Origin of the sequence: Citromicrobium bathyomarinum, from assembly GCF_038594485.1 — a bacterium.
In the GTDB taxonomy this organism is placed as follows: Bacteria; Pseudomonadota; Alphaproteobacteria; order Sphingomonadales; family Sphingomonadaceae; genus Alteriqipengyuania; species Alteriqipengyuania bathyomarina_A.
In genome coordinates this window covers 53,783-111,453 of the sequence record NZ_JBCFZG010000005.1, presented here as the reverse complement: position 1 = coordinate 111,453, position 57,671 = coordinate 53,783, and the positions used below count along the sequence as shown (strand labels likewise).

Annotated in this window: 47 protein-coding genes, 1 tRNA gene and 1 other RNA gene (2 of these 49 running past the window's edge); 34 read left to right on the top strand and 15 right to left on the bottom strand. The window is 64.3% G+C overall.

Annotated elements, in window-relative coordinates:
- Window positions 1-3,225: the 5' portion of a TonB-dependent receptor gene (locus AAG591_RS11175; protein ID WP_342531371.1), read on the bottom strand. Its footprint begins 75 nt before the window's first position; only the first 3,225 of its 3,300 coding nucleotides appear in the window; the start codon lies at window positions 3,223-3,225; its stop codon lies off the left edge, out of view.
- Between the two features lie 169 nt (window positions 3,226-3,394).
- Here AAG591_RS11175 and AAG591_RS11170 point away from each other — a divergent pair, with 169 nt between their 5' ends.
- From AAG591_RS11170 to AAG591_RS11140, 7 genes are all read left to right on the top strand, one after another.
- The gene (locus AAG591_RS11170; RefSeq protein WP_342531369.1) at window positions 3,395-4,822 is read left to right on the top strand and encodes a DUF4874 domain-containing protein; all 1,428 of its coding nucleotides are present in this window, start codon (window positions 3,395-3,397) and stop codon (window positions 4,820-4,822) included.
- A 115-nt stretch (window positions 4,823-4,937) separates the two neighbouring features.
- The gene (locus AAG591_RS11165; protein ID WP_342531367.1) at window positions 4,938-7,358 is read left to right on the top strand and encodes a histidine kinase; all 2,421 of its coding nucleotides are present in this window, start codon (window positions 4,938-4,940) and stop codon (window positions 7,356-7,358) included.
- A 4-nt stretch (window positions 7,359-7,362) separates the two neighbouring features.
- On the top strand, window positions 7,363-7,998 hold the full coding sequence (locus AAG591_RS11160) for a response regulator transcription factor (RefSeq protein ID WP_342531365.1): 636 nt from the start codon (window positions 7,363-7,365) through the stop codon (window positions 7,996-7,998).
- A 118-nt stretch (window positions 7,999-8,116) separates the two neighbouring features.
- Window positions 8,117-8,881: a hypothetical protein gene (locus AAG591_RS11155; protein ID WP_342531363.1), complete on the top strand. Its 765-nt coding sequence runs from the start codon at window positions 8,117-8,119 to the stop codon at window positions 8,879-8,881.
- 91 nt (window positions 8,882-8,972) lie between these two features.
- Window positions 8,973-9,371, top strand: a complete 399-nt coding sequence (locus AAG591_RS11150; RefSeq protein ID WP_342531361.1) for a hypothetical protein — start codon at window positions 8,973-8,975, stop codon at window positions 9,369-9,371.
- Between the two features lie 131 nt (window positions 9,372-9,502).
- Window positions 9,503-10,078 (top strand): hypothetical protein, encoded by a 576-nt coding sequence (locus AAG591_RS11145; protein ID WP_342531360.1) that lies wholly within the window; start codon window positions 9,503-9,505, stop codon window positions 10,076-10,078.
- A 31-nt stretch (window positions 10,079-10,109) separates the two neighbouring features.
- Window positions 10,110-11,411, top strand: a complete 1,302-nt coding sequence (locus AAG591_RS11140) for a hypothetical protein (protein ID WP_342531359.1) — start codon at window positions 10,110-10,112, stop codon at window positions 11,409-11,411.
- 208 nt (window positions 11,412-11,619) lie between these two features.
- On the opposite strand, the gene AAG591_RS11135 is transcribed toward AAG591_RS11140, so the two are convergent.
- Window positions 11,620-15,192 carry a hydantoinase B/oxoprolinase family protein gene (locus AAG591_RS11135; RefSeq protein WP_342531393.1) on the bottom strand — a complete coding sequence of 1,191 codons (3,573 nt, stop codon included), beginning with the start codon at window positions 15,190-15,192 and terminating at the stop codon, window positions 11,620-11,622.
- Between the two features lie 222 nt (window positions 15,193-15,414).
- On the opposite strand from AAG591_RS11135, the gene AAG591_RS11130 reads away from it, so the two are divergent.
- Window positions 15,415-18,099: a M1 family metallopeptidase gene (locus AAG591_RS11130; RefSeq protein WP_342531358.1), complete on the top strand. Its 2,685-nt coding sequence runs from the start codon at window positions 15,415-15,417 to the stop codon at window positions 18,097-18,099.
- 171 nt (window positions 18,100-18,270) lie between these two features.
- Here AAG591_RS11130 and AAG591_RS11125 read toward each other — a convergent pair whose 3' ends face one another.
- From AAG591_RS11125 to galE, 3 genes are all read right to left on the bottom strand, one after another.
- A complete protein-coding gene (locus AAG591_RS11125; RefSeq protein ID WP_342531357.1) occupies window positions 18,271-21,855 on the bottom strand; it encodes an ABC transporter permease/M1 family aminopeptidase in 3,585 nt (1,194 codons plus the stop codon).
- Between the two features lie 12 nt (window positions 21,856-21,867).
- The gene (locus tag AAG591_RS11120) at window positions 21,868-22,761 is read right to left on the bottom strand and encodes an ABC transporter ATP-binding protein (protein ID WP_342531356.1); all 894 of its coding nucleotides are present in this window, start codon (window positions 22,759-22,761) and stop codon (window positions 21,868-21,870) included.
- 139 nt (window positions 22,762-22,900) lie between these two features.
- Complete coding sequence (gene galE / locus AAG591_RS11115) at window positions 22,901-23,944, bottom strand: UDP-glucose 4-epimerase GalE (protein WP_342531355.1); 1,044 nt, start codon at window positions 23,942-23,944, stop codon at window positions 22,901-22,903.
- Window positions 23,945-24,295: 351 nt separating this feature from the next.
- Here galE and AAG591_RS11110 point away from each other — a divergent pair, with 351 nt between their 5' ends.
- From AAG591_RS11110 to AAG591_RS11090, 5 genes are all read left to right on the top strand, one after another.
- Window positions 24,296-24,763, top strand: a complete 468-nt coding sequence (locus AAG591_RS11110; RefSeq protein WP_342531352.1) for a response regulator transcription factor — start codon at window positions 24,296-24,298, stop codon at window positions 24,761-24,763.
- Window positions 24,764-24,772: 9 nt separating this feature from the next.
- Window positions 24,773-24,919, top strand: coding sequence for a LuxR C-terminal-related transcriptional regulator (locus tag AAG591_RS11105; RefSeq protein WP_342531350.1), 147 nt, complete (start codon window positions 24,773-24,775; stop codon window positions 24,917-24,919).
- A gap of 113 nt (window positions 24,920-25,032) precedes the next feature.
- On the top strand, window positions 25,033-26,259 hold the full coding sequence (locus AAG591_RS11100) for an acyl-CoA dehydrogenase family protein (RefSeq protein ID WP_342531348.1): 1,227 nt from the start codon (window positions 25,033-25,035) through the stop codon (window positions 26,257-26,259).
- A gap of 14 nt (window positions 26,260-26,273) precedes the next feature.
- Entirely contained in the window at window positions 26,274-27,338 is a 1,065-nt protein-coding gene (locus AAG591_RS11095; RefSeq protein WP_342531347.1) for an acyl-CoA dehydrogenase family protein, read from the top strand.
- Between the two features lie 260 nt (window positions 27,339-27,598).
- Window positions 27,599-30,400, top strand: a complete 2,802-nt coding sequence (locus AAG591_RS11090; protein ID WP_342531346.1) for a TonB-dependent receptor — start codon at window positions 27,599-27,601, stop codon at window positions 30,398-30,400.
- A gap of 212 nt (window positions 30,401-30,612) precedes the next feature.
- Here the strand turns inward: AAG591_RS11090 and AAG591_RS11085 are convergent, their stop codons facing one another.
- From AAG591_RS11085 to AAG591_RS11075, 3 genes are all read right to left on the bottom strand, one after another.
- A complete protein-coding gene (locus AAG591_RS11085) occupies window positions 30,613-30,906 on the bottom strand; it encodes a GNAT family N-acetyltransferase (RefSeq protein WP_342531345.1) in 294 nt (97 codons plus the stop codon).
- Window positions 30,907-30,982: 76 nt separating this feature from the next.
- Entirely contained in the window at window positions 30,983-31,813 is an 831-nt protein-coding gene (locus tag AAG591_RS11080) for a pirin family protein (RefSeq protein WP_342531343.1), read from the bottom strand.
- A 102-nt stretch (window positions 31,814-31,915) separates the two neighbouring features.
- Window positions 31,916-31,992, bottom strand: a tRNA-Pro gene (locus AAG591_RS11075).
- Between the two features lie 246 nt (window positions 31,993-32,238).
- Between AAG591_RS11075 and yajC the strand changes: the two genes are divergently transcribed.
- From yajC to secF, 3 genes are read left to right on the top strand one after another with little or no spacing between them, the layout of a single operon-like run.
- Entirely contained in the window at window positions 32,239-32,553 is a 315-nt protein-coding gene (gene yajC, locus AAG591_RS11070; protein WP_342531342.1) for a preprotein translocase subunit YajC, read from the top strand.
- Between the two features lie 21 nt (window positions 32,554-32,574).
- Complete coding sequence (secD, locus tag AAG591_RS11065) at window positions 32,575-34,173, top strand: protein translocase subunit SecD (protein WP_342531341.1); 1,599 nt, start codon at window positions 32,575-32,577, stop codon at window positions 34,171-34,173.
- Window positions 34,174-34,192: 19 nt separating this feature from the next.
- Window positions 34,193-35,170, top strand: coding sequence for a protein translocase subunit SecF (gene secF, locus AAG591_RS11060; RefSeq protein WP_342531340.1), 978 nt, complete (start codon window positions 34,193-34,195; stop codon window positions 35,168-35,170).
- A gap of 28 nt (window positions 35,171-35,198) precedes the next feature.
- Here the strand turns inward: secF and AAG591_RS11055 are convergent, their stop codons facing one another.
- Together AAG591_RS11055 and AAG591_RS11050 are read right to left on the bottom strand one after the other, a co-directional pair.
- Entirely contained in the window at window positions 35,199-36,389 is a 1,191-nt protein-coding gene (locus tag AAG591_RS11055; RefSeq protein ID WP_342531339.1) for a glycosyltransferase, read from the bottom strand.
- Window positions 36,390-36,391: 2 nt separating this feature from the next.
- The gene (locus AAG591_RS11050; protein ID WP_342531338.1) at window positions 36,392-36,964 is read right to left on the bottom strand and encodes a helix-turn-helix domain-containing protein; all 573 of its coding nucleotides are present in this window, start codon (window positions 36,962-36,964) and stop codon (window positions 36,392-36,394) included.
- A gap of 95 nt (window positions 36,965-37,059) precedes the next feature.
- On the opposite strand from AAG591_RS11050, the gene AAG591_RS11045 reads away from it, so the two are divergent.
- Both AAG591_RS11045 and AAG591_RS11040 read left to right on the top strand, forming a co-directional pair.
- Window positions 37,060-37,539, top strand: coding sequence for a DUF6456 domain-containing protein (locus AAG591_RS11045; protein ID WP_342531337.1), 480 nt, complete (start codon window positions 37,060-37,062; stop codon window positions 37,537-37,539).
- Between the two features lie 118 nt (window positions 37,540-37,657).
- The gene (locus AAG591_RS11040; RefSeq protein ID WP_342531336.1) at window positions 37,658-38,239 is read left to right on the top strand and encodes a glutathione binding-like protein; all 582 of its coding nucleotides are present in this window, start codon (window positions 37,658-37,660) and stop codon (window positions 38,237-38,239) included.
- Here the strand turns inward: AAG591_RS11040 and AAG591_RS11035 are convergent.
- Window positions 38,236-38,769: a uracil-DNA glycosylase family protein gene (locus tag AAG591_RS11035; protein ID WP_342531335.1), complete on the bottom strand. Its 534-nt coding sequence runs from the start codon at window positions 38,767-38,769 to the stop codon at window positions 38,236-38,238. The genes AAG591_RS11040 and AAG591_RS11035 overlap by 4 nt on opposite strands.
- 80 nt (window positions 38,770-38,849) lie before the next feature.
- Between AAG591_RS11035 and AAG591_RS11030 the strand changes: the two genes are divergently transcribed.
- Window positions 38,850-39,356, top strand: coding sequence for a hypothetical protein (locus AAG591_RS11030; RefSeq protein ID WP_342531334.1), 507 nt, complete (start codon window positions 38,850-38,852; stop codon window positions 39,354-39,356).
- On the opposite strand, the gene AAG591_RS11025 is transcribed toward AAG591_RS11030, so the two are convergent.
- Window positions 39,350-41,170 carry an ABC-F family ATP-binding cassette domain-containing protein gene (locus tag AAG591_RS11025; RefSeq protein WP_342531333.1) on the bottom strand — a complete coding sequence of 607 codons (1,821 nt, stop codon included), beginning with the start codon at window positions 41,168-41,170 and terminating at the stop codon, window positions 39,350-39,352. The genes AAG591_RS11030 and AAG591_RS11025 overlap by 7 nt on opposite strands.
- A 100-nt stretch (window positions 41,171-41,270) precedes the next feature.
- On the opposite strand from AAG591_RS11025, the gene AAG591_RS11020 reads away from it, so the two are divergent.
- The 5 genes from AAG591_RS11020 to AAG591_RS11000 all read left to right on the top strand — a co-directional run bounded on the left by AAG591_RS11020 (window position 41,271) and on the right by AAG591_RS11000 (window position 45,826).
- Window positions 41,271-41,993, top strand: coding sequence for an SIMPL domain-containing protein (locus AAG591_RS11020; RefSeq protein WP_342531332.1), 723 nt, complete (start codon window positions 41,271-41,273; stop codon window positions 41,991-41,993).
- A 131-nt stretch (window positions 41,994-42,124) separates the two neighbouring features.
- Window positions 42,125-42,460: a PepSY domain-containing protein gene (locus tag AAG591_RS11015; protein ID WP_342531331.1), complete on the top strand. Its 336-nt coding sequence runs from the start codon at window positions 42,125-42,127 to the stop codon at window positions 42,458-42,460.
- Between the two features lie 103 nt (window positions 42,461-42,563).
- Entirely contained in the window at window positions 42,564-43,241 is a 678-nt protein-coding gene (locus AAG591_RS11010; protein WP_010239256.1) for a response regulator transcription factor, read from the top strand.
- Window positions 43,192-44,712: a sensor histidine kinase gene (locus tag AAG591_RS11005; protein ID WP_425341660.1), complete on the top strand. Its 1,521-nt coding sequence runs from the start codon at window positions 43,192-43,194 to the stop codon at window positions 44,710-44,712. The genes AAG591_RS11010 and AAG591_RS11005 overlap by 50 nt, the downstream gene beginning before the upstream one ends.
- A 91-nt stretch (window positions 44,713-44,803) precedes the next feature.
- On the top strand, window positions 44,804-45,826 hold the full coding sequence (locus tag AAG591_RS11000) for a polyprenyl synthetase family protein (RefSeq protein WP_342531330.1): 1,023 nt from the start codon (window positions 44,804-44,806) through the stop codon (window positions 45,824-45,826).
- A gap of 114 nt (window positions 45,827-45,940) precedes the next feature.
- Here AAG591_RS11000 and AAG591_RS10995 read toward each other — a convergent pair whose 3' ends face one another.
- Window positions 45,941-46,609, bottom strand: coding sequence for a hypothetical protein (locus tag AAG591_RS10995; RefSeq protein WP_342531329.1), 669 nt, complete (start codon window positions 46,607-46,609; stop codon window positions 45,941-45,943).
- A 181-nt stretch (window positions 46,610-46,790) separates the two neighbouring features.
- Between AAG591_RS10995 and AAG591_RS10990 the strand changes: the two genes are divergently transcribed.
- The 6 genes from AAG591_RS10990 to ffs all read left to right on the top strand — a co-directional run bounded on the left by AAG591_RS10990 (window position 46,791) and on the right by ffs (window position 51,518).
- Complete coding sequence (locus AAG591_RS10990) at window positions 46,791-47,198, top strand: hypothetical protein (RefSeq protein ID WP_342531328.1); 408 nt, start codon at window positions 46,791-46,793, stop codon at window positions 47,196-47,198.
- 26 nt (window positions 47,199-47,224) lie between these two features.
- On the top strand, window positions 47,225-47,440 hold the full coding sequence (locus AAG591_RS10985; RefSeq protein WP_342531327.1) for a helix-turn-helix transcriptional regulator: 216 nt from the start codon (window positions 47,225-47,227) through the stop codon (window positions 47,438-47,440).
- A gap of 241 nt (window positions 47,441-47,681) precedes the next feature.
- A complete protein-coding gene (hrpB, locus tag AAG591_RS10980; protein WP_342531326.1) occupies window positions 47,682-50,204 on the top strand; it encodes an ATP-dependent helicase HrpB in 2,523 nt (840 codons plus the stop codon).
- A gap of 15 nt (window positions 50,205-50,219) precedes the next feature.
- Window positions 50,220-50,498 (top strand): ETC complex I subunit, encoded by a 279-nt coding sequence (locus AAG591_RS10975; protein WP_342531325.1) that lies wholly within the window; start codon window positions 50,220-50,222, stop codon window positions 50,496-50,498.
- Window positions 50,499-50,505: 7 nt separating this feature from the next.
- Entirely contained in the window at window positions 50,506-51,393 is an 888-nt protein-coding gene (bla, locus tag AAG591_RS10970) for a class A beta-lactamase (protein WP_342531324.1), read from the top strand.
- Window positions 51,394-51,423: 30 nt separating this feature from the next.
- Window positions 51,424-51,518: signal recognition particle sRNA small type (gene ffs / locus AAG591_RS10965), an RNA gene on the top strand.
- A 2-nt stretch (window positions 51,519-51,520) separates the two neighbouring features.
- On the opposite strand, the gene AAG591_RS10960 is transcribed toward ffs, so the two are convergent.
- Window positions 51,521-52,000 (bottom strand): DUF4188 domain-containing protein, encoded by a 480-nt coding sequence (locus AAG591_RS10960; RefSeq protein ID WP_342531323.1) that lies wholly within the window; start codon window positions 51,998-52,000, stop codon window positions 51,521-51,523.
- Window positions 52,001-52,092: 92 nt separating this feature from the next.
- Between AAG591_RS10960 and AAG591_RS10955 the strand changes: the two genes are divergently transcribed.
- The 4 genes from AAG591_RS10955 (at window position 52,093) to AAG591_RS10940 (ending at window position 57,533) form a co-directional block, all read left to right on the top strand.
- Window positions 52,093-53,904, top strand: coding sequence for a DNA polymerase III subunit gamma/tau (locus AAG591_RS10955; RefSeq protein ID WP_342531322.1), 1,812 nt, complete (start codon window positions 52,093-52,095; stop codon window positions 53,902-53,904).
- Entirely contained in the window at window positions 53,901-54,242 is a 342-nt protein-coding gene (locus AAG591_RS10950) for a YbaB/EbfC family nucleoid-associated protein (RefSeq protein WP_342531321.1), read from the top strand. The genes AAG591_RS10955 and AAG591_RS10950 overlap by 4 nt, the downstream gene beginning before the upstream one ends.
- 425 nt (window positions 54,243-54,667) lie before the next feature.
- Window positions 54,668-57,064 (top strand): endopeptidase La, encoded by a 2,397-nt coding sequence (gene lon / locus AAG591_RS10945; protein ID WP_342531320.1) that lies wholly within the window; start codon window positions 54,668-54,670, stop codon window positions 57,062-57,064.
- 196 nt (window positions 57,065-57,260) lie between these two features.
- Window positions 57,261-57,533, top strand: coding sequence for an HU family DNA-binding protein (locus AAG591_RS10940; RefSeq protein ID WP_342531319.1), 273 nt, complete (start codon window positions 57,261-57,263; stop codon window positions 57,531-57,533).
- Window positions 57,534-57,649: 116 nt separating this feature from the next.
- Here the strand turns inward: AAG591_RS10940 and rlmB are convergent, their stop codons facing one another.
- Window positions 57,650-57,671 carry the final stretch of a 23S rRNA (guanosine(2251)-2'-O)-methyltransferase RlmB gene (gene rlmB, locus AAG591_RS10935; protein WP_342531318.1) on the bottom strand. 776 nt of this gene lie beyond the right edge of the window, so 22 of the gene's 798 nt are visible here — the last part of the coding sequence; its start codon lies beyond the right edge, outside the window; its stop codon occupies window positions 57,650-57,652.

Genomic DNA, 57,671 nt, shown 5'->3' with positions numbered 1-57,671 from the left:
GGCGTTCAGCACGAACGATGTTTTAAGCGTCGTGTCGAGCAGGTTCTGCACCTCGCCCACGATCTTGAAGCGATCGGTGATGTCGAACCCGAGCGAGGCATCGAGCTGACCGCTCGCTTCCTGATACACCGGGCCGAAGGGGAAGCAGCAATCCAGCCGTGTCAGCAGGAACCGCGAACGCCAGCTATAGGCGAAGCGCGCCTGCACCGGTCCACGCTCGTAGAACAGCGCGGCGTTGAAGTTGTGCTTCGAAAGTCCTTCGAGCGGCAGGTTCTCATACAGGCCGGTAATATCGATGGTCGGCTGGTTGCCGGTCTCTGTGAGGTTGTTGGAAGGCGCGTATGCCGGCGGCCCGATCACGATGCTGCCCACGTCGATGTAGGTGTAGGACAACTGCGTGCCAAAGCCTGCAAGAGCGCCGGGCAGGAAATCGAAGGTCTGCTGGTACGCGAGTTCCGCGCCCTTGATCTTGCTGCTCCCGGTGCTGTTGGCCGGGCCACTGACGGAAACCGGCAGGGTCACGCCGTTGTTCGTCAGGTCTCTCGAATAGACCTGGTTCGAGACGACGATGTTGTCGATGTCCTTGTAGAACATCGCCAGCGTCAGCGATCCGACTGTGTCGAAGTACCATTCCGCCGTCAGGTCGAACTGCCACGCTTCGACCGGTTCGAGGAACGGGTTGAGCGACCGAGCCGTAAAGCCACCCGTCTGCCCGTTGTACGTCAGCCCGACATAATTGCGCAGGTTTGCGAAGTCGGGGCGCGAGATGGCCTTGGACGCTGCAAAGCGGAACACCAGTTCGTCGCTCGCGTCGAGCCGGACGTTCAAGGACGGAAGCCAGTGGTCGAAGCTGTTCTTGGCGACATTGGGGGCCGACGCGCCATTGGCGAAGTCCAGTGCTGCCTGCTGCTCGGCGGCGGTTACTCCCGGCTGGCAAAGCGCCGGCACCTGGCCGCCCGGGGAGCCCGCGAAACCGGCACAATAGGCACCGAAGTCTCCGCCGAATGCGTCCGGTATGACCTGGCTCGACGGAGCGAAGTTGACGGCGCCGCTGGATTCGTCGGTCGTGTGGACGTAGCGAACGCCCAGATTGCCCGAAATCTTCATCCCGTTGGCGAGATCGGCTCCGAAGCTGCCCGAAAGGTAGGCTGCCACAGTCTCTTCGCTGTTCGGGAAGACTTCACCGGGCAGGAAGTAGCCTTCGATGAGATCCGTGCCGCGATCCTCGATCGGCGTGAAATATCCGGGGGGCGCGATCGAGCTTGCCAGATCGATCAAAGCGCCGCGCTCTTCAAGGATGGAGTCCTTGACGAACAGGGCGCCCGGAGGTGCCCCGACCTCTCCGTGGAAGAAGTCCGGATAATCGTAAGAGCTCACGACAGACGGGTCGCTGCTGACGAAGACTGGACCACCTTCGATCCAGGTCTCCGACAATCCGCCCCAGTTGTTGAATTCGTTGGTACGAACGGTCTGCTTGCGCTTGGCGTAGCGCGCGCCCCCCCGCACCTCGCGCAGGAAACTGTCTTCGGACAGGTCATACGAAAGATCGGCGCGCAGGGCGTATTCGTCACCTTCATTGATGGCACGGTTTTCGACCGCTGAGCGGTAATAGGTCGCATCGCCGCTGCCGATGTAGGTGGACGTGTCGAAACCCGGGGTCACGAAGTTCACATCGGGATACTGCCCCGTGAGATCGATCGACACGTTGGTAAACGTATTGAAGTTTATCGCGTCGTCGGCGTTCCGGACGTCGGATTTGATGTACTGGCCGTCGAGCTGAATGTGGAGGCGGTCGGTTGGCGACCATTGCACATTGATCGAAGCATCCTGCGCTTTCACGTCGTTGAATGCCGACCGGTTCGAAAGCTTGGTGAAGATCCCGCCGGGAATAAACTGATCGTAGTTGCACCAGTCGGTCGACGAACCCTGGCACAGGCCGGTCACACCGCCACCGCTGTGGACCAGCGTGCCCGACGTGAAGACGCCATTCTCATCGTACATGAAGTTGGCATCGGGGTCGTACACGAACCCCGGCTGATTGAGATATCCGGCCGGGAAGATCTGGCCTGCATCGGGGAACCAGTTGTCGCTCTCGATCGTGCGTTCGGTCCACCGTTCGTTGAATTCCGAGCGGATGTATTCTGCGGTGACGAGCAGGTTGCCGCTGGCATTTTCGAATTGCAGGGCCGCATTGATGCTGTTGCGCTCGCGCTCGAAATCCTGAGACCTGAAGCCCGCGCCTAGCGGTGTGTAGACCTGGTCATAGCCAGCCGGAGTCGGAAACTCGTCGCAGACTCGCAGCGCATACGGCTGGCCTTCGTTGATGATGCGGCCGTCCGGGCAGGGCGCGTTGAAGCGTGCCTGGAAGCCGTTGAGGAAAATGGAGTCGGCCCGGCTGAACTGCTTCGAATAGCTCCCGCCGACCAGCAGACCGACACGGCTCCCGTCGCCCAGCTCCCACTGGTTGGAATAAAGCCCGACGAAGGAAGGCGCCAGTTCCTTGGCGAGATCGCCATAATTCGCGCCCGCAGAAAGGAAGATGACCTGATCGTTGGAATCGAAAGGCTTGCGCGAGTTGATGCTGACAGTGCCGGCAATGCCGCCTTCGATCATATCCGCGGTGAGGTTCTTGTAGACCTCCACCGTCCCGGCGAGTTCGGCGGGAACACTATCGAAGCCCAGCGACCTGCCGCCGTCGGCGGAAAAAGCGTCGCGGCCGTTGAATTCGCTGCGGACGTAATTGAGGCCACGCACAGTCACGCCCGAACCCTGGACGGAGAAATGGGCGGAATCGCTCGGCGAAGCGAACCGGGTGATGGCGACCCCAGGAACGCGCTGCAGCGCTTCGTTGATCGAACGGTCCGGCAGCGAGCCGATATCGTCCGATGTGATCGCATCGACGACCGTGTCCGCGTTCTTCTTGATGTCCTGGGCATTGGCCAGACTCTGCTTGATGCCGGACACGATGATCACGTTGTCACCGGATTCGTCCGTCACCGGCTTGGACGCTTCGTCGCCTTCGTCGGCGGCCTCTTGCGCATGCGCTACGTCGGCGATCGATGTAGCGAGAATGGAACCGCCAAGCAGAAGCGCGCAGGTCGAAGCAGACAGACCGAAGCGTCGCTTGTTCCGGCCGGCAAGAGTGCGGCCTGCCCCACCGGTAAAAATTTCGTCTGTCGGCAACTCATCCGTCGCGGCACCACTGCTCAGTGCGTGCACCCTCATCAATCCCGTCATCCCTCATCTCCCCATGCGGTCCATGGCCCATCCAAGAGCCAGCCAGCGATAGAACTTGCAAAAATATGATAATTGGTCAAACGAAAAAAAATGAAGGTCGGATTTCAAAGGAAAAAGGGGAATTTCCATGGGTCTGCGGTGGTTCGGTTCCATCCGGATGGCGGCTCTCGCCAGAGATCGTTTCTTTTATTTCGCTTTCGCCACTCTGGTACTGTGCGCGCCATTCGGTGTATCGAAGGGTCTTGCCCACCCGGCTGAAGCCGATGCGAACCGCCTCTCGACCATCGCGTTTACCGCGGACAACGGTTCCTATCCGAACCCGGAAAGGGGGTTCTACAAGTCCGCTACGGTTCCTTTGCAAGAGCTGACCAGACGTGAGCTGAGGGAGACCTTCGCACAGGGTCATCGCCTGATGTACGTGCGCATAGACTTGGATGATTTCAGGGATCGGCCGCTTTCGGAACAGTTCCTCGCAAAGCTCGATCGTGGATTCGAGCGGACCCGTGCGGAGGGGCTGAAGCTGATCATCCGCCCGGTCTATAACTATCCGCACGGCGAGACCGATTACGCGCAGGCCGAGGACGCTTCGCTGGACCGCGTTTTGCAACATATCGAGCAGCTCAAGCCGGTGCTGCGAAAGAATGCCGATGTGATCGCTTTCCTCCAGGCCGGCTTTGTCGGCGCCTGGGGAGAATGGCATACATCATCGAACGAGTTGACCGCCCCGGCGGCACGGGAAGCGATTTTGAGCGCGCTCACATCCGCCGCTCCGCCCGAGCGGTTCGTACAGCTGCGGTATCCTCCCTATATCGAGGAGTGGATGGAGAAGGATAGCGCGGCATCCGCAAGCGCTTCGATCGGTTTTCACAACGACTGCTTCCTGGCGAGCCCGACCGACGTCGGCACGTTCTCTGAGGACGAACCGGAGCGGGAACGCCAGAGAGCGGCTATGGCGCGTCTGGCCAACGATGCGCCGTTTGGCGGTGAAACATGCAATCCCCTTGCCGCCTCGGACCCGCAACCCCGGGCAAGCTGCACGGATATTCTCGCCGAAGGGGCCATGTTCGGCCTTACCTATCTCAACGCAGGCTATTATCGGCCCATCTTCCACGAACGGTGGGAACGGGAAGGATGCATCGGCACCGTCGCAGACCGGATGGGCTATCGTCTGTCTCTCAAGAAGATGCAGTTTCCATCTGTCGTCCGGCACGGGGACAAGGGCCGGGCTTGCGTCCTGCTCGCGAACTCTGGCTGGGCACGGATGTACAACCCGAAGAACTTCCAGCTCGTCCTTGAAAACCGTCGCACTGTGAAACGTGTCTCTACCACGGAGGACTCCCCGAACGTTAGCGAGATGTTGCCGGGCCAGGAGGGCGGCTTCTGTTTCGAGATCGCTGCTGATGGCAGCTTACCCGCAGGGGATTACGACCTGTACCTCGCCCTTCGCGACGGGTCGGCCAGCCTTTCGCAGGACACTCGCTATTCGGTCCGGTTCGCCAATGCGGACGACAGGGATGCGAACCAATGGTGGGATGAATCGCAAGCCGCTTTTCATGTGGGGGCCATCGTGAGGGTTGACGATTAGTCCTCATCCGCTTCGCTCAAGCTGCGAATGACCGATCGACAACACCGCAATTGTGTAGCCGTGATTCCGAGGTAGATTGAGGCCCGGGGACAATAGCGGGGCAGCATTTCGGGCGATGGATTGGAGTGCGGCCACCCCCCCAGTCGCGTCGCTGTTCTGGCATCCGGCTGCGATCGGTTACCTGAGCCAGCTCCTCCTGGCGCTCGTGCTGGCGGCGTACATGCTTCGCAGGGCGATCCACGAATCGCGGCAGGGGCGATTCCACGCGCCGACCTGGGCGTTCGCCATCCTCATGCTTTCGCTGGTGCCGACTTTCGCCACGACCATGGTGCGATTGCTGGCTGCCGGGGGCTGGCTGAGCTACGCGATGCCGTGGTCGCGGCTGGACGCGTGGTCCACGCTCGCCATGCCGTGGGCACGCCCTTTCGGGAGCATCGCGCCGATCGCGCTGGTGCTGCTGGCCTACCTGTTTCCCAAACCGCTCCCGCGCAGCCGGCGCGAGATGATGGCCGTCATGGCGGTGCTGTTCGGGCTGTTAATGGCCGAGATCGCGATTGCGGTGCGTGCGGACTTGGCGATTCTCGAACAAGTGGCGTGGTGGCGGCCGCAGTGGATGGCCGTGTGGATGCACGTGGTCATGATATGGGCGGCGGTGGTGTTCTGGCGTCAGCTGGTTGCGGCACAGGCCAGCGCGCTGCCACCCGAAGGAAGGCCAAGCCCGCTTGCGAAGATCGCGCTGCTTTGGCGCCCGGGGCTGACGCGCGAAGGGCAGGTCGCGCGCGCCTTCCTGATCCTGACGATCCTTCCCATTTTGCACACGGCAGCCCTGTTTTTCCCGGACGAAAGCCTGGGCGCGCATTTCCCTTTCGATATCCTGATCTGCTGGCTGGGGCTGCTGCAACTGGTCGGCCTGACGCTGGTGCTGATCGGCTATCTGCCCGAGCGCACGACCTTCCTGTTCAAGCTGACCGTGATCGGTTTCGCGGTGCTTCTGGGTGCGGTGAACGGCACGGCGTGGGTCGTTGCGCCCGCATTCCAAAATCAATTCCGCGCGCCCGACCTGCCCGCATCGGGCGAGGCGCTGCTGTTCGCGCCACGTGGAGGCAACCTGGGCTATGTCGCGCAATCGACGGCTTTCTTGCCCGAGCGCGTGAGGGGCCCCGTGCTTGGGGCAGGGGGAGGGCGCGTCGATCTGCCATTCGCCTTCCCGTTCTACGGGCGCGTATACCATCGCCTTTACGTGAGCGACCTTGGCACGATTGGGTTCGAGCGGATGCCGCAGCCTGTCGACGCGGCGTTTGGGGCGGGGAACCAGCCCGCCATCTATCCCATGCTGGCCGACCGGCCGAGCGCGGGAACGCAGATCACCACCTTTGCAAACAGCGAAAGGCTGGTGATCACGCGCCGCGACCGCTGCAATGCCCGGGAGGTTGCGATCTGTTACCAGTTGCAGACGATCCTCCACGCCGACGGGCGGATCGACATGCAGTATCTCGATGTCCCGCCCGCGCCGCCTTACGCGGTTCTCAGCCCGCTTAACGCGCCGTGGATCATCGGCATCACGCCCGGCCCGGATACGAGCGCGGGCCCCTCAATGCTGCACGACTTCTACCGCAGCTTTCTGGCCTATTTGGACCGGCTCTACGCGCCCTTCGTGCTGTTCATCCTGCTCACCGCGCTCGCTGCGCTGGTCGGTCTGCCGCTGGTCTTCCGCAGTTTCCTGCTCGCCCCGCTCGAACGCTTGCTCAGCGGAATTCGCCGTTACCGGGATGGGGAGAGCGACACGCAGGTTGCGGTCGCCTACCGCGACGAGATCGGGTTTCTGATCGAATCGTTCAACGCGCTTGCGCGCGAACAGTCCGCGCTTACCCGGCGGCTGGAAGACCGGGTAGCGGACCGGGTGGCAGAGATTGCCGACATGACGATCCAGACGACCAAGCTGGAAGAGCGCGCGCGCCTTTCCGCCGATCTTCACGATGCGGTGGCGCAGACTCTGGCCTCGGCCGCGCTCCACGCGAGCGCGCTGCCAAGCCGGCTGCACAACCTTGCCGAACCCGATCGCGAAGCGGCGGAGCAGGTCGCGCGTCTAAACCGCCATGCCCTGAGCGAGATGCGCCAGCTGCTGTCCGAATTGCGCGACGAGGGCGCACAATGGCTGCTTTCGCACCGCTTGGGCCAGCTGATCGGCAGCTTCACCCGGTTGCACGCGCTCAATATCGATGCCGAGATCAACGAGGGGGCGGAACTGCCTGCGGAGGTTTCCGCGATGTTCTACCGTGTGGCGCAGGAATCGCTCAACAACGTGCTGAAACACAGCGGGGTGGGGGAGGCAGAGCTGGTTTTCGATGCGCTGGAGGATCGCGCGATCCTCTCGGTCACCGATCATGGGCGCGGCTTCGATCTGGCGAAGGGCAATCGGCGCGAGCGGCTGGGCCTGTCGATCATGCGCGAGCGGGCAGAGGCGATCGGCGCGACGCTTGAAATCGAAACTGCGCCGGAGCAGGGTTGCCGGGTCACGATGATCTGGATGAGGTAGCGGGATGAGCGCGAAGATCCGGGTTCTAGTCGTCGACGACCACCTGATGGTCCGCCGCGGCATCGCGCAACTGCTGGCGAGCGCGGACGACATCGATCTGGTCGGCGAGGCGGAGAACGGGGAGGGTGCGCTGGCCCTGTGCAGCACGCTGTCGCCCGACATCGTCCTGATGGATCTGCGCATGCCCGGGATGGGCGGGCTTGCCGCCACCGAGAGTATCCACCGCGCGCATCCTGATATCCGCATCATCGGGCTCAGTACCTTTGCAGAGGACCACATGGTCGCGAGCATGGTGGCAAGTGGCGCGTCGGCCCACCTGCCCAAGTCGGTGAGCTTCGACGAACTGGTCGATGCGATCCGCAAGGTGGCAGGGGGCGCCTTGATCGAGCGACCTGTCGCAGCGGGCCCGGCGAGCCGCACGACCAATCTCTCAGGCGCGATCACGGGGCAGCAGCGCCGCGTGCTCGCCCTGCTCGCCAAGGGTTTCACCAATCCCGAGATTGCGAAGTACCTCGGCTTTTCGGTCTCGACCGCGAATTATCACGTCGGCGCGATCCTTGCGAAAATGGGCGTCGCCAACCGCGCGGAAGCCGCGGCGATTGCCGTGCGAGAACAGCTGATCGACGAGTTCGACCTGTAGCATCGGCGGGCATCACGCGCCGCCGGGCCAGCCTCTGCCGGGCCTAGTAGACCTACCAGTTCCGTTCATCGCCGCACGCTCTACCCTCCATCGTGCCTGGACGGGAGGGGGAACACGGATGAGGTACGGGGTCGCAATTCTGGTACCCGCCGTGTTGCTCCTTTCCAGTTGCAACGACGCCGGGCGCGATACGCCAGCGGCAGCGAGGGGCACGGCCACGGTGGCGGCCAGCGCCGAATGCCCCGCCGATGGCGATCGGCTTCCCATTACCGGCATCTGCGCCAGCCGCGCAGCGGACTACCTGAACACGCCCGGCGGCACCCCGCCAGAGGCACCCAGGGGGTGCGGCTGGATCGTGCAGGAAACCCGCTTCGGTGACGATGTGCTGCTCTATCGCGCCTTGCAGTGCGGCGGGAAGGCGACGCGGCTTGCCTATAGCGAGGGGGCCGGGATGGCCGACCTTGCCTACGACACGGCTGCCTATGGCGATGCCGGGAATGCCCTGAAGGGCGAGGTCCTGGTCCGCGTTACCGGCTCGGACGACAGCAACAGAACCGCGAACCTCCTGCGCATTGCCCGCGATGCGATCGACGATCCGCAGGAAGGACAAGGTTGCATGGTTCGCAACGCAGGCGTCGATTTCTGGCCGCGCGACGCACTGGTGGTGGACGTGGGCGAGGCCCAGGCCGCCAAGGCATCGCCCGATGGTCCGCGCACTGCATGCGGCCCTTTCGGCCTCAGCGAAGACGAATCCTCGTTCTGGCGCGTGTTCCAGGGCCACAGCTGGTTTTTCCAGCTCGGGCAGGACCTCTGGCAAGTCGATCCCGGCTCCTTCACGCTCCTTTCGAAGGGCAGCGACGGGCGCTGGAGCCAGGTGAAATAGGAATTCGGCGGATCGGACTGCCGTGCCGCAGCCACCGCCCGAATGCGTGAAGAGTATCGTTGAAACCCACTTTTTTGGATTGGAGAGACCCATGAATAGGAAAGCAGTCTTAGCAGGCATCGTCGCGTCCATCGCACTTCTCGGTGGCACCGCCGCGCTCGCCCAGTCGGGCCGGACGAACATGTACAACAAGAACGGTGTCAAGTTCGGCATCACCACTGCCAACTTCACGAACACTTACGATCTGGGCGGCGATTTCACCGTCAAATATAATGGTCGGGTTGTCGGCACGTGGCTCCAGCATTCGGATGGCGTGAATGCGCAGTTCTTTCTTGCCCTTGGCAAGAACGAGGCGACCGGCGGCCGCAACGACATGGTTGTCTACACGGGCGATTACGTCGTCAGCACCGGCGAATGCACGATGCGGCGTATCAGTGCCGACGCCAACAGCGGCATCACCGGGACGTGCACCATCACCCCCAATTCCTGATCGCAAAGAACTATACCTGAAAGCATTCTGGCCCGTTCATCGACGATAGCGTCATGAACGGGCCACGTCAGACCGAAACATTAGATGGCGCCTGGCGCATCATCTTCTCTGCAAATATTCCGGAGGTTACTATGAAGCGGGTACTCTGCACGATTTCCTGCGCGCTGATACTGTGCGGGTGCGGCGACAAGAGCGCCGATGACAAGGGCGAACTTGCGACCGCGAAGGCCGAGGCCGCTGCCGCGAAGGCGGAGACGGCCGCGATGAAGGCAGAGATGGCGGCATCGGGCGGCGCAAATGGCACCGCAACGCCTGCGCCCTCGCCGACAAAGTCGACGACCGCGCCCAAGGCCGACTCCAAGGCAAAGGGCAACGGCAAATATCGCATGCCCACCGCCGACGAGCTGGCCAATGGCGTGAACGCCAATTGCGACGTTACGCTCGAAGGATATTCCTACAGCGGCCCGTGCAAGTTCAACGCGAAAGGCGGGGCGAGCTTCGGCATCTCGCGGGCAGACGGATATCCGATGAATCAGCAGTTCGAGGAAATCTACCTCGAAGCCGACACCCGCACCGCTGCCTACGGGCGTTTCCGCGACAGCGACGGCAACTGGCAGGACATCGGGATCATGACGCGCCCCAACACCAAGGATGCGTGCTGGACCGGCGATATGACGAAGGTCTGCGCCTACGGCAAAAAGTTCTGAGCCCCTCGCGGGCGCTGCTGGAGTACATTCGATGAAAAACTCGACCGCAAACGCAATCATCGCGAGCATTGCGGCGCTGGCTGCGGCGTCCTGCAGCGCCCAGGCAAGTCCGGACGTGGAGCCCGAATATTCCGACGGCGCCACTCCTTATGGCAACTATGGCCCGTGGAAAATTTACGAGACCAGTTCGGAGCGGTTCGACAACGCGCTCAGCTGCGCGGCGGTCGCCAACCTGCCCGGTTCCTTCGACGCGATCCGTATCGAACGGGTGGCGGACGGGTACCTCTTCGGGGTCAACGGGTTCGACCGCGAAAGCTTCGGGGAGGGCGGCGAGTATCCACTGTCCTACTGGTTCCACACCGACATGCCCACCGCGGTCAACGTCACGGGCAGGTTCGAGAAGGACCCGGCGTTCCCCAACGACGACTGGCTGAGCGCGTTTGCCAGCCTCGATGATCTGAACGGCAACGGTCCTTTCGGCGATATCTACCTTAGCGACGACATCACCTTCGAGGTTCAGAGTCCCGGCAACCGTACCGGAGACGATGCGGTGAAGATCACTTTCCCCGTCGGCACGGGAGAGATCCTGCTGCGCTCGCTCGACCAGTGTTACGACATGGCCATGAAATATGCGGCGGAGACCGAGGACGGTATTCCGCCCTGCCGCAACGAAGGCCCGCGACTGCCGCTGAGCGGGCTGTGCACCGATTCCGCCTATGCCTACCTCAATATGGTCGAAGGGCCCGAGCCCGCACTGGCGACGGACTCATGCGAGTGGACGATCAACGAGGCGTGGCTGGCGGGGATGATGGTGCTCTATCGTGCCGCCAAATGCGGCGACCGCACCTCTCGCCTTTACGGGAGCGCGGGGGCACACATGGCCACTCTCGACCTGATCGAAAGCGCCTATCGGGATGATGGGGATCTCTTCGGCAAGCTGGGCGAGGAAGTGCGCTACGCCGATGTCATCATGCGCTTCAAGAAAACTCCGGCCCAGGATGTCCAGTACAATGCCCTGTACGGCCGCCAGCGCGAGGTCCCCAAGAGCTGCAAGGCGCGCAAGATGGATGACGTGGCCGATGGCTACATCGTCGACGTCAGCAAGGCAGAGCGCGCGCGCCAGCCGAAGGACGAACCCCCGGCCCAGCTTTGCGGTGACTACGGCTTCGGCGACGACGCCGATCTGTGGCGCGTCTTCCAGGGCTTCGCGTGGTACTTCTATCTGGGTCAGGACGCATATCAGGACATCGACTATCGCAGCCTGACCTTGCTCGAGCCGGACGGCAAGGGTGGCTGGTCGTTGGTCGGCGAAGCGACCGAGAATGTTCGCTGACCAGCTCGAACGATCAGTGGTTCGCCCCGTGGGTCGAGGACGTAGCGCATTGCGGCATCGTAATCGCTGTTGTGAGCATCTGCTTCGAAGCCTCGCCCGGCGCAATCGCGTAACCAATGTGCATGCTCGCTTAGGGCAGCAGAGCCATCTCGCGATGCAGTACAGCGCCGTGCTATGGTCCATGAAGATGGACCGCGGATGAAGAAGGTCATGCTCCTTCCGGGCCTGTCTCGCCGAAGCCGCCGCCGCCCGGCGTCAGGATGACGAAGGCATCGCCGGGCTGCATCTCGGCAGACTGGGTGGCGGAGAGTTCCTCTCGCGAGCCATCGGCGCGATCGACCCAGTTGCGTCCAGGCTGCGCGTCGCCTCCGCCGCAGAGGCCGCGCGGCGCGACCCTTCGTCGATTGGCAAGCATGTTGGCGCGCATCTCTTCGAGGAAGGTGATTTGCCGCTCGACCCCGTCGCCGCCGGTATGGGCACCCTTGCCCCCCGAGCCGCGCCGGATGGCGAAACGGTCTAACCGTACCGGCAGGCGCGTCTCGAGGATTTCGGGATCGGTCAGGCGGCTGTTCGTCATATGCGTCTGCACCGCGCTGGTCCCGTCGTGGTCGGGCCCAGCGCCCGAGCCGCCGGCGATGGTCTCGTAATACTGGTGGCTCTCGTTGCCGAAGGTGAAGTTGTTCATCGTCCCCTGCGACGGCGCCAGGCGTCCTGTGGCGGCGAACAGCACATCGGTGACGACCTGGCTCGTCTCGACATTGCCCGCGACTACCGCCCCGCCGGGGGCGGGGTTGAGCATCGAGCCTGCGGGAACGACCAGCTCGACCGGGCGCAGGCATCCGTCGTTCATCGGGATCGCATCGTCGATCAGGGTGCGCACGACGTAGAGCGAGGCGGCGCGCGTGATCGAATGCGGGGCGTTGAAGTTGTTGGGCCGCTGCTCGCTGCTGCCGGTGAAGTCGAACACGGCCGAGCGATCCTCACGATCGATCCGGATCGCGACCTTCACGACAGCACCGCTGTCCATCTCGTATTCGAAACTGCCGTCGTCCAGCTTGCCCAGCAGGCGGCGAACGCTCTCCTCCGCATTGGAGAGGACGTGGCCCATGTAGGCGCTGACGACCTCGCCGCCCTGATCGCGGGCGGCGGCTTGCAGCAGTTCGGTCCCGCGTGTGCAGGCGGCGAGCTGCGCGCGCAGGTCAGACAGGTTTCGGTCGGGGTTGCGCGCGGGATACTTCGCCGAAGCGAGCGCTTCGCGCACCGCATCCTCGCAGAAGGTGCCTTCGTCGACCATCAGGAGGTTGTCGATCATCACCCCCTCTTCCTCGATCGTCCGGCTTTCGGGCGGCATCGAGCCGGGGGCGATCCCGCCGATATCGGCATGATGGCCGCGTGCTGCGACGAAGCCGTCGGGCTCTTGGGCCCTATCATCGTAGAAAACGGGCACGATCACCGTGATGTCGGGCAGGTGGGTGCCACCGTGGAAGGGATCGTTGAGCACATAGGCATCGCCGCGCCGGAAACCGCGCCCGTCGCGCGCTTCGCCGCGTTGTTCGATCACGCGGGCGATGCTGTTGCCCATGCTGCCCAGATGCACGGGGATATGCGGCGCATTGGCGATCAGCGCGCCTTTGCGGTCGAATAGCGCGCAGGAGAAATCGAGCCGCTCCTTGATGTTGACCGAGGTCGCGGTGGACTGGAGCACGACGCCCATTTCCTCAGCGATCGCCATGAACAGGTTGTTGAAGATCTCCAGCCTGACCGGATCGACTTGGGTGCCCGCCGCGCGGTCGCGCTCCAGCGGCGCGGTGCGGCTGAGGACGAGACTGCCTTCTTCGGCCAGCTTCGCCTGCCAGCCGGGTTCGATCACGGTTGTCGAGCCGGGGTCGATAATCAGCGCCGGGCCATCGACCGTATCGCCTGTCCCCAGCGCTGCACGCGCGACCGTGCGCCAATGTCCCGTGGCTGCGCCTTCGACGGCGATCGGCTCTGCAACGGCTTCTCCGAGCCCGCCCGAGATGCCGCTGGCTTCGACGCTCAGCGCCTCGATGATGATCGGTGCCTCTGCGTCCGAATAGCCGAAGCGCTGGCGATGGAGGATGCGGAACGCGGCATCCATCGCTTGCGGTTCGGTACAGTCGACAGTCAGCGTCGAATCGCTGCCCTTGAAGCGCAGGCGCGCGCGGCTGTGCAACTCGACCGCATCGGCGGCGATCCCCTGTTCGACCAGCGCGGCCCGGGCTTCGTCTTCGAGCGAGGATAGCTCCGCTGCAAAGTCTTCGCCGAGCTGGCGGACAAGGCTGACTTCGCGGATCGCCTTCACCGGGGCGAGGCCGATCCCGTAGGCGGAGAGGATGCCCGCCAGCGGGTGAACCAGCACCGTCTCGATGCCCAGCTCGTCGGCGACCTTGCACGCGTGCTGTCCGCCCGCGCCGCCAAAGCAGGCGAGTGCATAGGCGGTCACGTCGTGCCCGCGCGCGACCGAGATCTTGCGAATGGCATTGGCCATGCTGTCGACCGCGATGGCGAGGAAGCCTTCAGCGATGTCCTCCAGCGATTTCGGCTCGGGCAGCGATGCGGCGATCTCTTCCAGTCGGGATTTGGCGGCTGCCGGGTCGAGCGGCTGGTCGCCCTCGGGGCCGAAGACGCTGGGGAAGAACGCCGGGTCGATCCGGCCAAGGAACAGGTTGCAATCGGTCACGGTCAGCGGACCGCCCTTGCGATAACACGCCGGCCCCGGATGCGCGCCCGCGCTCTCCGGCCCGACGCGGAAGCGCGAACCGTCGAACGAACAGATCGAGCCGCCCCCCGCCGCGACCGTGTGAATCTGCATCATCGGCGCGGCCACCCGGACGCCCGCGACCACGCTGTCGCCGGTCAGCTCGTATTCGCCCGCATAATGCGCGACATCGGTGCTGGTCCCGCCCATGTCGAAACCGATCAGCTTACCATGGCCGAGCGCCTCGCCGGTCGCGACCATCCCGACCACACCGCCCGCCGGGCCGGAGAGGATCGCGTCCTTGCCGCGAAACGCCCCGACCTCGGCCAGCCCGCCGTGCGACTGCATGAAGCGCAAGGTGCCGGTTTCGGGCAAGCCTGCCTGAAGCCCGTCGGTATAGCGGCGCAGCACGGGCGAGAGGTAGGCATCCACTGCGGTGGTGTCGCCGCGGGGGATCAGCTTGATGAGCGGCGAAACCTCGTGGCTGACGCTCACCTGCGCGAACCCAAGCGCGCGCGCTAGCTGTGCCAGACGCTTTTCGTGCTCGCGGTGGTTCCAGCCGTGCATGAGCACGATGGCTAGCGCGTCGTAGCCTTCTTCGCGCAACGCGGCGAAGTCGCGCCGGGCAGCGTCGAGATCGAGCGCGCGCAGAACCGTGCCATCGACTGCGACCCGCTCGTCCACTTCGACCACGCGAGAGGGCAATTGTTCGGGCAGGACGATATGGCGGGCGAAGATATCGGGCCGTGCCTGGCTTCCGATCCTTAGCGCATCGCCGAAGCCTCGCGTGATCGCGAGCGCCAGCCGCTCTCCCTTTCGCTCCAGCAGAGCATTCGTCGCCACGGTCGTACCGATCCGCATCTCGGCAATCGGGGCTTCGCCATGGCGCTCCATCAGTCGCCGGACCGACTCGCTCGCTGCGTCATCGTAGCGGCCCGGGTCTTCCGAAAGCAGCTTGTCGGTCTCCAGCCGCCCGTCGGGTGCGGTGGCGACGACATCGGTGAAAGTGCCGCCACGATCGATCGCGAAGCGCCAGGTTCCGGGCTGTTCGGATTGGGGCATGAAGTTTTGGGTGTTCTCCGTCAAAAAGTCGCGCACCGGCACCTTAGTCCCCAGCATCCGCATCGCAAGGTCAGCCTGAAAAAGTACTAGCCCAGGCATGGGCCTGTCCCGGCGCCGATGCGGAGACATCAGGCCGGCGGATACCCGGTCTATTGTCGCTTGGAGGACTCTCCGTCGCGAGCTACAGACCGGCCGCAGTCAATCAGCATACGGAGTCCTTGCGTGCGTATTGCCCATGTCACGAGCCTTGCCGCCCTCCTTCTCGCAGGGACCAGCAGCGTTGCTGCCCATGCCCAGGCCACTCCGGCACCTGTCGCGGTCGCGCCGCTGCCCGACTCGATCACGAGCGACCTGCCGCGAAATGCCGCCCCGACGCACTACGCCATCACCGTAACGCCCGATCTGGAAGGGCTCAGCTTTGCCGCGTCGAGCAGCGTCGATTTCGAATTGTTCGAGGCCAGCCCCACGATCACCCTCAATGCGAACAACCTCGACATAACCAGCGCACGCCTCGTGCCGGCCGATGGCGGCGCGCCGATCAAGCTGACGGCGACGACCGATGCGCAGCGGCAGACGGCCACGTTCACGGCGGACGAAACCCTCGCGCCGGGACGCTATCGGCTGGAAACCGATTACACAGGTACCATCAACACGCAGGCGAACGGCCTGTTCGCACTCGATTACCCCGACGCGCGTACCGGCGAAGACGTGCGCAGCCTGTTTACGCAGTTCGAAGCGCCCGACGCGCGGCGTTTCGCCCCCACTTTCGACGAACCGAGCTACAAGGCCACGTTCGACCTGGCCGCAATCGTGCCCGAAGATCTGATGGCGATCAGCAACATGCCTGTCGCCAGCTCCACCGCGCTGGGTCAGGGGCGCAAGAAGGTGGTGTTCCAGACGACGCCCAAGATGTCGTCCTACCTCCTTTTCTTCGGGCTCGGCGATTTCGATCGGCTCAGCACCATGGCGGACGAAGGAACCGAAGTCGGTATCGTCGCGCCTGCGGGCAAGGGCGAGCAGGGACGCTTCGCTCTCGACGAACTGGCCAAGCTGCTGCCCTATTACGGCGACTATTTCGGCGTCGATTTCCCGCTTCCCAAACTGGACAACATCGCCGGGCCGGGCAGCTCGCAATTCTTCGGCGCGATGGAGAACTGGGGGAGTGTCTTCACCTTCGAGCGGATTCTGCTCGACGATCCGACCATCACATCCGCCGGGACGCGCCAGTCGATTGCCGAAGTGCAGGCGCACGAGGTTGCGCACCAGTGGTTTGGCGACCTCGTGACGATGGCATGGTGGGACGACCTCTGGCTGAACGAAGGTTTCGCCAGCTGGATGGAGACCAAGGCGACCGATCATCTCCACCCCGACTGGTATCCGCTGCTGGGTCGCGTCGGTGGCCGCGAGGCAGCGATGGGACTCGACGGCTTCGCCTCGACCCACCCGGTCGTGCAGAAGATCCGTACCGTCGAGGAAACCAACCAGGCCTTCGATGCGATCACCTACCAGAAGGGTGAGGCGGTCATTTCCATGCTCGAGGCCTACGCCGGCGAGGATACCTGGCGCGAAGGGCTGCGCACCTACATGCGCGATCACGCTTACGGCAACACGCAGAGCGACGACCTGTGGGGCGCGATCGAGGCCGCCGGGGCACCGGGGCTGACCGAGATCGCGCACGACTTCACGCTGCAGCCCGGCATTCCTCTGGTGAAACTGGACAGCGCGACCTGCTCTGCAGGCGTGACCCGGATCACCCTTTCGCAGAGCGAATTCAGCCGCGACCGGATGGACGAAGTCGCTGCCAACCCGCAGGCATGGCGTGTGCCGTTGCTGCTGACGCACGGATCGGGCGAGGGGACCCGCGAAGTTCTCCAGGGCAAGGCGACCTACAGCCTCAAGGGTTGTGGGCCGGTGATCGTGAACGGCGGTCAGCTCGGCTATTTCCGCACGCTCTACACGCCCGAAATGCTGTCTTCGCTGACGAAGGGGCTGCCCGGCTTCCAGCCGATCGACCAGCTCGGGCTGCTGGCCGACAATATGGCGCTCGCCTATTCAGGCTACCAGCCGCTTGGCGCCGCGATCGACCTGCTGGCCGCAGTGCCCAAGGATGCGAACCCGCTGGTCGCCACCGCAGCCGCGGGCAGCTATTCGCAGCTGGCGAGCCTGCTCGATCGGGCGAGCGATGCCGAGGGCGAACAGGCGCAGCTGCTGGCAATGGTGCAGGATCAGTTCGGCGCGCGGCTTGCCGCGCTCGGCTACGATCCCAAGGACGGCGAGCCCGTGGCCGATGCTAACCTGCGCAGCGCGCTGCTTGGGGTGATGGCGGCGATGGGCGATCCGGCGGTTATCGCCGAGGCGCGCCGCCGCTTTGCTATGCTTGCAGACGATCCGCACGCACTCGACGGGCCACTCAAGACGACCTGGCTGGGAATTGCCGGACGCAATGCCACGCGCGAGGACTGGAACCTCATCGTGCAGCTGGCGGACGACGCGACCAGCGCGGTCGAGCGTAGCACGTACTGGTCGCTCGCCGGTGCAGCCGAGGACGACGCGCTCGCCCGCGAGGCGCTGCAGCTGGCGCTGACCGAACGGCCGGGGGCGACCGATAGCGCGCAGATCATCGCATCGGTATCGCGTCGCCACCCCGAGCTGGCTTACGATTTCGTGCTCGATCACCTGGAAAGGGTCGATGCGCTGGTCGATGACTCGGCACGCAGCCGGTTCATTGCCGGTCTTGTCGGCGGTTCCTACGATCCCGCAATGCTCGCCAAGCTCGAAGCGCTGCGGGCCGATCTGCCCGCCGACCAGCAGCGGCCCCTCGACCGTGCGATTGCCAGCCTGAAGGACCGGATCGATCGCGATCCGCGAGTGCAGGCCGAGCTTCGCGCATGGCTGGCGTCGCGCTGACGACGTAGCGGGGCACGCTCGCACGCAGAGCGAGAGTGGGATGGTCCCACCGACCGCTGCGGGATAGGCAATGCGGGGCGCGACGGTGTAGAACCGGCCGCGTCCCGCATTTACCCACCAAGCACTGTTAGCTGACGCAGGCCCGGCTTCAGGCGGGGTCTGCGACGCCCCCTATTCGGTGGCGACGATGTTATCGTCGGAGTTGCGGTCGATATATTTGTTGTAGGGATCGATGCCGACGAAGGCGGGGCGCGTCTTCGTGACGACGGTGATGTCCTGACTGCCCGAGCGGATCGGATAGCGCTTCATCGAGATCACGTCGCCCTTGTCGAACGCGCCCAGCCCCGGCTTTTGCGTGAACAGGCCGATCTCGATCGAGTCCTTCAGCAGGGCCTTGCGCTCGCGCCCTTCGCCATCGGCGTAGAACTTGTCCGCATCGACTTCGATCTGCGTTTCGAACCTGCCGTCGGCCAGCTTGCGGACCTTGGCATTGTCGACCTTCAGATCGTACAGCGTGATCCGCTTGAGCAGGTCGGTCACCAGCTCGCGTTCGCTCTCGTTCCGCGCGAGTGACATGAACCCGCCGACAAGATCGTTCGCATTGGCGTAGGGCGCACCCTTGAAGCGGTATTTGTCGAGCAGCCCGGCCAGCATCTCGTTCACGCGGTCTTCGCCCAGACGATCCTGCAGCAGGTACATGACCACGCCGCCCTTGCGGTAATGGATGTAGCCCTGGTTCTCGACCCGTTCGAGCGGCAGTTCCTCGATCGCTTCGCTGCCGCGTGCGGAAAGGTAATTGTCCAGCTCGTATTTCAGGAAGCGGCGAATGTTATCCTCGCCATACAGCTGCTTCATCACCATCAGCGCGGAATACTGCGCCATGGTCTCGACGAGCATGGTGCTGCCCTGCTGGTCGGAGCTGATCAGCTGGTGCGCCCAATACTGGTGGCCCAGCTCGTGCGCGGTGACGTAGGTTACGTAGTCGATGTTCTCCGCATCGGCATTGTCGGCGATAAAGCCGATCGATTCGGAGAAGGGGATCGTCCCGGCGAAGGCCTGCGCAAAGCTTGCATAACCCGGAAACTCGACAATCCGCGCATAGTCGAACTGGTACGGGCCGAAGTGCGCCTGATAATAATCCAGCGCGGCTTCCATCGCGTCGAGCATCCGCTCCACATTGAAGTCGTGGCCGGGGTTGTAATAGATTTCCAGCGTCACGCCGCCGTGCTGGCGCCTTGCGACCTCGTAATCGGCCGACTGGACAGAGAAGAAGCCGAGGATCGGCTGCTTCGAGACGAAGCGCGCGACGCGCCGGTCTCCCTCGACCGTGTCCGAAACGCGCCGTCCCGGTGCGATCGGGGTCTGGCCCGCCACGGTCGAGAGCGTGATGTCGGAGGTGACCCACGGCGCATTGCTTACATAATTGCGATTGCGCGCGCTTTCGTCCTCAAGCTTGGCCATCCGCAGCTCGGCGGGCAGGTCGTACTTGCGGCGGGTCGCCCGGTCGCTCAGCAGGCCGGAACGGTCCATCCCGATCTGCGGCATGAACGAGCTGTTTTCGAGGAACGCGCCGTTCTTCACCATCCGTGTATCGTCGCCACTGGCGCGCATTCCTCGCTGCCAGCGCCGGGTGGCGAAGGTGAACGCGCTCTTCGCCCCCGGGGCCAGCGGGGTGTCGAAGCGATAGATGCGGTAACGGTTTTCCTTATCGTTCATCGCCAGCTTCGCGCCGGGGACTTCGATGTCGCGGATTTCCGAATCCGGATCGGCCATGCGAAGGTGCAGCTGTTCCAGCGGCTTGCCGGTATCGTTGACGAAGGCCACACGTCCGCGGGCCTCCATCCGCTTGTCGTCGGGATAGAGATCGACCTGCATCTTCACATCGGTCGCGGTTGGCTGCGGCAGGGTTTCGTACTTGAGGTACTTCTTCTCGTACGCGGCCAGCGCGGCCTCGTTATCGTCGTTGGTGCGGTATTCGTTCACGACGTTCATCTGGTAATAGATGTAGCTGCCGGTCAGCGCTGCGACGAGCAGCGCGGAGGCGAGGATCGCGCCCGAGGGGGAGGCGAGCCGCCGGGGCAGCCGCTTGAGGCGCGGCAATAGTGCGCCGTCCGCTCCGCGTCTCCACAGCAGGTGGGCGAGCACGGCAAGCGCGAGCGCGATCGCACCCCAATACAACCGCAGCCACCAGCCGGTCGACCAGCCGACATTGGCACCGTTGATGTCGGAAATCTGCATGCTGCCGGTATCGCCATACATGTACAGCGGATGCTCGAAGCCGAGGCTGCTCATCACGATGGTACCGATGAGGTACAGCACCATGACGCCCCAGCCGACGAACTTGTTGGGGCTGAGCGCCTGGACGAAGATCGACAGGATCGCGATCAGGATCATGTCCACCGACAGCGGCAGGACATACCAGGCGAGATACTTGCCGATCTCGAGATCGGTGTAGCCGCGCATCAGCTGGATCAGCATCGCACCGACAACGGAAATCAGCAGGGTGGCGATGAGTACGAACGAGACCGCGATGGTCTTTGGCACGAGGTAGGACCAGCCGGGGACCGAGGTGGAATCGATGATCTCGTGAAACTTGCGTTCACGATCCCGCCAGACCAGCTCGCCGCCATAATAGATTGCGATGATGACCGGGATAATCGCGAATGAGCCCATCAGCGGGCCGATCATCGCGAAGGTCATCGGGCGCGCGGGCGTGCCGTAGATATCGTTGCCGAACCACAAGCCGCCGAAGGCGTTGAACAGTCCGATCAGGAGCAGCACGAAGAACGCGGGGCTGCGCAGGACCTGACCCATTTCGAACTTCGTTCGCGCCCACATCCGCGCCCAGCCTGCCTTGTCGGGCGTGGGTTCCGGCAGGGTGTCGACCAGCGTCGGCTCCTTGCGGGCGAGCTTCGCCTCTTTCTTCGCAGCCTTGCGGGCCTTGCGCGCAGAGATCGCCTTACTGGCAAAGCGGAACCGCCAGTAGGCGAGCGCCAGCGCGAGAAACGCGACACCCAGCCAGATCGCCCGATTGGCGAGCAACACGCCGTAGATGGGCGGGACCAGCGTGTTCGATTCCGCAGCGGTCCAGTATCGCGTCGCGTTGGCGAAGGCAGCCAGTCCGAAAGGCTCGACCAGGCTTGCCAGATCGCGAAATTCGGGCTGCGTGCCCACCACCGACATCAGCGTGGCATACAGCACCAGGAACAGCACCACCGCGATGTAGGTGTACATCATCGAGCGAGTGATGGTGGCGACGGCGAAGAACAGCGCGCTGACCATGAAGATGCTCGGCAAGGCGAACACGACATAGGCAACGGCGTAGTAGCTGAAGTGGTTGGCCCCGATCGTCTCGGGGTCGAGCCACGGCATTAACGAACCGATGAAGATGCCCAGCGGCACCACCAGAAAAGCGAGCGCGGCGGCGATGAACGCGCCGGTGAAGCGCCCGAAGAGGTAGCTGAACTTGCTCACCTGGGTGGATCGGATCAGCGGGCCGAAGCCGCTTTCCTCGTCCCGCACGATCACATTGGCGACGAAGGCCGTGGTGACGAACATGAAGAACAGCGTCAGGATCAGGTGCATCTGCACGATCGCGACCGGCGAGTTCAGGTTGACGTTGCCGCCACCGCCGATGGTGATGTTGTCGCTCGCCATCGCGCCGAAGGTCAGCAGGAAGAAGATGATAGTCGCGACCCAGAACACGGGGTTGCGCAGCTGGTAGCTGAGCTCGAAGCGGGCAATCTTGCCGAACATTGTCAGGCCCCCTTACGCGGCGATGTCGGCAACGGGACGGCGCGAGGTCGCGAGCGCGGAGAAATAGACATCCTCCAGCCCCCCTTCCACCGTGCGGAAGCCTGGCTCCGGCGCGCCGTCGGACAGGACGTGGATGATCGTCTGCCCCGCGAACAGGCGGGTCGAGATGACCTCGTACTTCGCGCGCATCTCGTCGAGTTCGCTGCGGTCGATCGTCTTGGCCCACACGGTGCCGCGTGCCTTGTCGATCAGCTCCTTCGGCGCGCCCTGAAGGCTGATCTTCCCGTCGATCAGCACCGCCATGCGCGGGCACAGGTCGGCGACATCCTCCACGATATGGGTGGAGAGGATCACCACCACGTTCTCGCCGATCTCGGCCAGCAGGTTGAGGAAGCGGTTGCGCTCTTCGGGGTCGAGCCCGGCGGTCGGCTCGTCGACGATGATCAGGTTGGGGTTGCCGATCAGCGCCTGCGCAATGCCGAAGCGCTGGCGCATCCCGCCGGAAAAGCCCGCGATCGCCTTTTTGCGCACGCCCCACAGATTGACCTGATTGAGCAGCGTCTCGACCGTCGCCTTGCGATCCGAGGTGGAGGAGATGCCTTTGAGAACAGCCATGTGGTCGAGCATGTCGTAGGCAGACACGCGCGGATAGACGCCGAAATCCTGCGGCAGATAACCAAGCTGCTTGCGCAGTTCCTCAGGATTTTCGAGCACGTCGATGTCACCAAAGCGGATGGTGCCCGAACTGGGCGTCTGCAATGTCGCGACGGTGCGCATCAGAGTGGACTTGCCCGCGCCATTGGGGCCGAGCAGGCCGAACATGCCCTTCGGGATCAACAGCGTCACATCGTCGAGCGCGCGCACGCCGTTGGGATAGACATGCGTGACATTCTGCAGTTCGAGCATTGGTATTCGACTCCCCTTTGATGTCGGGAAGCTAACACAATGCAATGGCGCGCCTAATGACGCAGATCGGAGCGACTATGCGACTGGTCGAAGAATTGCAGCGCCGGTGGGCGAGGGGGGGACAGCGCTTCGCCCGACGTCAGGCGGCGGACTGGCGGACGGCGGGGAGGCGTTCTTCCCATGCCAGCGCGTGCTCGACGATCGTGTCCAGACTGTCGTAGCGCGGGGCCCACGGCACGGTGGCGCGCAGCAGGGCGCTGTCCGCGACCAGTGCAGCCGGGTCGCCCGAGCGCCGCTCGGAGTAAATCCGTTCGATCCGGCTGCCCGCCACCCGGTCCACCGCATCGAGCACTTCGAGCACCGAGAACCCGCGCCCGTAGCCGCAATTCATCGTCAGCGAATGGCCCGGCTCGGCGATCAGCGCGTCGAGCGCGAGCACATGCGCCGCCGCCAGATCGCTGACGTGGATGTAGTCGCGCACGCCCGTGCCGTCGGGCGTTTCGTAATCGGTGCCGAACACGCTGACGCAGTCGCGCTTGCCCAGCGCGGCTTCGACCGCGACCTTTATGAGATGCGTGGCGCCTGCGGTCGACTGCCCGGTGCGCGTGCGGGGATCGGCCCCGGCAACATTGAAGTAACGCAAGGCGCAGAAATTGAGCGGATGCGCATTGGCGGCGTCGGCCAGCATCTGCTCGGTCATCAGTTTCGACCAGCCGTACGGATTGATCGGCACCGTCGGCGACTGTTCGGTGACGGTCGTGGTGTCCGGAACGCCGTAGGTCGCGGCGGTGGAGCTGAACAGGAAATGCGGCACGCCCGAGATAACGGCCGTCTCGATCAGGCTGCGGCTCTTTGCGGTGTTGTTGTCGTAGTACCAGAGCGGCTTTTCGACCGACTCGGGCACGATGATCGATCCGGCAAAATGCATGATTGCGCCGGTGCCTTCGCCCATTCCCTGTTCGGCGAATATCCGCATCAGCAGGGCACGATCGGCAATGTCGCCATGGTAGAAGGGGACGTCGTCGGGAACGGCGAAGCGAAAGCCGGTCGAAAGATTGTCGATCACTGCGACGGGGCGGCCCGCATCGCGCAGTGCATGAACCGCGTGGCTGCCGATATAGCCTGCTCCACCCGTCACCAGCACCGGCATGTCGGACGAACCCCCGATGCGCGCTATGCGCATCCCATTCACGTGGGTGCGGCGATCTGTCGATGCGCTTGCTTGGGAGCGAGAGCCTTGCATGAACTGCACCCTAGCGCGCGAGTGCTTTCCAAGTTTTTAAGGTTCGCCGAGTTTGCCAGCGAACTCCTTCCTTATGCATTGCCAGATGGCGATCGGGCATGCGGGGGGGATTCGCACCCGAAACGGATGCTCTCGCCCGCGGGCAGATACCTAGGCGATTTGCTGGGCGGCCCCGGACAAGCAACAGTAATTGCTCCACATTGGTAGTACCTCGTATTTCTGCGAGCCGCATGAACGCGGATGCTCTGTCGCGTGGTCAGGGGTGGCCACGGCAACGGGGACACGGTGGGTATGCGGGGCAAAGTGGGACTGATCGAGCCGGACGACACATTGCGGCCGCAGGTTTTGAGTTCGCTGGCGGGCGCGGGGCTTCAGGCCGAACCTTTCGAGAGCGTGCGGGAATTCCTGTCGTTCGGTGGGGACGAGGGCTATGCGGTGTTCGTTGCGGACGAGCGGCTGGACGCCCTTTCGGTCAGGGAACGCCTGTGCAGCGACGGCAAATGGCTCGCAGTGATCGGATATTCCTCTCGCCCTGAGTTGCGCAGGGTCGTCGCCTTCATGCGCAGCGGGGGCTATGACTACTTCGCGCTCCCAATCGACATCGTAGAACTTGCGCGCAGCCTGTCGCAGCTTGGCCAGGGCCGGTCCGAATACGCGACCGCGCGTCGCCGTGCCGCCGAAGCGCGCACTCGGCTGCGTGCCCTTTCCCCGCGCGAGGGCGAAGTGCTCGAACACATGGCGGCGGGGCGTTCGAACTAGACGATCGGCATGGATCTCGGGATCAGCCCGCGTACGGTCGAGATTCACCGCGCCAACATGCTCTCCAAGCTTGGCGCAGGCTCGTCGACCGAGGCATTGCGGATGTACTTCGAAGACACGCTGCTCAACGGCTCTGCGGGCGATCCAGCGCAATAGTCTCCGACAGACCTAACGCTACGGGTTCCTCGGGTGCGAAGAATCCACTTTACGCACGCGTAAGGTCACGCCTAGGTTCGGCTTCACAAATCGAACGGTATGGGAGAGATACCATGGCGAGTGCCGCCGAAGCAGACGCCCAAAATAACACCGGGTCCAGCGATCTGGATGCCTTCCGCGAAGAAGTGCGGGCATTCCTGGCAGCGAATTTTCCGCCCGAACTGCGCGGCAAAAGCAATATCCTCAGCAGCGTCGAAGAGGCGGGCGAAGAAGGCTCCGCCGAAAAGGCCTGGCGCGTCGCGATGGGCGAGAAGGGGTGGGGCACGCCTACCTGGCCCAAGGAGTACGGCGGCGGCGGGCTGACCCGTAAGCAGGCCCGCGCGCTCGAAGAGGAAATGGCCAAGGTCGGCGCATGGAACCCGATCGGCGGCATGGGCGTGATGATGCTCGGCCCCACGCTGCTCGAATTCGCGAGCGAGGAACAGAAGCACGAGCATATCCCGCCGATCTGCAAGGGCGAAATCCGCTGGTGCCAGGGCTATTCGGAACCCAACGCCGGCTCCGACCTCGCCAATCTGCAGACGATGGCGGAGGACAAGGGCGACCATTACCTGGTCAACGGGCAGAAGACCTGGACCAGCGGCGGCCAGTGGGCGGACAAGTGCTTCTGCCTCGTGCGCACCAGCCGCGCGGACAAGCACAAGGGCATCTCGTTCCTGTTGATCGACATGCATGCGCCCGGCGTCGAGGTGAAGCCGATCAAGATGATTTCGGGCATGAGCCCGTTCTGCGAAACCTTCTTCACCGATGTGCAAGTGCCCAAGGAGAACCTCGTCGGCGAGGAAGGTCAGGGCTGGACCATCGGCAAGAAGCTGCTGCAGCACGAGCGGACCAACCTTTCGGGCGGCGGCGCGCTCGCCGCGCTGAACGCGCAGCCGCTGCACAAAGTTGCGGAACGCTACATCGGGCTGGGCGACGACGGCAAGCTGGCCGACGCAGAGCTGCGCGTGAAGATCGCCGATTTCGAAATGCGCTGGAACGCCTTCCTGCTGACCGCGCGCCGCGCGATGGAGGAAAGCAAGGCGGCTGGCGGTGTGTCCGACATCAGCTCCATCCTCAAGAAATCGGGGACCAAGCTGGGGCAGGAACGCGCCGAACTGATGATCGAGATCATGGGCTATCGCGGTCTCGGCTGGGAAGGCGAAGGCTTCGAGCAGAAGGAGCTGGACGGCGTGCGCGCCTGGCTCTTCGGCAAGGCGACCACGATCTACGGCGGGTCGACCGAAATCCAGAACAACATCATCGCCAAGCGCATCCTCGGGATGCTGGATCACCAGTAAGGGAGCGCCGAGACATGGCCGTACTGAACGAAGAGCAGGAAATGCTGCGCGACATGGCGCGCGAGTGGACGAAGAACGAACATCCGGTGGGTGCCTGGCGCAAGGTGCGCGACGCGGGCCAGCCGTTCGACGCCGATGCCTGGGGCGAGATGGGCGAGATGGGCTGGGCGGGGATCATCATCCCCGAAGAGCACGGCGGCACCGATTTCGGCTGGCTGAGCCTTGGCCTGGTGATCGAGGAACTGGGCAAATCGCTCGCGGCGAGCCCGCTGGTCGCCTCCGCACTCGCCGCATCGGCGATCGTGCTGGGTGGTAGTGACGAACAGAAGGCCGAATACCTGCCGCGCCTCGCCACGGGCGAGCTGATCGGCACGCTCGCCTTCGACGAAGGCCCGCGCCACACCGGGCTGAAGGCCAGCACCAGCGTTCACGACGGGCGGCTGACCGGGACCAAGGCTTTCGTGCACGAAGCCAGCCGCGCCGACCTGTTCGTCGTTCTGGCTCAGGACGGGGTCTATCTGGTCGAGAAGGGCAAGGGCATTTCGCTGTCCAAGCGCGCGATGGTCGACATGCGCGACCATGCGGAGATCGACTTCAACGATGCGCCCGCCCAGAAGCTGGCCGTGGGGGGCGATGATCTGGCGCAGAAAATCGTTGACCGTGCGTGCGTCCTGACCGCTGCCGAGATGCTCGGCATGTGCCAGGCGGTGTTCGACACAACGCTCGATTACCTGAAGCAGCGCGTGCAGTTCAATCAGGTGCTCAGCTCGTTCCAGGCGTTGCAGCACCGCATGGCTGACCTCTTCACCGAGCTGGAGCTGGCACGCTCTGCGGTCGAAGGCGGGTTGCAGGCGATCGACAGCGGCTTCGCGGTGAGCGAGGCGGCCACGCTGGCGAAGGCGCGTGCCAACGATGCGCTGCACCTGATCAGCCGCGAGGGCGTTCAGCTGCACGGCGGTATCGGGATGACCGACGAATACGACGTCGGGTTCTTCCTCAAGCGCGCCCGCGTTCTGGAAGCTGCCTGGGGATCGAGCAGCCATCTGCGCGATCGTTATGCGGCGATGAAGGGATACTGACGTTACGGAAAGCTAGCGCCGCTTGTGCAGTGTTACGCAAGCGCAACAGTCCGCTCGCGGCGTGTGTGCGTATCTTGTAATATTGATGCAAGGCGCGCAAAATGCGCGGGCTTGGGAGTAGGCATGCCCCGGCGGCGACGGGATGACAACGAAGCCCGCGCCGCCACGGCACGACAGATTGCCGGTCGACGCGCGCGTCGGTCTGGCCCGCTGCGCCGATCTCCTGCGATGAAATGTAATTTTTAAAGATTGGGAGATCGATGAAAGCCACTTACAAACGCACGATAGCGCTTGGCGCACTTGCCGGCAGCCTCGCTTTTCCGCAGGCGGCCCTGTTTGCGCAGGACCAGACGACCGATCCCCAGAGCGCCGTCAGCGACATGGAAGACCAGCTCGACGACGGCTCGGTCATCGTCGTCACCGCTCAGGGCCGTACGCAGGAACTGACCGATGTTCCGGTCGCGGTAAACGTCGTTTCCGGCGAGGAGCTGCGCAATTCCGGTGCCGCCGACATTCGCGAAATGAGCCAGGTCGCACCGTCCCTGCTGGTGTCCTCGACCGGTAACGAAGCCAATGGCTCCGCCCGCATCCGCGGCATCGGCACCGTGGGCGACAACCCCGGCCTCGAAAGCTCGGTCGCGGTGTTCGTCGACGGCGTCTATCGCTCGCGTTCGGGTAACGCGCTCAGCGAACTCGGTCCGATCGAGCGCGTCGAAGTGCTGCGCGGCCCGCAGGGCACGCTCGGCGGTCGCAACAGCTCGGCCGGCCTGATCAACATCTACACCGCGCCGCCCGAATTCGATTTCAGCGGCTACGGCGCGTTCACTTACGGCAACTACGATGCGATCAAGGTCGAGGCCGGGATCAATGCGCCGCTTGGCGAAACGGTCGCGGCGCGCATCGATGGCGTGTATTTCAAGCGTGACGGCTTCTACAACGACGTCGTCAACGACACGGACGTGAACAATCGCGACCGCTACCTCGTGCGTGCCCAGATGCTCTTCGAGCCGAGCGACACGCTTTCCGTGCGCCTCGTCGGCGACTATTCGAAGAAGGACGAAGCGTGCTGCGGCGCAACCTTCGTGCAGCCGAGCTTTGCGCCGCTGGCGCGCCTTGCTGACGACGTTTCGCCGCTCTCGGCAGATGCCAAGTTCGACTATCCCGGCACGGCGACCCCGGCGCTGACCAGCACCGCAAACCCGATCATCCCGGTGCTGCTGGCGCTCGGCCAGAACCCGAACGCGCTGAACCAGTCCACCTTCAACCGCGACATCTATGTCAGCCAGGGCCGGACCTATGCGGGCGAGACCGAGGATTATGGCGTCGGCCTCGAACTCAACTGGGATTTCGGCGGCGCGCAGCTGACCTCGATCACCGGCTACCGCGACTATTCGAACTTCCAGGCGTCGGACACCGACTATACCCAGGTCGACATTCTCTATCGTGCGCCGGGCCCCGACGCAGGTGCGCGTGAATTCAAGACCTTCAGCCAGGAACTTCGTCTTCAGGGCGAAGCCTTCAACGGCACGCTCGACTGGCTGGTCGGCGGTTATTTCGCCAACGAGAAGCTGGAAACGCGCGACAATCTGCGTTTCGGCACGCAATACGGCGCGTTTGCGCCTTGCCGCCTGGTCAATGCGGTCAACCCCGCGCTTGCCTCGCCCACCAGCACCGGCTGTCTGAGCGCGGGCGGCCGTGCGGCGCTGCTCGCGGCAAATGGCGGTGCGGGTGCGCTCGGCCCGCTCACGGGACAGTTCTTTAACGGCCTCGATCTGCTTTCGCAGGTCAACGATGTCGGCAGTACGAGGGACGTCTACAATCAGGAGAGCAACAACTGGGCGCTTTTCACCCACAACATCATAAACCTCACCGACCGGCTCAACCTGACCCTTGGCCTGCGCTACACCAGCGAAACCAAGGATTTCGATGCGACCTTCGGCAATGACAACACGTTCTGCCCGCAGCAACGCGCATTGCAGGCGGCCACCTTCCTGAACCCGGCCATTCTCGCGCTGTATCCGGCCAACCTGCGGCCCACGCTGCAGGGCCTGGGCGGCGGCCTGGTTTCGCTGACCTGTCAGGGCAACAGCACGTCCGAACTGAACGGCGTGTCGCTGTCCGACAGCCGCAGTGAAGACGAATTCACCGGCACCGCGATCATCTCGTTCAAGCCGGTCGACCGTCTGCTGACCTACGCCAGCTATTCGCGCGGTTACAAGGCGGGCGGCTTCAACCTCGACCGTTCGGCACTGCAGGCGAGCCCGGTCGTCGGGAACCCGGCGGTCACCGGATCGACGGACAACCTCCAGTTCGGCCAGGAAACGGTCGATGCGTTCGAAATCGGCGGCAAGTACGATGGCCGCGACTGGACGCTGTCGGTTGCCGCGTTCTACCAGGAGTTCTCGAACTTCCAGCTGAACACCTTCAACGGATCGGTGTACGTGGTCCAGAACTTCAACTCGTGTGCCACTTCGCTCAACGGGGCGGATCGCGACAACAACGCGACTACCGGCTCGTGCAACCCGGACGACGTGCGCCCCGGCGTGGTCGCCAAGGGTGTCGAGGCCGAGCTGAGCCTGCGGCCCGCGCGCTTCTTCACCACCAATTTCGGCCTGACCTACGCCGACACCCGGTACGAGAACAATCTGATCGGCAACGACACGGGCGCACCGCTCGATCCGGCGCTGCGTCTGCTTCCGGGTGACAACCTGTCGAATGCGCCGGAGATCACCGCGACCGCGGCGGTTTCCTACACCCCGCCGATCGGCAACAGCGGCCTTAGCGGGCTGTTCTACCTGAACACCCGGATGACCAGCGATTACAACACCGGCTCCGACCTGCTGTACGGCAAGGAACAGGACGCTGTTGTCGTGGTCAACGGGCGTATCGGCATCCGTGGCCCGGACGAAAAGTGGGCGGTCGAAGTGTGGGGCCAGAACCTCTTCGACGAGGATTACACCCAGGTCGCGTTCAACACGCCCTTCGTGGCCGAGCAGCAGACCTATTCGGCCTATCTGGCCGAGCCGCGGACCTACGGGATCACGGTGCGCGCGGGCTTCTGATCGCGAACACCTGACGGGATAAGAGAACGGCGCGGGTGGGAAACCTTCCGCGCCGTTTTTCTATTTGCGGTGGGCGGCGAGCGACCTCAGCTGGCGTCAGCAACGGATGGCGCAGGCCATCCGGCCTCTCCCTCTTCCGGGATTGGCAAAAGACACATCGCTGCAAGTGGATTAGTGGCGGCCGATCCCCTCGCGAGGGGAGATCGATCGGTCTATTGAACGACGTCGGCCCAGTCGGGGTGCCGCATCGCCTGCGCCTTGAAGAAGGGGCACAGAGGCACGATGCGGAAGCCTTCGGCGCGTGCATCGGCGACGACGCGCTCTGCCAGTGCCTTGCCCACGCCCTGACCGCGCAGACTGTCCGGCACGCCGGTATGGTCCACAATGACAAGGGTGGGGCTGGCGCGCGAGAAAGTCAGCTCGCCGACCTCGTCGAACCCCTCGACCTGCGCAACATAAAGGCCCTTGGTGTCGTTTGCGACGCGGTTGATGGTGATGGCAGCCATGCCCACCCGCTAAGACCCCTTACCGGGACGTGCAACCCACACGTTCGGGTGGTGGCGGTGTCGAGCTGCGCCTGCCTCAGAATTTCCCCGCCTGGTGGTCGCGGATCGCCTGCACGATTTCCTCACGCGTGTTCATGACGAAGGGGCCGTGCGCGAAGACCGGTTCTCCGATCGGGTCTGCATGGCCGAAAAGCAGCAGGCAGCCTGCTTCGCTCGATACCTCGACGCCATCTCCGTCGGTCAGCTTCGCGAGGTGATACTCTGGCACCTCGTCTGCGCCCACGCGCGCAGAGCCGCGCACGGTATAGAACAGCACGCTGCGGCCTTTGGGAGCGGGCAGGGTGGCCGATGAACCGGGCGCGATCTCGATGGTCGCCAGCATCACGCCCGTCAGCGATTCGATAGGTGCGCCGCCGATGCCCGATGTCGGATGCATCTTAACGCCCGAAGCCAGTTCCACGGTGGGAATATCTTCGCGGGCAACCGGAATGTAGTTGGGATCGGTCATTTTCAGCCGTGCGGGCAAGTTGACCCACAATTGCAGAATTTCGAGCGGCCCGCCGCTGCGCTTGAACGAATCGGGAGACAGCTCGGCATGGGTCAGCCCCTTGCCCGCAGTCATCCATTGCACGCCGCCCGCCTCGACGATGCTCTCACCGCCGCCCGTATCGTGGTGGGCAAGGTTGCCTTCGAGGATGAAGGTAACCGTCTCGAACCCGCGATGTGGGTGCGGGCCAAAGGGCAGGCCGTTATTGCCCGGCGCGTAGGTCTGCGGCCCGTGGTGGTTCAGGAACAGGAACGGATCGACCTGATCGAGCCCCGCGCCCGGCACGGGGCGGCGGGTAACGAGATCGGCAATATCGTCGCGAACGGCGGGGTGAAGCGAGGCGAGGGTGCGTTTGGTCATATCGCTCAGGATATGATCATCCCGGGCGCGCGATGCCAGTCCACAGCGCAGGATGCGCCGGGGGATCGGGTGCAAGTGGATGATTTGGAGGGTGAATTCCACTGGTCGGGAAGACAGGATTCGAACCTGCGACCCCCACACCCCCAGTGTGATGCGCTACCAGGCTGCGCTACTTCCCGAGCAGTGGAAGGGGGCCTATAGGGACGGTCGTCGCGGCTGGCAATGCCCGAGGTGCGACAAGCGAGTGCAGCGTGCTTTGCGCGCGCGATTGCCCTTGGCCCGCAAGGCTGCTAGGCGCGCCCGTTATGACGGGCCGTGGCGGCGTCTGCGCGTGGTTTTGCTGCAAAGCTTGTACTCGCCATCCCGCCACTCCATCTCGTCCACCAGCCGTTTCTGGCAGATCGTAAACAGGCAATCGAACCCACATGCTCGACCTTATGACCGCCGCGGCCAGCGCAGGAGCGCCCCCGGCCTGGATGCAATTCCTGCCCTTCGTGGGCATGATCCTGATCTTCTGGTTCCTGATCATCCGCCCGCAGATGAAGCGGCAGAAAGACCATCAGGCAAAGATCGGCGGCCTCAAGAAAGGCAACCGGGTGGTGACCGCAGGCGGACTCGTCGGCAAGATCGTCGCCGTGCGTGACGACGAGGTCGATATCGAGCTTGCGCGCGATGTGCGGGTGACGGCGGTGAAGAGCACGATCGGCGATGTGATCGGGCCCAAAGCCAGCAACGACTGAGCGCGAAAGAAGGCCTGACAGATGCTCGAATTTCCGCGCTGGCGTAAGATTTGGCTGTGGGGCCTCACCCTTGTGGTGATGGCATGCGCCATTCCTTCGTTCTTCTCGATGGCCGGGGTCGCCTGGCCCGACGATCTGCCGGAGCCGACCGTCAATCTGGGGCTCGACCTTGCCGGGGGCAGCCACATCCTGCTCGAAGCGCAGCCGAGCCAGGTCGCCGCGCGACGGCTGGAGAACATGGAAGAAGACGTGCGGATCGCGCTCGGCAATGCCGAGCCGCAAATCCGCATCGGCGACGTATCGACCCGCGACGGGCGCCTCTCCTTCATGCTCGACGATGCGAGCCAGATCGACCGGACGCGCGAAATCCTTACTCCGCTGATGAACGGCCAGGGCCTGACGCGGGAGTGGGAACTGTCGGTCGTCGACACCAATCGCGTTGTGCTGACGCCGACGCAGCAGGCGATCGATTCCGCCGTGTCGCAGGCGATGGACAGCGCGACCAACGTGATCCGCCAGCGAATCGACAAACTCGGCACGCGCGAACCGACGATCATCCGACAGGCCGACACGCGCATCGTGGTGCAGGTTCCCGGCCTGCAGGACCCCGAACAGCTCAAGCAGCTGGTGGGCCAGACCGCTCAACTCGAATTCAAACTGGTCGATCAGGATGCGTTGCCGTCCGACGTCGCGCAGGGGATCGCCCCTCCGGGCAGCGAGATCGTGCCTTACGCCGCCGGTACCCCGCAGGAAGGCACCAGCATCGCGGTGCGTCGCCTCGGCGGCATCCAGGGCGACAACCTGACCAGCGCGAAGGCGGGCGTCGATCCGCAGACCAATGAAAACGTCGTCAACATCCAGTTCAACCAGCAGGGATCGCAGCGGTTCGCGCAGCTGACGACGCAGAACGTCGGCAAGCCTTTTGCCATGATCCTCGATGGCAAGGTGCTGTCGGCTCCGAATATCAACGAGCCGATCACCGGCGGCCGGGCGCAGATCGCAGGGAGCTTTACCGCAGACAGTGCCAATGCGCTGGCGATCAGCCTGTCGTCGGGCGCGCTGCCGGTGGACCTCTCGATCGTCGAGGAACGCACCGTCGGGCCCGACCTTGGCGCCGACTCGATCAAGGCGGGTCTGATCGCGATGGGCGTCGGTTCGCTGCTGGTCATCGCGCTGATGATCGCCACCTACGGCCGCTTCGGCGTCTATGCGACCTGCGCGCTGGTGATCAACGTGATCATGATCCTGGGCATCATGGCGGTGCTCAACACCACGCTGACGCTGCCCGGTATCGCCGGCTTCGTGCTGACCATCGGTGCGGCGGTCGACGCCAACGTGCTGATCAACGAACGTATTCGCGAAGAGCGCAAGCGAGGGCGGCGCGTCGTCACGGCGGTGGAGAACGGATATCGCGAGGCGAGCCGCGCGATCTACGACGCCAACATCACCAACTTCATCGCCGGGGTGCTGCTGTTCCTGTTCGGCTCGGGCCCGATCCGCGGTTTCGCGGTCGTCCTGATCATCGGCCTGTTCACCAGCGTCTTCACCGGCGTGACGCTGACCCGCATGTGGGTTGCAGCCTGGCTGAAGGCCAAGCGTCCCCGCGAAATCAACATCTGACGGGGCATCGAGAGACATCATGAAACTCCTCAAGCTCGTTCCCGACGACACCAACATCAAGTTCCTGAAATGGCGCGTGCCGTTCTACATCGTCAGCGTGATGCTGATGATCCTGAGCTGGGTCGCGGTGTTCACGATGGGCCTGAACTACGGCGTCGACTTCGCCGGTGGTCAGGAAGTCCAGCTGACCTTCGAACAGCGCGACGAGGCGCCGATCCCGCAGCTGCGCGAGCTGGTTGCCGGTCTGGGATATGGTGAGCCTGTGGTGCAGGAATTCGGGCAGCCCAATCAGGTATCGATCCGCGTTCCGCTGCCCGAAGGCACCGAAGACACGCCGGGCGCCGCGACCGCCATCGGCGACAGGGTGATTGCGGCAATCGGCGCCGAATATCCCGGTGTTCGCAAGGATGGTAACGACACCGTGTCGGGCAAGGTTGCCGGCGAGTTCCGCACTGCCGCGCTCTACGCGCTGCTGGCGGCGATGGCCGCAATTGCGATCTACATCTGGGTCCGTTTCGAATGGCAGTTCGGCGTCGGCGCGCTGTTCGCGCTGGTCCACGACGTTTCCCTGACGATGGGCTTCTTCGCAATCACGCAACTGGAATTCAGTCTCCAGATCATCGCGGCGATCCTGGCGATCATCGGCTATTCGCTGAACGACACGATCGTCGTGTACGACCGTATCCGTGAGAACCTGAAGAAATTCCGCAAGATGCCGCTGCCCGAGCTGCTCGACCTGTCGGTCAACGAGACGCTCGCCCGCACGATCATGACCTCGTTGACGCTGCTGATCGCGCTGATCCCGCTGCTGCTGTTCGGCCCGGCGAGCCTGTTCGGCATGGTCGCCGCCATCACGCTGGGGATTTTCGTCGGTACCTACAGCTCGATCTACATGGCTGCGCCGATCCTGATCTGGCTGGGCGTGACCAGCACCAGCTTCGTGCCGCAGGAAGGCAAGGCGGACCAGCAGGAAAAGATCGCCCGCGGCGAAGCCTGAGACGGTCTTTGTGGTGGTAGCGGCCAGGCTAGGCCGCGATCACTTCCGAATAGATCCGGTCGAGCGCCTCGGCATGTTCGGCCCAGCCGAACCCGGCGACGACCTGTGCCGTATCGGCAGGATCGGGCGGGTTAGCGAGCAGGATTCGCACAGCTTCCGCAATCGACCCGGGTTCGCGCGCGACGATCAGGCCGGCTTCCGGTCCGCGGACCAGCTCGCGTGCGCCGCCGACATCGCCGATGACGATCGGTGTCCCGCAGGCAAGCGCCTCGACCCAGGCATTCGCTAGCCCTTCGCGCGCAGACGGCAGGACCATTGCCTGCGAGGCCGAAAGGATCAGCGGCATGACGTCGTGATCGACCGAGCCGAGGAAGTGGACGCGCTGCGCAACGCCAAGTTCGTCCGCCAGCACCCGCAGCCGTGCCTCGTCCGGTCCATGGCCGACGATCAGCAGGCGGGCCTCGGGCAATTCCACCAGGGCCTGAAGCACCAGATCCTGCCCCTTCAACGGGATCAGCGCGCCGATAGTGCACAGGACCGGCTCGCGCTCGGCAAGCGATATCGAAAGCCGTTCGGACAGCATCCTGCGCAAGCCTTCGTGCTGCAGCGGCCGGAAGCGGTCGCGGTCGAGCCCGGTGTAGTGCACCGCGATCTTCTCCCGCTCCATGCCCAGCGCAGCCATGTCGTCCGCCAGCGCGCCCGATACGGCGAGCAGGCGTGCCGATTGCCGCGCTGCGTCGAGCATCTTGGAGCGCGCAAATGCCCGCGCGCCCCAGTAATGGATGTCCGAACCACGCCCCTTGATCGCCAGCGGGAGGCCGAGGACGCTGGCGATGGCGGCCGCAGCGGGCCCGTCGGGGTAGAAGAACTGCGCATCGACCATGTCGAACGGCTGCGCCGCGTGCAGCCTGCGCGCTAGAGGAAGCGCGGTGCGCGCGATCATGCGCGGGTTTAGCCTTCCGCCAATTTTCGGGATCAGCGTGAAGCGCGGGCGATAGACTTCCATCCCCTCGCACTGCCGGTCGACGGCTGCCTTGGCCAGCTTGCGGTAGTCGCCCATCGCGACGGGTGGCAGACCGATGGGATTGATGACGGTGACGTGCCAGTCGGGCCGGGCGGCGAGCGCTTCCAAGGATTGCGACACGAAGTTGCCGAAGCGCGGGCGTGCCGCATTCGGGTACAAGGTGGAGATCGACAAGAGGCGTTTGGGATCGCGCATGGTCAAAGCGGGCGCACCAGGGTTTCTGCCACCGCGATCCAGGCGGGGTCTTCCACGATCACCTGTTTGCGTCCCTGTTCCGCCGGCAGCACGGCAACGCGCCCCGGTGCACTGTCGACCAGCCGACCGAATGCGAAACGCCCGGCCCGGCGCGGCACCAGCACGTCGCGGTTGAGCGCGCGGCCAGCCTCCGCAGGCGTGATCTGTCGCAGCCATAGCTGGTCGCCCGCGCGGTAGGGCCCGGTGCTGTCGGTCACCTCGATCACCATGCGCGTCTGCGTGGCCGCCATGTCAGTCGGGCGGACGGCTTCGCGCACTGTCTCCAGCGCCTGGGCGCCGCCTTCGCCGAGCGTGGCAACGACGGGCACGGTAGCGGTGGCTTCGGACCGGACCAGCGTCTCCGGATCGACGCCCAGCGCGGCACCGATTTTCTCCATCCATTTGAGCGAGAGGTTGCGGGTGCCCGTTTCGAGCCGACCGATCGTCTGCGCGGTGGTCGGCGGTGAACAGGCAGCGGCCAGATCGGCGAGGGTCAGCCCCTTCTGGCGCCGGATATCGCGGATGCGGTTGATCATCGGGTCGGTCCATTCACCGGATTGGTGAAAATGCTTTCCTACAACTTACCAGTTTTGGCAAGCCACCTCCCTTTGAGAACGAGGAGAAAACGACGATGGTACGCGAATATGTCGAGCGCGAACTGACCAGCGAAGGCCCGCGCCGTGGACCCGACAGCGGGCCCAAGCCACGCCGCCGCTCTGTCACCGTCAACCTCGCCGAGAGCCCGCTCAGCTGGCTCCACGCACGCGGGCACCTGAGCGACCGGCTGTTCGACGCGGGCGAACGGTTGCGGGCAGATTACGAGAAGGCGCAACTCAGCCCCTGGGTCACGATGCGGTGGGACCCGGTGCGGATCAAGGGTGGGCCCGATGCCGGGCTCTCGCCCACGGAACGGCAGATGGCGGCGAAGGAGCGGTTCGACGGCGCGCTGGCGACGGCGGGCAGCGGGCTTTCCGATGTGCTGTGGCGGGTGGTGTGCGCATGCGAGAGCCTGCCGCAAGCGGAACGTGCGCTGCAATGGCCGGCGCGCTCGGGCAAGCTGGTACTCAAGCTGGCGCTGGAACGGGTGGCGGACTTCTATCGGATCGGTTGAGGCGGGTGATTTTTTCTCCCCCTGGACACTGTGTCAGGTGTGTCAGCGCGCTCTTCGGATCGCATGGGATTGCCGTGGATTGTCTGGATAACCCCTCACAAAAGAAGGATGCCAAGCCATGAAGCTCTACTATTCGCCCGGCGCCTGCAGCCTCGCCAGCCATATCGCGCTGATCGAAAGCGGGCTGGATCACGAGACGGTCAGAGTCGACCTGTCGAAGCATCAGACCGAGAATGGCGAGGATTTCTACCAGATCAGCCCACGCGGATACGTGCCCGCGATCGAGACGGACGAGTTCGGTCTGGTGACGGAGAATGCGGCGGTGCTCCCGTTCCTCGCACAGAAGATGGGCGCGTTGCCCGATGGTGAGGCGCATTGGCGCCTGCACGAGTGGATCGGCTTCATCGGGACAGAGATTCACAAGGCCTACGGCCCGTTGTTCGGCGGGGCCGAGGGTGATGCGAAGGAAAAGGCGAAGAACACCGTCGCGAAGAAGTATCAGCTGGCCGAAACGCTGATGGATGGTCGCGAATGGCTGGTCGGAGATGCGCCGAGCGTGGCGGACAACTACCTGTTCGTCACCCTGCTGTGGGCGGACAAGTTCGGCGTGGACCTGCCGCAGTCGCTGGTATCGTACCGCGAGCGGCATTTGCAGCGCGAGGCGGTAAAGAAGGCGATGGCGGACGAGGGGCTGGGCTAGTCCAGCGCCTCGCGCACGCGCCTTTGCAGGTCGGGGACCACTTCGGTCTCGAACCAGGGATGCTTGCGCATGAACATGGTGGATCGCCAGGACGGGTGGGGCAGGGGGATCGTGTTCCCGAACTCCCGCCACCGGGCGATCCGCTCAACCATCCGGTCCTTCGCGGTGGCGGGCAGGTAGCGCTTCTGGGCATAGGTGCCGACCAGCAGCGTCAGCCGGTCTTCGGGAAGCAGGCTCAGCACGCGGTCATGCCATAGCGGCGCGCATTCGGGGCGGGGCGGCTTGTCGCCTCCGCTGGCTTTCCCAGGGTAGCAGAACCCCATCGGCACGATCGCGACGAGCGCGGGATCGTGCAGTTGTTCGTTGCTCAGCCCGGTCCACTCGCACAGCCGTTCGCCGCTCTTGTCGTCCCACGGAATGCCGCTTGCATGGACCTTGCTGCCCGGTGCCTGCCCGATGATGAGGATGCGCGCGGTTGCGGAGAACTGCACCACCGGGCGGGGCGCGAAGCCGAGGGCTTTCTCGCACATCCTGCATGCGGCGATATCGCGATGGAGTTTGGCAGCGCCCGGCATTACTGATCGACCATAACAGGTAGCACACGGTTCATATGATTGCCCTGCAACGCATTTCCATAGAGTGGAACAAGTCGCATCGCGGGGCGGGGCCGGGGGCGGTGCGCAATGCATTGCCGCGTATCGAGGCTTTCCAGCCGCCGGGCGATCCCGCGACCGATTGGGTGCAGACCATCCGTTACCACGGCAACTGGCGCGAAGGCGATGGCTGGCAGCCGGTCTATGACCGAACGGTGGAATGGCACCAGCGTATGCCGCAGCCGTATCCCGACAACATCCGGGTCGATATTCGTGGCGATATCGCGGAAGTGCACTATGTTCCGGAGACCGTGCTGGAAGGCAAAATCACGCGGCGGCACCTGCCCGGTGTGGTTGCTCGGTTGCCGAAGGGTAAGCGCTTCGTCCTTCATATCAATGGCGTGGACGATGTGGGTGGCCCACGCCGCTATCGCGAGGCTACAATCAACATCGCTTTCGATGAAGCGCCCACGCTCGATCTGCCGGTGTATCGGGTGCTGGATGAGCGTAAGCTGCTTTACTGAGCGGCCTCGACCCGTTCGGCCAATTCCAGCCAACGTTCCTCTGCCGCGTCCTTCTCGCCCCGCGCGTTCTCGATGCCCTTCATGATGTTGGCGAAACGCTGCGGGTCCCTGGAATACAGCTCGGGGTCGGAGAGGATCTCCTCCCCCCGCGCAATCGCCAGCTCCAGCTCCTCGATCCTCTCGGGCAGGGAGTCATAGTCGCGCTGGTCCTTGAAGCTGAGCTTGTCGGCGCGCGGTGGCGGCGGAGATGGCGGGGATGCGGTCTTCGTAGCCGGCTTGCTCTTGCCCACCACCGGCTGGCGGCGCTTGGCCACCCAGTCCTCGTACCCACCCGCGACCACATCGACCTTGCCCGACCCGTCGAGGCCGAGCGTGACGGTGACCGTGCGGTCGAGGAAGTCGCGGTCGTGGCTGACGATCAGCACGGTGCCCTCGTAGTCCGCGATCACCTCTTGCAGCAGGTCGAGCGTTTCGAGGTCGAGATCGTTGGTCGGCTCGTCCAGCACCAGCAGGTTGGACGCACGGGCAAACTCGCGGGCGAGCAGCAGACGGGAGCGTTCGCCGCCCGAAAGGATATCGACTTTGGTGTCGACGAGCCCGGGATCGAACAGGAACTCCTTGAGGTAGCCCTGCACATGCTTGCGAACGCCGCGAACGTCGATCCAGTCGCCGCCCTCGGCCAGCACCTGCCGAACGGTCTTGCCTTCGCCCAGCAGGCTGCGCTGCTGGTCGATCATTACGCCGGTCAGCGTCTTGGCGATCTCCACCGTGCCGCTGTCTGGCGCAAGCTCGCCGGTCAGCATCTTGAGCAGCGTGGTCTTGCCCGCACCGTTCGATCCGACGATCCCGATCCGGTCACCGCGCTGGATGCGCAGGCTGAAGTCGCGGATGATCGTGCGCTCGCCCCCATCGGGGAGAGAGAAGGACTTGGAGATGCCGTCCGCGACGATGACCGACTTGCTCTTGAAGTCCTGCTCGGTCGCCAGCTTCAGTTTGGCGGTGCCGGTGGTTTCGATCATGGACGCGCGTTGGGCGCGCATCTGCCACAGCTTTTCCAATCGGCCTTGGTTGCGCTTGCGCCTCGCGGTTACGCCGCGTTCGAGCCAGTGCGCCTCCAGCTTCAGCTTCGCGTCGAGCTTCTCCGCCGCGCGCGCTTCCTCGGCGTAAACCTGTTCTTCCCACGCCTCGTACCCGCCGAAGCCCACTTCCTTGCGGCGCATGGTCCCGCGGTCGAGCCACAGCGTCGCGCGCGTCAGCCGCTTCAGGAACGTGCGGTCGTGGCTGATGACGACGAACGCGCCGGTATAGCGCTCCAGCCAGCCTTCCAGCCAGTCGATCGCGGCCAGATCGAGGTGGTTGGTCGGCTCGTCCATCAGCAACAGGTCGGGGTCCTGCGCCAGCGCGCGGGCAATCTGCGCCCGGCGACGCTCGCCCCCGCTTGCGCCCTTGGACTCGCGGCTCATGTCGATGCCAAGCTGGCCCGCGATGGCCTCTACCTCGTGCTGTTCGGGCGGATGTGCGCCGCCCAGCGCGAAGTCCATCAGCGTGGCGTGGCCGGTAAGGTCGGGGTCCTGCTCCAGCACCACGATCCGCGTGCCAGGCTTCACCTTGCGCTGCCCCTGGTCGGCATCCAGCCGATTATCGATCAGGCGGAACAATGTGGACTTGCCCACGCCATTGCGTCCGATCAGCGCCAGCCGATCGCGCGGGCCGATGTGCAGGTCGATATTGTCCTGGTTGGGGCCACCGAACAGCCAGCGGCCGCCCTGCTGGAGGCCGAGATTTTCCCAGGAAAGAATTGGAGGCTGAGCCATTGTTGCGGCGAGTTAAGGCGCGCGCGCCTATCCCACAAGCCTTCCTGCAAGCGCGGCTTGCGGGTTACCGATTTAACCCACCCTTATTGGGAGAATACCGATGATCCGCACTGCCCTTATTCCGACCGCGCTGGCGGCATCGGTTCTGGCTACAAGTCCCGCCCTGGCCGCCGATATCCAGGTTCAGGCAACGGGGCCGGTGATCGAACTGCAGGTTAACGAGCAGGTCGAGGTGGAGCCCGACACGGTCAAAATCAGTGCCGGCGTCACCAACGAGGCGATGACCGCGCAAGAGGCGCTGTCGCAGAACTCTGTCCAGATGCGGCAGGTGATCGACCGGCTCCGCAAGCTCGGCATCCCGGAGCGCGATATCCAGACGACGCGCATCAATCTGGGCGCGCGCTTCGATTACGACCAGCAGGCGCAGCGGCAGGTGTTCCGCGGATATCAGGCGTCCAACCAGGTAAGCGTCACCTTGCGTGACACCGAGGAAGTCGGCGCGGTGCTCGACGCGCTGGTGCAGGCCGGTGCGACCGACATCAACGGACCCAGCTTCTCGGTAGCCGACGACACTGCCGCCAAGGCGGAAGCCCGCAGGCGCGCGATGGAGCGTGCGCGGGCGATGGCATTGGATTACGCGCGCGTTGCTGGATATTCGAATGTTCGCGTTCTGCAGATTTCCGAAAGCGTCAGCGGTCCGGTACGCGAATATGCAGCCGACAGCATTCGGGTGCGCGCGCAGGCTGCAGGCGCGCCGCCAGTTCAGCCCGGCATGGTCGAAACAGGGGTGACGGTCAGCGTGACCTATGAGGCCGTGAACTAGCACGGCCAACGCGAGCGAGGCGAGGTTGTGAGTATGTCAAATGTTCATCAAACGCAAGGCGAAGATGAACATTGGGTAACACCTTGCATTCAGAGGCTATTCAATGGTCAAGTGCCAGGTGTGATTGCACGATGAAACGGATACTCGCCTCGCTTGTGCTGGGATGCACTCTTATCGCCACTCCGTCCGTGGCGCTTGCGCAGAGCAATTCGGCGCAGGACGCCGCGCGTCGCGACACGCAGGCGGGCAAGGCACTGCCCTTGCGCCAGATCGAAGCGATCGTGTTCCAGTCGCTTGGCGCGCCGGTCTGCTCCAATTCGAGCCGACAGGCCGATTGCTACGAATATCTGGGCCCTGCCTATGATCCCAGTGCGGTGGCCTATCGCCTCAAGTTCATGCGGAACAGCCGGGTTACCTTCGTCGATATAGACGCGCGAACCGGCCGCGTGCTGAGGCGTTCGCGCTAGTATCGGCGGGAATTTCAGGAGCTGTTGTTGACGATGACGCGCCATTCGCTCCAAGGAGCGGCCTTGTTTAGAATACTTGGCAAGTGACAAGGACCAGACGCCGATGCGCATCCTGATCGTGGAAGACGAGCCGACGCTCGGCCAGCAGCTCAAGTCGACGCTGGAACAGAACGGCTATGCGGTCGACCTGTCGACCGATGGCGAGGACGGCCACTATCTCGGTTCGACCGAAGATTACGACGCGGTGATCCTCGACCTCGGCCTGCCCGAGATCGACGGGCTGACCGTGCTGGGCATGTGGCGCAAGGAAGGCCGCAGATTCCCGGTGCTGGTGCTGACCGCGCGTGACTCATGGTCCGACAAGGTCGCCGGGCTCGATGCGGGCGCGGACGATTATCTCGCCAAGCCGTTCCAGACCGAAGAGCTGATCGCCCGCCTGCGCGCGCTGATCCGCCGTGCCTCTGGCAATACCAGCAGCGAACTGACCGCCGGCGATGTGCGGCTCGATACCCGTTCGGGCCGTGTCACGCGTGGCGGCGACCCGGTCAAGCTGACGGCGCAGGAATACAAGCTGCTGAGCTACCTGATGCACCACAAGGGCAAGGTGGTCAGCCGCACCGAACTGATCGAGCATATCTACGATCAGGATTTCGACCGCGATTCGAACACGATCGAGGTCTTCGTAACCCGCATCCGCAAGAAGCTGGGCGCGGAAGTCATCACAACGATCCGTGGCCTTGGCTACAGCCTCGACGACCCCGCCGACGCCCCCCGCGCGTAACGACGCGCCCGAGGCGTCGCCCGGCGCGGGCAAGCCGTCCGGCAGGCGCGATCCGCGTGCGCCCGACCGGGTGGCGGGTGAGGCGTATCGGGAACCGCCACGCGATTTCGTCGCCCCGCATACCGGCAGCCTGACATGGCGCATGATCGCGATTTCCGCGATCTGGATCGTCGTGCTCTTGCTGGGCGGAGGGTTGGCGCTGGACCGGACGCTGACCAACCTGGTGCAGGACAACTTCGACACCCAGCTGAACAACAACCTGACCGCATTGATCGCATCGGCCGAGATCCAGCCGGGCGGCGAGGTGTGGCTGATCCGGCCGATGGGCGACCAGCGCTTCATGGAGCCCAATTCGGGCCTCTATTACCAGATCAGCCCGGCGGGCGAGCCGGTCAACCTGAACGACGCCGATGTCCTGCCGTCGCGATCGCTGTGGGACGAGGCGCTCAAGCTGCGCGCTTCGGTAGAGGACCAGCCGGTCTTCTACGATAGCGAGCAGTTTCGCGGCGAACCGCTACGGATCGCCCAGCGCGACACCACGCTTCCGGGCAGGGACACGGTGTGGACCTTCGCGGTCGCTCAATCGCGGACCGAGATTGACGGGCAGATCGATCGCATTCGCCGCATCCTCATCATCAGCTTCGTGATCCTGGGGCTGGGCCTGATGGTGCTGGTGGTCTTGCAAAGCTACGTGGGCCTGCGCCCCCTGCGCCGCATTCGCACCGCGATCCAGCACATCCGCACCTCGGGCAGCAACCGGGTGACAGACCCGCTGCCGCTCGAAGTGCAGCCACTGGTGCAGGAGCTGAACATGCTGCTCGAACATTCGGAGCGGCAGGCGGAAGAAGCGCGCACGCATGCGGGCAATCTCGCGCATGCGCTCAAGACCCCGCTCACGGTGGTCAACAATGCGGCGACCGCGCACGCGCCCGACCTCGCCGATACGGTGATCCGCGAGGCGCGCACGATGCGCCGGCACGTCGATCACCACCTCGCCCGCGCGCGTGCCGTGGGCCGCCGCGCGGTCGGCCATGCGCAGACGCCGGTGCGCGAGAGTGCCGAGGCCGTGCGCCGCGCGGTCGAACGCCTCTATCCCGACGTCCGCTTCGACATCGACGGATCGAAGGACGCCAAGGTCTCGATCGAGCGGCAGGATCTCGACGAGATCATCGGCAACCTCATCGAAAATGCGGCAAAGTACGGCGGCGGCAGCGTGTTCGTGACGATCGACGCCGAACCGGAAGACAAGCGCTGCGTGCTGTGGATCGAGGACGATGGAATGGGCATCCCCGAGGAAAAGCGCGTGGAAATCTTTGATCGCGGCGCGCGGCTCGATACGGGCAAGCCGGGCACCGGGCTGGGCCTCGCCATCGTGCGCGACGTGGCGGAAATCTACGGCGGATCGGTCGACCTGGCCGAGAGCGAGGATCTTGGCGGGCTGCTGGTACGCCTTTCGCTGCCCCGCGCATGACCCGTGGCACGGCACGACGTGCCGAACTTGCAGCACCGGGTATCCGTTAAACGCTTGAATTGCTCCGCTCGCTTGGCCAAAGCAGGCTCCGATGACCGCCGAGATCGTTCCTTTCGCCAAAGCGTCTGGCGGGCCTGCGGCCTCGATCGACGCCATGCTTTCGCTCACCGCTTCGGGAATGAACGCGGTCAACGCCGTGATCCTCGATCGGATGCAGAGCGAAATTCCGCTGATTCCCAGCCTTGCGGGTCACCTGATCTCGGGCGGGGGCAAGCGCCTGCGCCCGATGCTGACGCTCGCGGGGGCGGAGCTGGTCGGCTATAACGGCACGCGGCACCACAAGCTGGCGGCCTCGGTCGAGTTTATCCACACCGCCACGCTGCTGCACGACGATGTGGTCGACGGCTCCGAAATGCGCCGGGGCAAGGCTGCCGCGAACATCATCTTCGGCAATCCGGCGACCGTGCTGGTGGGCGATTTCCTGTTCAGCCGCGCGTTCGAGCTGATGACCGAGGATGGCAGCCTGAAAGTGCTGAAAATCCTCAGCTCCGCCAGTGCGATCATTGCCGAGGGCGAGGTCGCGCAGCTCACCTCGCAGCGCAAGATCAGCACCAGCGAACAACGCTATCTCGACATTATCGGCTCGAAAACCGCGGCGCTGTTCGCCGCCGCGAGCCGCATTGCGGCGGTGGTCGCCGAATGCAGCGACGCCGAAGAGCAGGCGCTCGACGATTACGGCCGCAACCTCGGCATCGCGTTCCAGCTGGTCGACGACGCGCTCGACTATTCGTCCGACGCCGCCGAAATGGGCAAGGACCGGGGCGACGATTTCCGCGAGGGCAAGATGACGCTGCCCGTGATCCTCGCCTACGCGCGCGGCGACGCCGAGGAGCGCAAGTTCTGGGAGGCCGCGATCCTGGGCCACCGGACCTCGGACGAAGACCTCGCACACGCGGTATCGCTGGTCGAACGCCACGACTGCGTCACCGCCACCCGCGACCGCGCCCAGCACTTCGCCCAGCGCGCGGCGGACGCGCTGTCGATTTTTCCGGATGGCAAGGCCCGCGAGGCAATGGTTGCAGCCGCGCACTTTGCGGTGGCGCGAGGGTTTTAGGGGGCTAGTTAGTCGCTCGAATCGTCCCAAGACGATGCTTGAAGAGTTTATATTAGCGTTTTCGAGCTACAGCCTACCGTGGCCGTTAGAAGGCGGTCGAAGCGGGTGCTGTGGTCATTCGAGCATCGCCCCAGCTTCCGGCCAAAGAGCTTGCAATTGGTCGCGTCGCACTATGATAGCGTGGTAGCCTTGGTTATCGGCAGTGTTCACAGTGCTAGCGTGTCGGCCAGCGGCTGACTGTTGCAACCGCCCATTTAGCACGAAGTAGCTTTCAATATGGATGCCATCCCAATCTTCGGGAGGGATCGGCTTTAAGCCGTGCAGAGGCGGGTTTTTGATTCCTCCTCGTAGGGTGTCAAACCTCCTGCCGCGTGCCTGCAAATCTCCGCAAAGCAGAGCGTCTCGAAGTGCATTGGATATGCGGATTGGTAGGTTGTGATCAAAATGTAGCTTTGCTTTTGGGACTGGATAATTCGCCAAGTATCGAATGGCATCATCTAGGGGCACCCAATCGATAGGTGCATCAAGCTGTGCCTCGAGACGTCTTCGTGCCGAAAGCTCGATTGCCCATTCCTCGTAGGGAATGCGGCACAGACAGTTCACAACAAAACCGACGAGCGCGATCACTGTGGCTGCAGCCGCCCCTATCGGAATTACGAGGAGGGCCTGTTCCGGAGATTCCTGTTGGGAGTGTATGGCCCATGCATAAGTGAGCACGGCGGAGAGAAGTGAGAAACCGCCAACAATGAACCGATTGGTCCAAGTCCCGAACATGTCATTCATGGTCTTGGTGCATGCTAGCTTAGCGGAAACTCGAACAACTTCCATCTTCCTCCCATATCACCCCCTTCCGAGATTCGGGAGTCGTGGCTGAGCTGCTTGCTTGGAGCCGATGTCGAAAATGTTCGACATCCGCACCAAATCCTCCTATGTAGAAAATGTTCTACATAGGAGGATTTGCAGCATGTCGTTCAAGGAAAAATCCGCGTGGGTGATGGGGGCGATCATGCTCGCCACGGGGGTGTTCTATGCCCAGCTGGTCGCGGAGGCGCCGCCGCAGGCACCGGTGATCGGGCCGCTCATTCCCTATGTGCTGGCGGTGATCGTATTCTCGGTCGTCGCGCAGGTCGGGCTCGCCATCGCCTCGCCCAAGGAAGCCAGCGCCCCAGCGGACGAGCGGGAGAAGATCGTCATCGACCGGGCGGGGCACTGGTCGGGTATGGTGATGGGCGTGCTGGCGGTTGCCGCCTGTGCCGCCTACGTGGCGGCGCCCGAGGGCGCGATGCTGTTCCACTACATCATCGGCGCGCTGATCGTCGCGCAGTTGGCGGAATATGCGTTCCAGATCGTCCTGCTGCGCAGGCCGATCTGATGGGAGGCGTCTGATGGGGTGGGCCAATGGGTAAGCGCCCGCCGATCACCAACCGCGTGCGCGAGCTGCGCGAGGAGCATGACAGGATGAGCCAGGCCGCGCTGGGCGAGGCGGTGGGGGTGACGCGCCACACGATCATCGCGATCGAACAGGGTCGCTATTCCCCCAGCCTTGAAACCGCCTTCCGGATCGCGCGCCTGTTCGGCGTCGGGGTGGAGGATGTGTTCGGCTGGGAGGGGTGAGGCTACTCAATACACCGTCGCCCCTGCGAAGGCAGGGGCCTATCCGGCGAATGTTGGTCGCGCTTGGGTCGAAACTGGTGGGCGAGTTCTTGGGTTGGCAATGAAATGCCAATCGATCGGTAATCTGGACCCCTGCCTGCGCAGGGGTGACGGACTGGGTCAGAGGTAACGCGATGCCCGGCGACACCTAATCCTGGCCCCTGCCTTCGCAGGGGTGACGGCTTAGGTTAGAGGCGGAGCAATGCCGCACGATTCCAGTCTCCCCATCCACGCCGTATTGCCGCAGCTGAGGGCCGCGTTGCGTGACGGGCCCAACGCGGTGCTGGTCGCGCCGCCGGGGGCGGGCAAGACCACCGCGGTCGCACCCGCGCTGCTGGGCGAGGACTGGTGCACCGGCGAGATCCTGCTGCTCTCGCCCCGCCGCGTCGCCGCACGCGCCGCTGCCGAGCAGATGGCGGAGATGCTGGGGGAGAAACCGGGCGAGACCATCGGCTACCTCACCCGGCTAGACTCGAAACGCTCTGCGAAGACGCGCGTAACTGTCCTGACCGAGGCGATTTTCTTGAACCGGATCGTTGCCGATCCCGAACTGCCGGGCGTTTCCGCCGTGCTGTTCGACGAGGCGCATGAGCGGCACCTCGACAGCGATTTCGGCCTCGCGCTGGCGCTGGAGACGCAAGGCATACTGCGCGAGGATCTGCGGCTGCTGGTGATGTCCGCCACGCTCGACGGAGAGCGCTTTGCCGGGCTGATGGGCCAGGCTCCCGTGATCGAGAGCGCGGGGCGCAGCCATTCCTTGCGGATCGAGTGGCTGGGGGCGAGCGGCACGCAGCGTTTCGAGGATGCGATGGCCGACGCGGTGGCGCAGGCGTGGCGCGCGGAGGATGGCGATATCCTCGCCTTCCTGCCCGGCGTGCGAGAGATCGAGCGGGTGCGCGAACGACTGGAGGATCGCTTGCGCGGCGCGGTGATCCTGCCGCTGCACGGGCAGGTCGATGCCGTCGGCCAGCGCACCGCGATCCGCCGCGATGCCGATGGCCGCCGCCGGATCGTGCTCGCGACCGCGATTGCGGAAACCTCGCTGACCTTGGACGGCGTGACCGTGGTGGTCGACGGCGGCCTTTCGCGCCGGGCGGAATACGACCGCGCAGCGGGGGGCAACCGGCTGGTGACCGTGCAGGCCTCACAGGCCTCCGCCACGCAGCGGGCCGGGCGTGCGGCGCGGCAGGCTCCGGGTGTGGCTTATCGCCTGTGGGCCGAGGCCGCGCACGCGGGCCGCCCCGCATTCGAACCGCCCGAGATCGCCACCAGCGATCTCGCGCCGCTGGTGCTGACGCTGGCGAAGTGGGGCGAGAGCGAGCCTGCCAACCTGCGCTGGCTCGACCCGCCGCCCGCCGCCTCTCTGGCGACCGCGCGCGAGGAATTGCGGGCGCTGGGCGCGCTCGATGGGGAGGGGCGGATCACCCCGCAGGGCGAGGCGATGGCGCAGTTGCCGCTTGACCCCGCGGGCGCGGCGATGGTGCTGTTCGGTGCGCGTCATGGCTGCGGCGAGCGTGCCGCGCGGGCGGTGCTGCTGTTGCAGGAGCGCGGGCTGGGCGGTCGCGGTGAGGATCTCGACGCGCGCCTCTCGCGCTGGAATGGTGAGCGGGGCGGGCGGGCTGAGGCGAGCCGGAAACTGGCGGGGCGGTGGGCGGTTGCGGCGTCGAGCCTTCTTGCTCCCCTCCCCTTGGGGGAGGGGCCGGGGGTGGGGGGTATGCCCTCTGCCGGCTCGTCGAACACCCCCACCCAACCTCCCCCTCAAGGGGGAGGAGAATCTGTGCCGCTCGCCATCATCCTCGCCGCAGGCCGCCCCGGTTTCGTGGCGAAGCGGCGCGATGCTTCGGGGGAGGACTGGCTGGCGGCGAACGGGCGCGGCTACCGGCTCGATCCGACATCCTCGGTGGCGCGCGCCGAATATTGCGTGATCGGCGATGCGCAGGGCTCGGCGCAGGGGGCACGCATCACCGCCGCCGCCGCGCTCGACGAAGCAAACCTGCGACAGTGGCTGCCCGAGCGGATTGCGCTCCATCGGACGCTGCGCTGGACCGGAGAACGGGTCGAGGCGCGGCGCGAGGAGCGGCTGGGTGCGCTGGTGCTTTCCAAGGGGCCCGACCCTGAGCCAGACATGGATGCGGTGCAGGCGCTGCTTGTGGACAAGGCTCTGGACAAGCTGGGGGAACTGCTGCCCGCGACATTGCTCGCCCGCGGCCGTTTCGCCGGGATTGCGGGCCTTTCCACCGATGCTCTGCGTGAAACCGCCGAGCTATGGCTCGCGCCGCTTCTGGCAGGCCGTCGCGATCTCGCCGTGAGCAAGGGCAAGCTGGTCGACGCAGTGCTCGGCCAGCTCGACTGGAACGAGCGCCAGCGGCTCGACGAGGCGGCGCCGCGCGAATTCGTCTCGCCCGCAGGCACGCACCACGCGATCGATTACGAGGGGCAGGACGCACCGGCGGTCGAGGTGCGGGTGCAGGCGCTCTACGGGCTCGACCGGCATCCGATGATCGGGCCCAAGGGACAGGGCGTGCCCTTGCTGCTCAAACTGACCAGCCCCGCAGGCCGCCCGGTGCAGGCGACGCGCGATCTGCCCGTGTTCTGGCGCGGAAGCTGGGCCGATGTTCGCAAGGACATGAAGGGCCGCTACCCCAAGCACCGCTGGCCCGACGAGCCGTGGACCGAAGTCGCGAGCCTCAAGACGAAGAATGCCTTTTCACGCGGGCAAGGCTGAATTAGGGAGATCGCCATGGCAGCCAGAATCTACCAGCGACCCAAGAATGCGATGCAGTCCGGCAAGGCGCGGACCGATGAGTGGGTGCTCGAATTCGAGCAATCCGAAGCGCGGCGGCCCGACCCGCTGATGGGCTGGACCGGCAGCGGCGATACGCAGGCGCAGGTCATCCTGACCTTCCCGAGCAAGGACGAGGCGAAAGCCTATGCCGAGAAATACGGCATCGTCGCGCGCGTTCACGCGACCCCGCCCAAGACTCTCAAGCTGCAGGCCTACGCCGACAATTTCCGCTGAGCGGATCGTGAAAGCCTTCCTCGGGGCGATTGCGCTGGCGACCGCCGGCTGCGCGGGGCATTCGACGCCATCCCAGCCGGCCGAGGTTTCGACCGAGCAGCTCGCCACGCAGATCGACGCTCTCGAAACCGCTTCCGGCGGACGGCTGGGGCTGGCCCTGTTCTCGCAGGACGAAGGCCTCGTTTTCGCCCATCGCGGGGCGGAGCGCTTCGCCATGTGCTCCACCTTCAAGCTTGCGCTTGCGGCGATGGCACTTGAGACGCCAGGTGTGCGTGAGGAACGGCTCGATTTCGCGGCGGGCGATATCCTCTCCTACGCGCCCTATGCGAAGGAGCGCGCGCACATTGGCTGGATGACTGGCATGGAAGCTGCCCACCACGCGGTTACGCTGAGCGACAATACGGCGGCCAATCTGCTGCTCGCCCGGCTCGGCGGGCCGGACGCGTTCACCGCATGGCTGCGCGATGCTGGCGACCGGGTGACGCGGCTCGACCGGAACGAGCCCGCCTTGAACGAGAATGCGCCGGGCGATCCGCGCGACACGACCACGCCCGATGCGAAGGCCGAACTGGTCGGTAATCTGCTGTGGGGCGACCGGCTCTCCGCAACCGACCGCGGCATCCTGCATGGCTGGCTGGAGGAGACATCCACGGGCATGGCGCGTCTGCGTGCCGGATTGCCGGACGGTTGGAACGCGGGCGACAAGACCGGAACCTGCGGCGGGGATGGGCAGCCCGAATTCAACGACATCGCGGTGTTCGAAACGCCTGCCGGTTCGCACTACGTGCTGGCGGCATTTCTCGACCGTCCGACAGGCGCCAGTGCCGATGCGGATGCGGCGCTCGCCGATGCGGCGCGTGCGGTTGCCGAATGGATCCGCAAAAGCGGCGCTTGAAATCCTGAGCCGAGTTCGCCATGTGGCGCTCCGGGAGTCGGGTGGACGTTTGCGTTCGCTCACCGGGTCAGGTCCGGAAGGAAGCAGCCCAGGTGAATTGCGGCGGGTCGCTCGGCTCCTTTTCCTGTTATACCGATGCCTTCATGCGTGAGCGTGCTTCGTTGCGCGAGCCGGTGGCGTCGGTCAGCCCTGCGACCTTGCCGAGCCCCCAATGGGGCATGTTGCCGTAGATCGTTTCGTAACGACCCGCATCGATCGCATAGGTCTCGTGAAAGATGCCCACGGTCCCGTCGCTGCCGACCGCCTTGTTGAACGCGACCCAGGCGGGCCAGTGCTGCCGGTCGCGCGAACGGGCATAGGCTTCGAGACTGTCGAAATCGCGCCAGTATTGCAGCAGGCACACTTGTCGCAGGCCGGCGAGCATGTTCTCGCTGCCGAGATAGCCGCTGTCAGGGTCCTTCGCCAATTCCTCCAGCATCGGGGGCATCGCCTTCAGGACGGGCAGCCATTTGCCGACCTTGTGGAAATGGTTGATCCGCATCCCGATTACGAAAACGACCAGCGGTCCTGAGAACGCTGCGGTCTTTCGGCCCGTTATCACACCCATCACTCTACCTCCTGAAGCGATATCAGTTGCTTTTTAAAACCTACAAGTCAAGCTTCGACAAAGCTGCAAGGCGCGCCTAGATTGAATGCCTGATGTCTGATTCCGATCTGCCCGATAGCGAAACCGAAGCCCCCACCGCCGCCGAGCTGGAAGCCGCGGGGCAGAACTCGATGTTCGGCAACGCCGCCGAGGAACCGCTTGCGGCACCTGCTGCGGACGCGCCGGTGGCCGCTCCTGCACCCGCCGATCCGGCGCAGCCCTATCGCGTGCTCGCGCGCAAATACCGCCCGCAGACCTTCAGCCAGCTGATCGGGCAGGAACCGATGGTCCAGACGCTGGCCAACGCGATCAAGCGCGACCGGCTGGCGCATGCCTTTTTGATGACCGGCGTGCGCGGGGTGGGGAAGACCTCGACCGCGCGGCTGATCGCCAAGGCGCTGAACTGCATCGGGCCGGATGGCGAGGGCGGGCCGACGATCGATCCGTGCGGGGTGTGCGAGCCGTGTCGGGCGATCGCCGAGGGGCGGCATATCGACGTGATCGAGATGGACGCCGCCAGCCACACCGGCGTCGACGATGTCCGCGAAATTATCGAGGCGGTGCGCTACGCGGCGGTCAGCGCGCGCTACAAGATCTATATCATCGACGAAGTTCACATGCTGTCGCGCAATGCTTTCAACGCCTTGCTCAAGACACTTGAGGAACCGCCTGCGCACGTGAAGTTCCTCTTCGCGACAACCGAGGTCGACAAGCTGCCGGTCACCGTGCTCAGCCGGACCCAGCGTTTCGACCTGCGTCGTATCCCGACCGACAGGCTGGCCGAGCATTTCGCCTGGGTGTGCCAGGAGGAAGGCGTCGAGGCCGAGCCGGAGGCGCTCAACCTGGTGGCCGCTGCGGCGGAAGGGTCGGTCCGCGACGGGCTCTCCATCCTCGATCAGGCGATCGCCCATGCCGATCTGGATGAGGACAACAAGGTCACATCGGCGCGGGTGCGCGATATGCTGGGCCTCGCCGATGCCGGTGCGCAGCGCCGTCTGCTTGGCGCGATCCTCGAAGGTGAGCCGAGGGCGATGCTCGATGCGGTGGCCGATCAGTATGCGCTCGGCGTCGAACCGCTCGCGCTGATCCGCTCGCTGATGGAGATCGTCCATCGCATTACCGTGATGCAGGTCGGCGGCACGATGCCCGATCTGCTGGGCGAGGAAGAGCGGGGGCAGCTTTCGGACTGGGCGGAACGGCTTTCCCCCGGGCAGCTTCATCGGCTGTGGCAGCTGCTGCTGAAGGGCTATGACGAGGTCAAGACCGCGCCCGATCCGCTGGTCAGCACCCAGATGGCGCTCCTGCGGTTGATCCACGCCGCCGATGCCCCCGATCCGGGGACGCTGGTGAAGCGGATGGAGGAACTGGCCAAGGGTATTCCCGCCGTTTCGGGCGACAATGCGGAGCGCGCCCCGTCGCCCGCAACGTCGGACGCGCCGAGTGCCGCTCGTTCAGCCGGGACAGGATCGGGAACGGATATTTCGTCCCTCGTGACGAAGGTCGAGGATGCGGGCGAATATATCGCCGCAAGCATCATGCGATTGCAGCTGCGAGTAATTTCCTGCGAAGATGGCGCGATCACATTCGCGCGCGCACCGCAGTTTACCGACCGTATCGAGGCTGAGTTGCGCGCCGCGCTCGCCAAGGCGACCGGACGCACCTGGGTGCTGACCGAAGTGTCCGATCCCGCAGCTCCGCCAAGCATGGCCGAGGCCGAGCAGGCGCAGGCCGCTGCGGTGCGCGATGCGATGGAAAACCACCCCCTGATGCAGGCCGCGCGCGCGGCCTTCCCCCAGGCGGAACTGCTCGACGAGAAAGAGCAGGGCACCGCCGACAATTCTCGCCAATGGAGCAAGCACGCATGAAGTCGATGGAAGAAATGATGGCCGCCGCGCAGAAGGCCGCCGAGACGATTCAGAACCAGATGGGCGATACGCAGGCAAAGCTCGATTCGATCGAGGTAGAAGGCACCGCCGGCGGCGGTCTTGTGAAAGTCCGCTGCACCGCGCGCGGGCGAATGCTGGGCGTCGCCATCGACGACAGCCTGATGAAGCCCGAAGAAAAGCAGATGCTCGAAGATCTGGTCGCCGCCGCGTTCAACGATGCGCGTGGCAAGGCAGACCGTGTATCGGGCGAAGAAATGCAGAAGATCCAGTCGGGCATGGGCCTGCCGCCGGGTTTCAACCTGCCGGGCATGGGGTGACGGCACCGAACCCCGCGTAACCGCGAAGGAACGCGGAGCCGCTCTTTCATAACGCCTCGTGGTGACCAGGGTGACACGTGTCACCCTGGTGTCACCCACTGTGCTCCCGGGAATTTCTCTTATTTCGCAACAGGTTGCCTTGGCCGGGGTGACAGATCGCGCAATTCGGGCGCATTTTTTTTGACAGCGGGCCGCAAGACGCCGCGTCTTTCGGTATGTCGAGCGACAATGAGAAGGAGCCGGGCGCAGGTTACCGGCACGCCCTGGTGTAGGAAAGCGCTGTGGCGCGGCGAGGCGCCTTGCCCGCCCGGCATGCAAGGCGCATCCACAGCTCCCCGTACGCTGCCATTGCGCGTCCGCGGGGTCCGACCCATATTCTTGGACAAGGACGGGCGCGCGACCAATCCGTGCGCTAAAAGATATATATGACCCAACGCTTTCCTCTGCTGCCCCTTCGCGACATCGTCGTCTTCCCCGGCATGGTTGTGCCGATCTTCGTTGGCCGTGAACGGTCCGTCGCCGCGCTTGAAGCCGCGATGGAAGGCAACAAGGATGTGTTCCTGCTCGCCCAGCTGGACCCTTCGTGCGAGGATCCGGAGGGGTCCGATCTCTACGATATCGGCGTCTCGGCGCAGGTCCTTCAGATGCTCGAGATGCCCGACGGCACCGTGCGTGTGCTCGTCGAAGGTAATTCGCGCGCGCATCTGACCGCGCTGCACGACGAGGGCGAATATACGGTCGCCGAAGTGAATCCGATCGAGCAGGCGACGGTTTCCGGAAACGAGGTCGTTGCCCTGATGCGTTCGGTGGTCGAGCAGTTCGCCGAATACACCAATCTTTCCAAGAAGAACGAAGGCGCTGCTGAGGAACTGTCCGAGGTCGACGACGCAGGCGCGCTGGCCGACGCGGTCGCCGCTGCGCTGTCGATCAAGGTGGCCGACAAGCAGGCGCTGCTGACCGAGCCCGATCCGCGCAAGCGGCTGGAGATGCTGCTCAACTTCATGGAAGGCGAGCTGTCGGTATTGCAGGTCGAGCGCCGCATCCGTGGCCGCGTGAAGCGGCAGATGGAGAAGACCCAGCGCGAATATTACCTCAACGAACAGCTGAAGGCGATCCAGAGCGAGCTGGGCGGTTCGGGCGATGGCGGCGATGGCGACGAACTCGCCGAACTGCAGGAAAAGATCGAAAAGCTCGCGCTGTCGGACGAGGCGCGCGCCAAGGCGGAAAGCGAGCTCAAGAAACTGCGCTCTATGCAGCCGATGAGCGCCGAGGCGACGGTGATCCGCAACTATCTCGACGTGCTGCTCGACCTGCCGTGGGGCGAGAAGAGCGAGCTCAATCGCGACATCGAGGAAGCACAGACGATCCTCGACGACGATCACTACGGGCTGGAGAAGGTCAAGGATCGCATCGTCGAATATCTCGCCGTGCAGGCGCGCACCAACAAGCTGAAGGGGCCGATCCTGTGCCTCGTCGGCCCTCCGGGCGTCGGCAAGACGAGCCTTGGCAAGTCGATCGCCCGCGCGACGGGGCGCGAATTCGTGCGCCAGTCGCTGGGCGGGGTGCGCGACGAGGCCGAGATCCGCGGCCACCGCCGTACCTATATCGGATCGCTGCCCGGCAAGATCGTCAAGAACCTGACCAAGGCAGGCACCGCCAACCCGCTGTTCCTGCTCGACGAGATCGACAAGCTGGGCCAGGATTTTCGCGGCGATCCGGCGTCGGCTCTGCTCGAAGTGCTCGATCCCGAACAGAACGCGCGTTTCCAGGATCACTATCTGGAGGTCGATTTCGACCTGTCGGACATTATGTTCGTGTGCACCGCCAACACGCTCGACCTGCCGCAGCCGCTGCTCGACCGGATGGAGATCATCCGGCTCGAAGGCTATACCGAGGACGAGAAGGTCGAGATCGCGACCAAACACCTCTTGCCCAAACAGATCGCCGATCACGGCCTGGAAGAGGGTGAGTTTTCGCTGACCGAGGACGCGCTGCGCGACCTGATCCGCTACTACACCCGCGAGGCGGGGGTGCGGACGCTCGAACGCGAGATCGCTCGCCTGGCGCGCAAATCGCTGCGCAAGATTCTCGAAAAGAAGGTCGGGACGGTCGAGATCACGCCGGAGAACCTCGGCGAGTTTGCCGGGGTGCGCAAATACAAGCACGGCATGGGCGAAAAGGAAGCGCAGATCGGTGCGGTCACCGGGCTCGCGTGGACCGAGGTAGGCGGCGAACTGCTGACCATCGAAAGCGTCACCACGCCGGGTCGCGGCGAAGCCAAGACGACCGGCAAGCTGGGCGAGGTGATGAACGAAAGCGTCGCCGCTGCCTTCAGCTTCGTCAAGGCACGGGCACCCGCGTATGGCATCCGCCCTTCGATCTTTCGCCGCAAGAACATCCACATCCACCTGCCCGAAGGGGCGGTGCCCAAGGACGGGCCGAGCGCGGGCGTGGGGATGGTCACCTCGATCGTGTCGACGCTGACCGGCATTGCCGTACGGCCCGATGTCGCGATGACCGGCGAAGTCACGCTGCGTGGCCGGGTGCTGCCGATCGGCGGGCTCAAGGAAAAGCTGCTGGCGGCGCGCCGCGGCGGCATCCCGATCGTGCTGATCCCGGAAGACAACGTGAAGGATCTTGCCGAAATCCCGGACCGGATCACCGACGGGGTCGAGATCATTCCGGTCAGCCACGTCGACGAAGTGCTGGCGCATGCGCTGGTTCGCCAGCCCGAAGCGATCGAATGGACCGAGGCGGACGATCTCGCGAGTCAGCCGGTCAGCGGTCCGCCCTTCGCGGAAAGCGGGCAGACCCGGCACTGAGACCCGACGTTCGTGCTGTGTTCCGGATTTCCCACAGGTTTGTGCACAGGTAACGATTCATAAACTAGCAAATCGCAGGTTTCCGCGATTTTTCCGCAAAATGGCTTTGACAGACTCGTGACTAAGGTTTCAGGTGGGGGCATTCGCATGATGCGGATCACCACTTTGAATGTCTGGGACTGAGGGGTTTTTCCGAATGAACAAGAATGAGCTGATCGGCGCAGTCGCCGAATCCTGTGGCCTTTCCAAAACCGATGCTTCGAACGCTGTCGAAGGCGTTTTCGATTCGATCCAGAAGGCCCTCGCCAATGGCGATGAGGTCCGGCTCGTGGGCTTCGGTACGTTTTCCGTGGCCAAGCGGAAGGCTTCGACCGGCCGTAACCCGCGCACCGGCGAACCGATGGAAATCAAGGCTTCCAACCAGCCGAAGTTCAAGGCCGGCAAGGGCCTGAAGGACGCCGTGAACTAAGAGCGTTCGACGCTCGGCCCCTTGCGGGGCTATTCATTACGAAAAACCCCGTCGAGTGGTGGATCGACGGGGTTTTTCTTTGCCTGCGATCGGAGAGGTTTCCCGCGCGGAGAGCGTCAGTCCTCGCGCGTTGCCAGC

Excerpts from the sequence above, each read along its gene's own strand:
- AAG591_RS11170 (WP_342531369.1), top strand. The coding sequence starts at position 3,395 with ATGGCGGCTCTCGCCAGAGATCGTTTCTTTTATTTCGCTTTCGCCACT.
- AAG591_RS11165 (WP_342531367.1), top strand. The coding sequence starts at position 4,938 with ATGGATTGGAGTGCGGCCACCCCCCCAGTCGCGTCGCTGTTCTGGCAT.
- AAG591_RS11160 (WP_342531365.1), top strand. The coding sequence starts at position 7,363 with ATGAGCGCGAAGATCCGGGTTCTAGTCGTCGACGACCACCTGATGGTC.
- AAG591_RS11155 (WP_342531363.1), top strand. The coding sequence starts at position 8,117 with ATGAGGTACGGGGTCGCAATTCTGGTACCCGCCGTGTTGCTCCTTTCC.
- AAG591_RS11150 (WP_342531361.1), top strand. The coding sequence starts at position 8,973 with ATGAATAGGAAAGCAGTCTTAGCAGGCATCGTCGCGTCCATCGCACTT.
- AAG591_RS11145 (WP_342531360.1), top strand. The coding sequence starts at position 9,503 with ATGAAGCGGGTACTCTGCACGATTTCCTGCGCGCTGATACTGTGCGGG.
- AAG591_RS11140 (WP_342531359.1), top strand. The coding sequence starts at position 10,110 with ATGAAAAACTCGACCGCAAACGCAATCATCGCGAGCATTGCGGCGCTG.
- AAG591_RS11135 (WP_342531393.1), bottom strand. The coding sequence starts at position 15,192 with ATGCCCCAATCCGAACAGCCCGGAACCTGGCGCTTCGCGATCGATCGT.
- AAG591_RS11125 (WP_342531357.1), bottom strand. The coding sequence starts at position 21,855 with ATGTTCGGCAAGATTGCCCGCTTCGAGCTCAGCTACCAGCTGCGCAAC.
- AAG591_RS11120 (WP_342531356.1), bottom strand. The coding sequence starts at position 22,761 with ATGCTCGAACTGCAGAATGTCACGCATGTCTATCCCAACGGCGTGCGC.
- galE (WP_342531355.1), bottom strand. The coding sequence starts at position 23,944 with ATGCGCATAGCGCGCATCGGGGGTTCGTCCGACATGCCGGTGCTGGTG.
- AAG591_RS11110 (WP_342531352.1), top strand. The coding sequence starts at position 24,296 with ATGCGGGGCAAAGTGGGACTGATCGAGCCGGACGACACATTGCGGCCG.
- AAG591_RS11105 (WP_342531350.1), top strand. The coding sequence starts at position 24,773 with ATGGATCTCGGGATCAGCCCGCGTACGGTCGAGATTCACCGCGCCAAC.
- AAG591_RS11100 (WP_342531348.1), top strand. The coding sequence starts at position 25,033 with ATGGCGAGTGCCGCCGAAGCAGACGCCCAAAATAACACCGGGTCCAGC.
- AAG591_RS11095 (WP_342531347.1), top strand. The coding sequence starts at position 26,274 with ATGGCCGTACTGAACGAAGAGCAGGAAATGCTGCGCGACATGGCGCGC.
- AAG591_RS11090 (WP_342531346.1), top strand. The coding sequence starts at position 27,599 with ATGAAAGCCACTTACAAACGCACGATAGCGCTTGGCGCACTTGCCGGC.
- AAG591_RS11085 (WP_342531345.1), bottom strand. The coding sequence starts at position 30,906 with ATGGCTGCCATCACCATCAACCGCGTCGCAAACGACACCAAGGGCCTT.
- AAG591_RS11080 (WP_342531343.1), bottom strand. The coding sequence starts at position 31,813 with ATGACCAAACGCACCCTCGCCTCGCTTCACCCCGCCGTTCGCGACGAT.
- yajC (WP_342531342.1), top strand. The coding sequence starts at position 32,239 with ATGCTCGACCTTATGACCGCCGCGGCCAGCGCAGGAGCGCCCCCGGCC.
- secD (WP_342531341.1), top strand. The coding sequence starts at position 32,575 with ATGCTCGAATTTCCGCGCTGGCGTAAGATTTGGCTGTGGGGCCTCACC.
- secF (WP_342531340.1), top strand. The coding sequence starts at position 34,193 with ATGAAACTCCTCAAGCTCGTTCCCGACGACACCAACATCAAGTTCCTG.
- AAG591_RS11055 (WP_342531339.1), bottom strand. The coding sequence starts at position 36,389 with ATGCGCGATCCCAAACGCCTCTTGTCGATCTCCACCTTGTACCCGAAT.
- AAG591_RS11050 (WP_342531338.1), bottom strand. The coding sequence starts at position 36,964 with ATGATCAACCGCATCCGCGATATCCGGCGCCAGAAGGGGCTGACCCTC.
- AAG591_RS11045 (WP_342531337.1), top strand. The coding sequence starts at position 37,060 with ATGGTACGCGAATATGTCGAGCGCGAACTGACCAGCGAAGGCCCGCGC.
- AAG591_RS11040 (WP_342531336.1), top strand. The coding sequence starts at position 37,658 with ATGAAGCTCTACTATTCGCCCGGCGCCTGCAGCCTCGCCAGCCATATC.
- AAG591_RS11035 (WP_342531335.1), bottom strand. The coding sequence starts at position 38,769 with ATGTGCGAGAAAGCCCTCGGCTTCGCGCCCCGCCCGGTGGTGCAGTTC.
- AAG591_RS11030 (WP_342531334.1), top strand. The coding sequence starts at position 38,850 with ATGATTGCCCTGCAACGCATTTCCATAGAGTGGAACAAGTCGCATCGC.
- AAG591_RS11025 (WP_342531333.1), bottom strand. The coding sequence starts at position 41,170 with ATGGCTCAGCCTCCAATTCTTTCCTGGGAAAATCTCGGCCTCCAGCAG.
- AAG591_RS11020 (WP_342531332.1), top strand. The coding sequence starts at position 41,271 with ATGATCCGCACTGCCCTTATTCCGACCGCGCTGGCGGCATCGGTTCTG.
- AAG591_RS11015 (WP_342531331.1), top strand. The coding sequence starts at position 42,125 with ATGAAACGGATACTCGCCTCGCTTGTGCTGGGATGCACTCTTATCGCC.
- AAG591_RS11010 (WP_010239256.1), top strand. The coding sequence starts at position 42,564 with ATGCGCATCCTGATCGTGGAAGACGAGCCGACGCTCGGCCAGCAGCTC.
- AAG591_RS11000 (WP_342531330.1), top strand. The coding sequence starts at position 44,804 with ATGACCGCCGAGATCGTTCCTTTCGCCAAAGCGTCTGGCGGGCCTGCG.
- AAG591_RS10995 (WP_342531329.1), bottom strand. The coding sequence starts at position 46,609 with ATGAATGACATGTTCGGGACTTGGACCAATCGGTTCATTGTTGGCGGT.
- AAG591_RS10990 (WP_342531328.1), top strand. The coding sequence starts at position 46,791 with ATGTCGTTCAAGGAAAAATCCGCGTGGGTGATGGGGGCGATCATGCTC.
- AAG591_RS10985 (WP_342531327.1), top strand. The coding sequence starts at position 47,225 with ATGGGTAAGCGCCCGCCGATCACCAACCGCGTGCGCGAGCTGCGCGAG.
- hrpB (WP_342531326.1), top strand. The coding sequence starts at position 47,682 with ATGCCGCACGATTCCAGTCTCCCCATCCACGCCGTATTGCCGCAGCTG.
- AAG591_RS10975 (WP_342531325.1), top strand. The coding sequence starts at position 50,220 with ATGGCAGCCAGAATCTACCAGCGACCCAAGAATGCGATGCAGTCCGGC.
- AAG591_RS10960 (WP_342531323.1), bottom strand. The coding sequence starts at position 52,000 with ATGGGTGTGATAACGGGCCGAAAGACCGCAGCGTTCTCAGGACCGCTG.
- AAG591_RS10955 (WP_342531322.1), top strand. The coding sequence starts at position 52,093 with ATGTCTGATTCCGATCTGCCCGATAGCGAAACCGAAGCCCCCACCGCC.
- AAG591_RS10950 (WP_342531321.1), top strand. The coding sequence starts at position 53,901 with ATGAAGTCGATGGAAGAAATGATGGCCGCCGCGCAGAAGGCCGCCGAG.
- lon (WP_342531320.1), top strand. The coding sequence starts at position 54,668 with ATGACCCAACGCTTTCCTCTGCTGCCCCTTCGCGACATCGTCGTCTTC.
- AAG591_RS10940 (WP_342531319.1), top strand. The coding sequence starts at position 57,261 with ATGAACAAGAATGAGCTGATCGGCGCAGTCGCCGAATCCTGTGGCCTT.